The organism is Natronospira proteinivora (genome assembly GCF_024170465.1).
GTDB lineage: Bacteria > Pseudomonadota > Gammaproteobacteria > Natronospirales > Natronospiraceae > Natronospira > Natronospira proteinivora.
The window spans coordinates 228004-285221 of sequence record NZ_JALJYF010000001.1; the positions used below are offsets into that span (position 1 = coordinate 228004).

Here is a 57218-nt window from a genome sequence, read left to right on the forward strand (position 1 = left end):
CGGCTTCATTTTCTCATCCGGCGGTGATTCAGGCCGCCAGTACCTCGTCCGAAATGCGCCGCATCAACTTGTTGTGTTCACCGTCCGGGGCCAAAGCCATCCGGATACGACGTTTCTCGCCGTCACGGGCCAGGTCCAGCACGGCCATGCGGTTAAGCATGCGCCCTCCCGGGTTGCGGTGAATGACCACCAGAGGACGAAGGCGATTCTGAGGCCGGCTGCCTACGACAATGCCTTCGGCACCATCATCCAGACTGACGTGGCTGCCCGGCGGATAGATGCCCAGACGCCGCACCAGCGCATCCACGGTTTCCTTGCCCCAACGGTTGGGTGCCTGGCGTGACAGGGAAATCAGGGCTTGGTGACTGGACAGGGAGAGTTTCTTGGGCCAAGTGGCGGTCATGGCGTCATAGCTGTTGGCCAGCCCCACGATTCGCATGGGCAGTGTGACCGCCTCGCCACTGAGACCATCGGGAAAGCCGGAGCCATCCACCCGTTCCTGGTGATGGCGGGCGATCCGAGCCACCCCTTTGGGCACACCCGAGGCCAGCAGCATCTTTTCCGATTCGATCGGGCATTGCTGGACCATGGCCAGGTCTTCCTTATTCAGCGGCCCTTCCTGGAAAACCACATGGCGGGGTAGCTTGGTCTTGCCCACGTCATGCAGCAATGCGGCCAGGGACAGGGTGGCCTGTTTGCGGCCGTCCAGCGCCAGTTCTTCACCAATCATCAGTGAGAGCGCGCAGACGTTGACGCAATGCTCAACCAAGGCATCGTCATAGTCCCTCATGCTTAGCAGCCAAAGCATCACATCCGGCGAGTAACTCAGTTGACGGTGCAGCTCCTGCACATGGGGCCAGAGTTCATCAATCTGAAAGCCCACATTGCCCCGCAGGCGCCCGATTACATCGCCCATGATTTCACGGGCTTCGATACGAGCAGACTCGGTCTTGCTCAGAGACTGGCGGAAGGTTTCCGCCAGAGGTGGCGCACTGCCTCGCTGATCCTGCCGCCGGGCCGCGGCAATGGTGGCATTGGCCTCCGGGTTGCGGGCCTGGGGCGGCGCGACTGTGCTGCGTTCCTCGTCTACCCAGACGAAGCGGCAGTACTTCTTGAGGGTGTCGATCTCTTCCCGGGTCTTGATTTCAAAGCCCTGGAAAAGGAAGGGGGTTTCCGTCCATGGCCGGTCCAGCCGACTCACGTAGAGGCCGGGGACCAGCTGGTCGATGGTCATTTTCCTGCTGGGCATGGCGGTGACCCTCGTGGCATCGTCGCTAGTGGAACGCCGACTGGTTTATGTTGGGCCCTTGGGATGCCTCCAATTCCGGGGGCACGATGACCTCCCGTTCAGGGTTCTTGAGGGCAGTCCGTGGCGTGGGGAAGCTTCCAAGGCTTTCTGAATATAAAGCTACCCGATAGACGCTTGTTTTTGAACCTTTTCAGCCCAAAAAAACGGGTGACTCATGACCAATGGTGGCCGACGGGGGGATCAGCGTGGTGCCCCGTTCGTCTGCCGATGAGCGGTACCTGACGCTGCTAGGTCCGCCAGCCTTTCTTGTTGGGCGGGGGCTTGCCAAAACAGGTAAAATGAGTGGCTGAATCTGCCATCACGAAGGTTTTTCATGATTCCCGAGACCGGCAAGGTCAGCGTGGTCCATAGTAGTCAGTGCCGTATGCCGACCCGCCATGGTTGCTTCGAAATGCATGTTTTCACCGAATGCGAAAGCGGGCGGGAGCATGTGGCGCTGGTGCTCGGAGACTTGGCGGCTGAGGCGACGCCCCTGTGCCGGGTCCACTCCGAGTGCCTGACCGGTGAGGTCCTGGGCAGTTTGCGCTGTGATTGTGGTAGTCAACTGGATGAGGCACTGTCGCGCATCGCGGCAGCCGGTGCCGGCGTATTGGTCTATCTCCGCCAAGAGGGGCGCGGGATCGGCCTGACCGAAAAGATCCGGGCCTACGCCCTGCAGGACGAGGGTCTGGATACAGTGGAAGCCAATCAGAAGCTGGGTTTCGAAGCGGATTTACGCAGCTACCGGCCGGCAGCCGATATTCTGCGCTGGCTGGGTGCAGGTCCGGTCCGCCTGATGACCAACAACCCGGCCAAGCTGTCGGCGCTCAAGGCCGACGGCATTGCCATCCATCGCCGGGAAGCCATCATCGCCGATCCCAATGCCCATAATCAGTCCTATCTGGATACCAAGCGGGACCGCATGGGGCACCTCTTCGAGCCATCGAAGGAGTCCTGAGCGTTGTGACCGTGTCTGCTATTCTTTCCTCACAAGGTCTGTTTTTCCAGAGGGTGGATGATGACAGCGCAGTATGATCCGCGCGAAGAACTGGCCAATAGCCTGACTCACGGGCTTGGCGTTCTATTGAGTGTCGGGGGCGGGGTTGCCCTGATTACGGCATCGGCCCTTCACGCCGGGATACTGGAAGTAGTGACCGCAGCTGTGTTCAGCGCCAGTCTGCTGCTGCTCTACTCGGCTTCCACCCTCTATCACTCGGCCAGGCATCCACTGGTTCGCCGCCGCCTCAAGGTGTTTGATCACTGTGCGATTTTTTTGTTGATCGCCGGTACCTATACACCTTTCACCCTGGTTGGTCTGGGCGGGGGCTGGGGCTGGTCCCTGTTCGGTGTGATCTGGGGAATGGCAGCCCTGGGCATTGTATTGAAGCTCTTTTTCACTGGGCGATACAAATTGCTATCCACCGCTACCTATATTGCCATGGGCTGGCTGGCCATTATCGCGGTGGTACCCATGACCCGGGAATTGCATCCCATGGCCCTGACCTGGCTGCTGATAGGTGGGGTGACCTATACCCTGGGAACCATTTTCTACCACAACCGCCGAGTTCCCTATAGCCATGCGATTTGGCACCTCTTCGTGCTGGGAGGCAGCCTCTGTCACTTCACTGCGGTGAGCTTTCAACTGCTCACTTGATGTGTGGCGAGCGCCGCTCGAATAGCAGGGTGTCCCGCCATTCCCCATTCATCTGGGCGATTTTCTCCCGATAGCCCACCTGCCTGAAGCCATGGGCTTCAAACAGTTGGATGCTGGGCCGGTTTTCGGGGAAGACCACCGCCTGAAGGGTCCAGAGGCAATAGGTCTCGGAAAATCGAATCAGATCTGCCAGTATCCGGGCGCCCAGGCCGTGGCCCCTGGATTCAGGGGCCACATAGAGCTGAACCTCGGCCACACCCCGATAGCAGTAACGGGTGCTGGTGGGGGCCAAGGCACCCCATGCCGCTATTCGCCCCATATCATCATGGATGACGGTGATCGACTCCGGGTGCTTGCTGCGGGTGAAATCGTCCCAGCATTGCGGCAAGGTTGCCTCGGTTTCAAAACTGGCCTGACCGGTGGCGATGCCGGCCAGGAAAATCGATCGCATGGCCGGCCAGTCCTCAGCCCGGGCGGCTCGCAGCCCGTGTGAAGACCGGATCATGCCGTTGCCCCCGCATCGAGCTTTTTCAGTGCTTCTTCAGGTGTTGTCGCACGGCTCATGTGATCCCGGTGTCGGGCATCCATGAAACCGTGTTCCACGGCATTGTCCAGCCAATTCAGCAGTGGCCGGAAAAAGTTGCCCGTTTCCAGCAGGCAAACCGGCTTGTCGATCAGGCCCAGTTGCTGCCAAGTCAGCACTTCAAATAATTCATCCAGAGTGCCGAGACCACCGGGCAGAATAATAAAACCGTCAGAGAGGTCGATCATGCGCTGTTTTCGGCTGAGCATGTCGGAAACCACTTCCAGGCGGTGCAGTTTTTCATGAGCGACTTCCCGAGCCATCAATGACTCCGGGATCACGCCAATGACTTCACCGCCCTCTGCCAGGCTGGCGTCTGCCAGGGCCCCCATCAGGCCCACGCGGCCGCCCCCGAAAACCAGACGGCGTTTTTGTCGAGCCAGGGTTTGCCCAAGTTTTATGGCCTCTTCCCGATAGACAGGCAGGGTGCCTGGGCGGGAACCACAGAATACGCAGATGTTTTTCACTGCCTTACCCGATGTGCTTGATGAGTCAGGCGGCAGTGTACCAGTCTGCACAGTGGATCATGGCAGTGGGATGGGTTTGACGGGGAGGCTTATTCAGCGACAGGGTGAATTCGGCCCTGTATCAATCGGCCTTCTTGCTGATAGACTTTTTGGGTCGCCCGATGGGGCGATTGGGACGACCATTGGCATCGTAGCGTTCCGGCCAGATGGCTTCTGGAGCCAGGTCGAGTGCTTCGGCAATCGCCCGTTCCATACGGGGGTAGGGTTTTCGCAGGGCAAGAATGGGTGCATCGCGAGAAACACCATGCTCCCGTGCCACCTGGGCCAGGGAAGATCCCCGGCGGCGAAGCTGTTGTTTGATCCATTCCCGGCGTAAAGCGGAGTCGGCTCGAATATGTTTGGGCAGTTGCGTTGACATGGACGTCTTCTAGCAGGGTGCTGCGACAGTATTGAGCAGTATCTTGCCAATTTATGGGAAACATTGCCACCAGGACACGTGGCCTGCAGCCATTATCACGAATAAATATGGCGCAGAGACCCAAATTCAATGGGTCAAATGTTTGCAAGGCAGCCATTGGGAGTAGGGATATGTTGAAGACTCGCCTGAGGAAATGCGCGGAATTGGTCGGAAACGGAGCCAGCCTGGCGCGCGCCACCGGGATACCGCGCCGCACACTGGAGACCTATCTATCTGGTACGGCCGAACCCAAGGCTTCCCGGTTGGCGGATATTGCACGGGTTGCCGGCGTGTCCGGTCATTGGTTGCTGACCGGAGAAGGAACCTCGAGGTCCAACGGGGGCGAACCCGTCTCTGAATTTCAGTTGGTTCAACGCCCAGCAGTGAGCAAGGCAGATCCACCGCGAAGGGCAGGTGAAGTGGCCGGCAATGGTGGTCTGGGTTTTCAGCGGGAATGGATTGCCCGGCAGGGGTGGGAGGAAAGGCATCTGAGATTACTGGAGGCCCATGGCGATTCCATGGTGCCGACGATCTGCGATGGCTCCCTGTTGCTGGTGGATGTAAGTGTCAACATATTGCAGGAAGAGGGCATTTTTCTTCTTGAGGTGGACGATATTCTGCTTTTGCGGCGCCTGCAGTTCGATGTGGAAGGTGGTGTTCTGGCTGTAAATGACAATCCAGCCTATCGGGAGCAGTATCTGCGCAAGGCGCACAAGGATGAGCTCAGTGTCTATGGCAAAGTGGTTTGGGTGGGCAATCGGATTGCCTAAAGGGCCAGGTGAGTCGTTGATGGAATGCGAGTGAAAAAAACGGTCGCCATGGTCTACTCTTAGGGGAAATTGGACCAATAGGAGCTTAATGTATGCCGATACAGCGCATTGTGGGCATCGTGTTGATTGTGGTCGGGTTGCTGCTGATTTACTTCGGTTGGCAATCCACCGAATCACTGACCGAACAGGCCCGGGAGGAAGTGACCGGTCGCTACAGTGATGAAACGACTTGGTACTTGGTGGGTGGTGCGGCGGCGGCTGTGGCCGGACTGCTGTTGACGGTGTTTGGCGGTCGTAAAGGCTGAAGCCCCGCCAATTCGATGCAATCTGGGCCGCGTCCCGAGAGGGGCGCGGTTTTTTTGGTTCAGAATTTTGGGTTCGGAGGGGGCTTTCTTTCTGCCGAGGGATTATTTTTAATTCTTCTTTGTATGATTATTGTATATTTCATGTACATGATCTACATTCTATTTGCGGTTGTTGTACGGAGTGTATAGGTTTTGCCTCACTCCGGACCGAAATTGACCGCCTTAACCAGGAGGATTGAGAGATGACCCTATACAGAAAAATACTGTTGGCCCTGTTGCTGAGCTTTTTCACCATTGGCGGCAGTGGCTGTTTCAGCTCATCCAGTAGTTCCAGCGATGACGATGGCAATGGAAATGGCGACGACAATGGCGAGGCTGAAGTGACCGCTCAGCTGAGGGCTTACCACGCCTCGCCCGATGCCGGTGAGGTTGATATCTTTGTTGGCGAGGAGAGAGTGGCGGAGGGAGTCAGTTTTCCCGCAGCCAGCGCCTATCTGGAAGTGCCTGCCAGCGCATTGACCGTTTCTATCGTGGCTGCGGGTGGTGATCTGGAAGATGCGGTGTTAAGCGCTGAAGTGAGTCTTTCCGAGGATGGGCAGTACACCCTGATTGTCTGGGGGTCGGTGGAATCGGAGAATCTGGATACTGCCTTGGTGGACGACAGTAATGAGGGGGTAAGCGATGGTTTCGTCAAGGTTCGGCCCGCCCATCTGGCTGTGGGTGCCCCCAACGTGGACCTTTATGTCACCGGTCTGGATGACGCCCTGGATGAGGCAGAGCCGGTAGCCGAAAACCTGGCCTTTGGTGACATCGCGGATGCTTACATCGAGGCGCCCGCTGAGGTTAGTCGGCTGCGAGTGACGGCCGCCGGAGACTCCGAGACGGTCATTTATGACTATGTGGCGGATTTCCCGCAGTTTGAAGGGGCTTCCTTGCTGGCTGGTGCCCTTAACGCAGATGCGGGCTTTTCGCCCATATTGATCGGTGCGGCAACCGGTTCCGATAGCCTACCTTTCCTGCCGCTGATCGATCAGCAATCGGAGCTGCGTGCCGTGCATGGCAGTCCGGACGCTGGTGATGTCACCGTGGAGGTTCAGCGGGCCGGAGAAGACAATAACTGGATGACTCTGGTCACCGGATTGTCCTATCGAGAGGACACCGGTTATGCCCGCATCCTGGGCGACTTCGAATACGAAGCGCGGGTGGTTCTGGAAGGCAGTGGCACGGCCGTCCCACTTGAAAATATCGAGCCCCAGCCGGGTAATGCCTATTCGGTATTTGCCCTGGGCAGCGTTGATGATGGAACGGTGGCGTTCCTGGTGGAAGCCGACCGGGTCGGTCCCGCTGAGGAAGGCGAGAGTGCTCTGCGTGCGGTGCACGGCATTGCTGGTGGTCCCACCGTGGATGTTGAAGCCGATGGTGCTGCCGTGATCGAAGCGCTGGAAGAACTGACTGCCAGCAGCTTTTTGGATGTGGCGGCTGGTGAGTACTCGGTGGAAGTCGTGACCTCGGATGGCGGTGACAATGTCATCGGTCCGGCTGATCTGGCACTCGGTGAAGGCAATGTCTATACCGTCGTTGCACTGCCCGTGGATGAAAGCGGTACCGAAGAAGCAAACCTGCTGATCATTCTGGACCGCAGTCCAGAATGATTCCTGGCCCGACTGGCAAGGCCGGTACCCTTCTCGGGTGCCGGTCTTCTTTTTTATGCCACCATCGGGTCAACTCGACCGAAATTCTCATTTCAATCTCCTCTTGTAGAGACCATAATTTGTCATATAGAAGGTGCTCGAGGTTGCCAATGCGGCGGTGGTGAGTGCCTGGCGTGTTTTGAGGATTCGTCAAGAGGAAGGCCCCATGAAAAAAATGCTTTGTCGAGGTGTACTGGTGTCGGCGGCCATTGCGGGATCCGCCAGTGTGCTGGCCGAGCCTTATCTTCCGTCCGACCCCAGGGCGCTGGGTATGGGTGGTGCTTCCACTGCGACAGCGGAAGGCCCGAACTCGGTACTTTATAACTCCGCCTTGGCCTCACCCAATATGCGCAATTATCGCTCGGGTTTCGCTTTCCCGACCTTGGGGGTTTCGGTGGCGGACCGGGACAATTTCATTGATGCCTATGATGACTACGATGACAGCAACGTGGTCGATCGCATTGGTGATGATATCGGTACTTTCAACAATACTTTTGAGATGATTCGAGCTCGGATCGATGATGACGCCTACGACAGTAATGAGGCCTTGGAGTCGGATATTGCGTTGTTGTCGAATGATCTGGGGCAGGTCAGCATGACTCAAGAGGAGCTGGAAGAGCGAATCGCGGCCATGTCTGACAAGCCCCTGACCTTCGATCTGCGAGGCTCGGGGAGCTTTGGAACCCGCATCGGACAATGGGGAACCGGTCTGCACTATCAATCCCGGGCCTATGCCGGTGGTGCCTTCCAGCTGGATCCCAATGACTTTGGCCTGGTGGGATCCGCCTTCGATCAGGCGTCCGGTATTGTCGGGTGTCTGGAAGAAGCCGCCGAAGGCAGTGATCCCGACCAGGATCGCCTGGAAGAATGCCGGGACCGGGAGTTGCCTGACGATCAAACCGTGGATGAATTTCTCTCGGAGTTCCAGTTCCAGGGCGCGATATTGAGTGAATTCGGCCTGACCTTTGCCCGGGACTTCCAGATTGCCGGTCGGGAAGTGGCCTTCGGCGTGACTCCAAAGGTGATCGATGTCAGCACCTTTGATTATGTGGTTGGGGTGCAAGATGAGCGTGATGTGGATATTGATGACAGGGAACGGAGTCATGGCAGCCTGTTTAATGTGGACCTGGGTTTTGCCATGCCCATTCGGGATGACATGCGCATCGGCGCCACCGTCAAGAACCTGATTCCCGAAACCTTTGAGACCATCGAAGGCAATGAGATTGACCTGGAGCCACAGGTCAGGGTGGGCTTCAGCTGGGACCGGCGGATGTTCACCCTGGCCACGGACCTGGATCTCACCGAGAACAAGCCCATGGGTTTCGGGCCTGACACTCGTTTCCTGTCCCTGGGTGGTGAGTTGCGCCCCCTCCAGTGGCTTCAGTTGCGAGCCGGTTATCGCATGAACCTTGCTGATTCGGACATCATCGATGATGTGGCATCCTTTGGGGTCGGTTTCGCGCCAGGGCCGGTACGCGTGGATCTCGGCGTCGCCAGCAGCAGCCGGGAAGTGGCGGCGTATATGCAGTTCGGTCTCAGCTTTGGTGGTTGATCGGCACCCATGAGCGATGACCATTCGGGACAAGTGGGCATCCTGGTTTTCGACCAGGTGGAAGTGCTGGATTTTGCCGGACCTTATGAGGTCTTCTCAGTGGCCCGGCGAGCATCAGATCGGCGCCAGGGCAGTACCTCTCCCTGTCCGCCGGTATTGCTGGGGACTTCCACCGAGGCGGTGACGGCGACCGGAGGCATGCGGGTCCTTCCGGACCAGCCCCTTGGGGCGGTTTCGGGTCTGCGGGCCTTGATCGTGCCGGGGGGCTATGGCGTGCGGGTCCTGATGGAAGATTCTGCGGTCATTGCCACTCTGCGGGCGCTTCAGCCGCAACTGGACGTACTCATGTCCGTCTGCACCGGTGCTGCGGTACTGGCCCGGGCCGGTTTGCTGGACGGACGTTCGGCTACCACTCATAAGCGTTATCTGGACTGGTTGAGCGAGCTGGCACCCGATTGTCACCTGGTACGTGAGCGGCGGGTGGTGGATGACGGCAACCTGATCACCGCGGCGGGCATTTCCGCCGGCATTGATGCGGCCCTTCACCTGCTGGCCCGCTGGGAGGGCCAGGCAGTCGCCGACGAGACCGCCGATTACATGGAGTACCGACCCCCTGCCTGTCCATGAAAAAAGCCGCTGTAGCCAGAAGCTGCAGCGGCTTTTTTATTGTTTTGCCGGGACGAATTTAGCGTTCCAGCATATCCAGCTTGCCGGGTTTTCCATCCCAGTCGTCGGCGTCTTCCGGCGGCTCTTTCTTCTCCGTGAGTACCGGCCAGTCCTGGGATAGTTCCTCGTTGAGTTCCAGGAAATGCTCCTGTCCCTCGGGTAGGTCATCTTCCGAGAGGATGGCTTCGGCCGGGCATTCCGGTTCACAAAGCGTGCAGTCGATGCACTCTTCCGGGTCAATCACCAGCATGTTGGGGCCTTCGTGGAAGCAATCCACCGGGCACACCTCCACGCAGTCGGTGTATTTGCACTTGATGCAGTTTTCGGTCACCACATAGGTCATGAGGTCGGCTCCCCTGACTGGATTATTATCATGTTGAAAGACTCTGCCCCTATTGTGCCATAGCTGGCCGGCCGGATTCGCGCCTGGCCCGGCCAGAGGCATGATTCAGCTATCGCCCCCCGCAGGGGGTGTCGGGTGCATGGGGCGGCGTACATCCTGGATATGAAAATCCTCTCTGTCGCGATCCAAATCCGCGAAATAGGACTCCAAACAGAAACGAATACTGGGAAAGGCCAGCTCATCCCAGGGGATTTCCGTCCGGCGGAACAGAGCCACTTCCAGGCTTTCCTCGCCGGCGGCGAAATCCGCCTGATTCATTTGGGCCCGATACATGAGATGGATCTGGTTCACATGCACCACATGGGTCATGGACAGGGCGCTGCCGATGGTCACCTCGGCACAGGCCTCTTCCCGGGTCTCCCGGGCCGCCCCCTCCCGGGTGGTCTCATCGTTTTCCAGGAAACCCGCCGGCACCGTCCAGTAACCGTGCCGGGGCTCGATGGCACGTCGGCACAGCAATATTCTGTCCTGCCATTGGGGCACGCAGCCTACCACTACACGGGGGTTTCGGTAATGGATGGTGCCGCAGTGATTGCAGACATAGCGGGGGAGGCTGTCACCCTCGGGAATTCGCACACTGATTGGGGTGGCGCACTCGGAACAGTATTTCATGTCGTTTATCGACAAAGGCCGGGGAGGCCGGAAGGATCACCGGCGGGGCCCCGCGCGGGACGGGAAATGGTGCCCGGGGTCGGACTCGAACCGACATGGCCTTGCGGCCGGGGGATTTTGAATCCCCTGCGTCTACCAATTTCGCCACCCGGGCGACGAAGGCGAAAAGATACCATGTTGCTCCCCCTTTCAGCTAGTGGCATACGGCTGACCGGTGACCGCGCTTCCAAGACGGCGGGATGGTAAGATTCGCGTCGCCATGAAACAGCGTAGCGATTACCAATTCGATCTCCCCGAAGAGCTCATCGCCCAGATGCCACTGCCTGAGCGCTCCGCCAGCCGTCTGTTGCACCTGGATGGCCGCTCGGGCGAGTGTCAGGATCGTCGCTTCCGGGATCTACCGGCCTTGCTGGCGCCGGATGATTTGCTGGTTTTTAATGACACCCGGGTTGTTCCGGCCCGGATGCGGGGTCACCGGGCCACCGGGGGGCGGGTGGAAGTGCTGGTGGAACGAGTCATTGGCGATAATCGTTGTCTGGCCAATGTGCGGGCCAGCAATGCCCCGCCGATTGGTGCGGATATCCTGATCGGTGATTTGGGCCGCTTGACGGTCGTGGGCCGTGAAGCAGGCCTTTTTGAGCTGGTGTTGGCTGAGGGTAGCTTGGCCGATCTCATGCAGCAGGCCGGCCACATGCCGTTGCCCCCCTATATTCAGCGCGAGGATACCGAGCTCGATTGGAGTCGCTATCAGACGGTGTATGCAAACAAACCCGGTGCCGTGGCAGCACCCACGGCCGGGCTGCATTTTGATCAGGAAACCCTGGATGCCCTCGATGCCAAGGGCGTGCGCCAGGCCCGAGTGACCTTGCATGTGGGGGCGGGCACCTTTCAGCCGGTCCGGGTCGAGGATCTGGATGCCCATCATATGCACAGTGAATGGTTGTCCGTGTCCGAAGCCACCTGCGAGGCCGTTCGGGAGACCCGGGCGCGAGGCAAACGGGTGGTGGCGGTGGGCACCACGGCGGTGCGTTCCCTGGAAACGGCGGCCGCCGGCGGGGTGCTTGAGCCCTTTGAAGGCGAGACCCAGTTGTTCATCCGCCCCGGCTATCGTTTTCGGGTGGTGGATCGTCTGATCACCAATTTCCACCTGCCCGAGTCCACTTTGTTAATGCTGGTGTGCGCCTTTGGTGGCTATGAACAAACCCTGGCCGCCTACCGTCACGCCGTGGAAAAGCGCTACCGCTTTTTCAGCTACGGCGATGCCATGTTGATCGATCCACGAACCCAGGAAGAGAAACCCTGTTAACCGGGAGCACGATCCTTGCAATTTGAACTGCTAAAACGAGACGGTCGGGCCCGGCGCGGGCGTCTGACCTTTGAGCGGGGTTCGGTGGAAACTCCTGCCTTCATGCCGGTGGGAACCTACGGCACGGTCAAGGCCATGCTGCCCGAGGAATTGAGAGAGCTGGGGGCGGAGATCGTGTTGGGCAATACCTTCCATCTGATGCTCCGGCCGGGCACCGAAATCATCGAAAAACACGGGGATCTCCACGATTTCATGCACTGGGAAGGGCCGATCCTCACCGATTCCGGTGGTTTCCAGGTGTTCAGCCTGGCCCAGCGGCGCAAAATCACCGAAGCCGGGGTGGAATTCGCCTCACCGGTGGACGGCGCCCGGGTCTTTCTGGGGCCGGAGGAATCCATGCAGGTCCAGCGGGCCCTGGGCTCGGATATCGTCATGATCTTTGACGAATGCACGCCCTATCCGGCCAGCCATGACCAGGCCCGGGAATCCATGGAGTTGTCTCTGCGCTGGGCCCGCCGTTCCAAGGAGGCCCACGCAGACAATCCCTCGGCCCTGTTCGGCATCGTCCAGGGGGGCATGCACGGCGACCTTCGCCAGCGCTCCCTGGCCGGCCTGCGGGAGATCGGCTTTGACGGCTATGCCGTGGGCGGCCTGTCGGTGGGTGAGGAAAAAGCCGAGCGGGATCAGGTGCTTGACGTGCTGGACCCGGAACTCCCTGTGGACCGGCCCCGCTATCTCATGGGGGTGGGGACGCCGGAAGACCTGGTGGAGTGCGTGCGTCGAGGCATCGATATGTTCGACTGCGTGTTGCCCACCCGCAACGCGCGCACCGGCTTTCTCTACACCCACGACGGCCTGGTCAAGATCCGTCATGCCCGGCACAAGGACGATACCGGCCCCCTGGACCCCCACTGTGATTGCTATACCTGCCGCCATTACAGCCGCGCCTATCTGCGGCATCTGGATAAATGCGGCGAGGTTCTGTCCGCGCGGCTGAATACCATCCATAATCTGCATTATTATCAGAGCTTGATGCGGGGAATGCGGGAAGCGATCAACTCTGGTACCTTTGGCGGTTTTGTCGAGGCCTTTTACGCGCGGCGCGGCAAAGCGGTGCCGCCGCTCGAGGGGCCGGCGCCTTGAAACGGGCGTTGACCGCACCCACTTACTTGTTTTTCATGAGGTAATCGCAAATGGATCTCTTTATCGCTACAGCTCACGCCCAGGATGCGGCCGGTCAGGAGGGCAATCCCTGGTTTAGCCTGATCTTCATGGGCCTGATCATCGTCCTGTTCTACTTTCTGCTGATTCGTCCCCAGACCAAGCGCCAGAAAGAACATCGCCAGATGGTGGATGCCCTCAAGGAAGGGGATGAGGTGGTCACCCAGGGCGGAATTCTTGGCCGCATCGAGAAAGTGGACGAGCAGTTCGTCACTTTGGATGTGGGGGGCGGGCAGAAGCTCCACGTACAGCGTCACGCCGTGGGTGCCCTGGTTCCCAAGGGCACCTTCGAGGAAAAATAAGGTAACACCATGATCAATCAATTCCCGGCCTGGAAAAACCTGCTGGTCGTCGTCGTGCTCACCGTGGGCGTGGTGCTGGCTTTGCCCAACATCTTCGGTGAGGACCCCTCCGTTCAAGTCGGTGGAACCGATCGCGCCGAGCTCGATCAGGCCGCCATGGAGCGCATTCTCACCGTCCTTGAGGAGGAAGAGGGTTTGGTCCCCCATCGCTACGGCATGGAGGAAGGCCAGCTGGTGCTTCGCTTCGAGGACGGCGAGCAGCAGGATCGGGCCCAGGTCCGACTGCGGGCCGAACTGGGCCGGGATTTTCAGGTAGCGGTCTACCAGGCTCCGGCCATGCCCGACTGGATGCGCGAGATCGGTCTCAGACCCATGAATCTGGGTCTGGACCTGCGTGGCGGGGTGCACTTCCTGCTGCAGGTGGATATGGAGGCGGTCGTGGAGCAGGCTGTGGAGCGCTTTGACGGCAATGTACGTTCCCTGCTCCGGGACGAGCGAATCCGCTACACCGGGATTGAACAGGGCGAGCGAGGCTTCACCGTCTATCTGCGGGATGACGGCCAGCGGTCTAGCACTCTGGACCGACTGAGCCGGGAATTCCCCGAGCTGGACGTTTCCGAGGGTGATGAAGCCAACGCCATTCGGGTGGTGATCAGTGATGATGAGATCGAGGAAGCCCAGCGCAATGCCCTGGAGCAGAACCGCACCACCCTGCGTAATCGTGTGGATGAACTGGGCGTAGCCGAGCCCCTGGTTCAGCGCCAGAACCCGGACCGGATCGTGGTCCAGCTGCCCGGTGTGCAGGACACCACCCGGGCCAAGGACATCCTCGGTGCCACCGCCCAGCTGGAATTCCGCTTGGTGGACGAAGACAACGATCCCTATCGGGCCGAGGAGACGGGCCGGGTGCCGCCGGGCTCGAGGCTCTATCAGCACCGGGATGGTTATCCCGTGCTGCTCAAACGGGATGTGATTGCCACCGGGGATCAGCTCACCGGTGCAGGCACTGGTTTTGATGAAGACAGCGGCCGGCCCATGGTAACCGTGAACCTGGATTCCCAGGGGGGGCGCCGCATGGGCGAGACCACCCGGGAGAACCTGGGGCGCGGCATGGCCGTGGTCTACCGGGAGCGGGTGACCGAAACCCGAATCGAGAACGGCGAAGAGGTTCGGGAATCCCAGGAAGTGGAGGAGGTCATCAGTGTGGCCACCATCCAGGGGATTTTCAGCAACCGCTTCCGCATTACCAACCTGGAAGGCGATCAGGCCCGCAATCTGGCCCTGCTGCTCCGGGCGGGCGCACTGGCCGCGCCGGTGGATATCATCGAGGAACGGACCGTGGGTGCCAGCCTGGGGCAGGACAACATCGAAGCCGGCATCATGGCCATCTCCTTCGGTTTCCTGCTGGTGGTCATCTTCATGTTGATCTACTACAAGGTCTTCGGCCTGGTGGCCAATCTCGCCCTGTTCTTCAACCTGATCATGGTGGTGGGCCTGCTGTCGGCCCTGGGGGCCACCCTGACCCTGCCGGGGATTGCCGGCATCGTGCTGACGGTGGGCATGGCGGTGGATGCCAATGTGCTGATCTTCGAGCGGATTCGTGAGGAGATCAAGGCGGGCAATACGCCCCAGGCGGCTATTTTCTCGGGTTATGAGAAGGCCTTCTCCACCATTGCGGATGCCAACATCACCACATTGATCGCGGCCCTGGTGCTGTTCAGCTTCGGCACCGGCCCGATCCAGGGCTTTGCCATCACCCTGTCGCTGGGGATTATGTGCTCCATGTTCACCGCCATTCTCGGTACGCGAGCCGCAGTGAACCTGATTTACGGCAACCGCAAGGTGAAGGCGCTCAGCATCTGAGCCGGCCACAGGATTCGGAGTAAAAACTGATGGATTTTATTAAGAAGACACCGAAGATCGATTTTGTCGGGCGCCGCAAGCGGATCCCGGCCATGGTCCTGTCGGCGGTGCTGATTGTGCTTTCCCTGGGTGCCCTGGGTGTGAAGGGCCTGAACTTCGGTATCGATTTTACCGGTGGTTTTCTGGTGGAAGTGGGGTATCCGGAAGCGGTGGAAATCCCCGTGGTGCGGGAAACCCTGATGGAGGCCGGTTTCGAGGAAGCCACGGTGACTACCTTCGGCACGGACCGGGAGATTCTCATCCGCCTGGCACCGGATGCTACCCCCGGTGATGAGGAGGGCGAGGGTGGCGAGGAAGCCCGGGCCCGGGTCAGTGACATGGTTCTCGAAGCCTTGCGGGCCCAGAATCCGGAAGTGGACATGCGCCGGGTGGAGTTTGTCGGCCCGCAGGTGGGCGCCGAGTTGGTGGAGCAGGGGGCCCTGGCCGTCCTGTTTGCCCTGATCGGCATCCTGATCTATGTTGCCTTCCGCTTCCAGTACAAGATGGCACCTGGAGCCATTGCCTGCCTGGTGCATGATGTGATCATTGTGCTGGGGGTCTTTGCCGTGACCCAGATTCAGTTCGATCTGAGTGTGCTGGCGGCCATCCTGGCGGTGATCGGTTATTCCCTCAACGACACCATTGTCTTGTTCGACCGTGTCCGGGAGAACTTCCCCAAGATGCGCAAGGCGGACAGTATCGATGTGATCAACCGCTCGGTGAACCAGATGCTCTCTCGAACCGTGGTGACCAGTGGGACGACATTGCTGGTGCTGCTGTCTCTGCTTCAGTTTGGTGGTGAGGTGATCTTCGGTTTTGCCTTGGCCCTGACAGTGGGTGTGATTGTCGGGACTTATTCCTCCATCTATGTGGCTGGCACCACGCTGATTCTCACGAATCTGAATCGGGAAGATTTGCTGCCCCCGAAGAAGGAAGGCGAGGAGCAGGAAAACACCGAAAGCGTGCCTTTCCAGCCCTGATCGAAAGGGAAAGAGCTAGGCACAAAAAAGCCCCCACTAATGGTGGGGGCTTTTTTATGGATCGGCTTTTGGCTCGGCGGTGCTTATTTCATTTCCGCCGGGAGGTGGGGGCGGATCAGGCGGCCCAGGGCTGCGAAGATCTTGGCGTTGCCGGCCATGATGTTGCCGGTATCCAGATAGTCGGTGCCGCCGGAAAGGCTGCCCACCATGCCGCCCGCTTCCCGGATCAGCAGGGAGCCAGCGGCGATATCCCAGGGCTTAAGCCCCATCTCCCAGAAACCGTCGATGCGGCCGGCGGCCAGCCAGGCCAGATCAATGGCCGCTGCCCCCGGTCGGCGGACACCGGCGGTCTTTTCGATCACGGCCCGGAACATGGCCATGTATTCGTCCAGGTAACGGTGATCGGTATAGGGGAAGCCGGTGCCGATAAGAGAACCTTCCAGGCTGTTCAGTTTGGCCACGCGGATACGCCGGTCATCCAGAAAGGCGCCGCCGCCCCGGCTGGCGGTGAACAGCTCCTGGCGGATGGGATCGTAAATGACGCCGTGCTCCAGCTTGCCCCGGTATTGGTAGGCAATGGAGACGGCGAACACGGGCAGGCCGTGAAGGAAATTGGTGGTGCCGTCCAGGGGGTCGATGATCCACTGGTGTTCCGAATCCCCCACCTGGCCCCGCTCCTCGGCGAGAAAGGCATGGTCCCGGTAATGGCGCTGGATGGTGCTGATGATGGCGCCTTCGGCCTCGTGATCCACATCCGTCACGAAGTCATTGCGGGCCTTGCTGGCGATGCTGATGGCATCCCGGTCACCCAGGCGGCGGCTAATGATGTCACCGGCATTTCGCGCGGCACGAACGGCAATATTCAACAGCGGGTGCATGGTGCTCCCGTCCTCCAGGCCAGTCTGTTAATGCGCCCCGGCCGGGTAGGGCTGGGGCGAAAGGGGCGCATAGGATAACATGCCTGCCCGAGTTCGCTGTCTGCTCATTTTTATCGCCGGAAGGAGAGAGTCTTGCGACTGGATACCCGCATCGTGCTGGTGGGAACCACCCATCCCGGAAATATCGGCTCGGCCGCCCGGGCCATGAAAACCATGGGCCTGCATGATCTGGCCTTGGTCAGTCCTCGCAAGCCCCCGGATGACGAGGCCCGGGCGCGGGCTTCCGGTGCGCTGGATGTGCTGGAGAATGCCCAAATCCATGAGGACCTGGATGCGGCCATCGCCGACTGTCATTTGGTGATCGGGGCCAGCGCCCGGACTCGGCGGTTGGGGGCCGAGCCGGTGGCACCCCCGGTGGCGGCCCGCTCGGTTGTTGAGTTGCCGCCAGGAACCCGGGCCGCCATCCTCCTGGGTCGGGAACGGACCGGTCTGACCAATGAGGAGCTGGACCGCTGCCACCAGTTGGTCCACATCCCGGCCAATCCCGATTACAGCTCCCTGAATCTGGCGGCGGCCACCCAGGTGCTGTCCTATGAACTTCGCATGGCGGCCTTGGCGGCCACCGGAGAGACTGGCTTGCCGGAACCTTCCCGGCGCAGCCAGCCCACGGCCACGGCCGAGGAGCTGGAGCATCTATACCAGCACTTTGAATCGGTCCTGGAGGAGTTGGGCTTTCTGGATCGCAGCAATCCCCGGCAGCTGATGCGTCGAATCCGTCGTCTGTTCGGCCGGGCCTTGCCGGACCGCAATGAGGTCAATATCTTCCGCGGGATTTTGAGTGCCGTTCAGGGGCGGGGCTCCGCTCCCCGCCGGGCGGCCGAGCGACGGGGGCAGCAGGACCCGGATTGATCAGGAGCTCGCCCGGCCCGGAGAGAAGTAGTTGGCCACATAGGCCTCGAAGCTGCCTTGCTCGGTCGCTTCCCGCTCTGCTTGCTGCTGCAGGGATTCCCGGGCCATGGTTTCCAGCCGGGCGCGGCTTTCATCAGGCAGTGGATGGGCGCGATGGTGTTGCATATGCTCATTGCTCAAGCGGTCGGCGAAGTCGGAAAAACTCTCCCCCCGCTCGCGCATGGTCTGCAGAATCCGGGCTGAAGGGGTTTGATCGGGATCCTCGAGTTTTTTCCATTGGTCGGCCAGGGCCTTGGCATATTTCCCATGGCCGTGATTGCTGTCCAGTAGCTGACAGACCCCTTCCATACCCTCCAGGATTTCCCGAGTCCAGCCGTAGAGACTGGTCTTGCCCCCCTTTCTCAGCAGCTTCAGGCCCGGCTGTCGTCCCCGGCAGGCGACCCGTTCCTGGTTGACATCAATTTCATGTTCTTCGCTCTCACTGAGTGGCGGGCTTTCCAGTAACAGGCAGTAGATCAAGAAGGCCTCAATGAAACGGAGCTGGGTTTCATTCACTCCCAAGGGATCAAAAGCGCTGACATCCAGGGCCCGGACCTCGATGTATTCCACCCCCCGGTCCCGCAGTGCCTGAACCGGGCGTTCGCCGGGCCGGGTGGGCTGCTTGGGCCGAATGAAGGAATAATATTCATTCTCGATCTGCAGCATATTGGCATTCAGCTGCCGCCATTCTCCGTCGACCTGGGTGCCGATTCGCTCGTACTCCGGTTCCGGGGTGGTGGTGGCCCGCTCCAGGGTGTCGGTGTAGCTCGCCAGATCGTTATAAGAGATGCCCAGCCGCGCCTGGTTCTTGTTCTTGTAGCCGATATCGCTCATGCGAAGGGAAGTACCCCAGGGCTCGTAGAGGGTATGGGCATCGAAGGACTCGAAATGGCTGCTGGCACCTTGCAGGAAAGACTTGCAGATGGCCGGCGAAGCGCCGAACAGAAAGGGGATCAGCCAGCCGGTGCGCTGGAAGTTGCGGATCAGCCCAAAATAGAAGGTATCCCGGGATTCCCGCAGCACCTTGGGGTCCTGGCTGCCGGTGAAAAGCCGCCAGAAGCTCTCAGGCAGAGAGAAGTTGTAATGCACACCGGAGATCACCTGCATGACCCGGCCATAGCGTTGCCCTAGGCCCTGGCGGTAAACATGGCGCATGCGGCCCCCATTGGACTGGCCGTACTCGGCAATGGGAATGTCCTCATCCCGCCCCATGACACAGGGCATGCTGGTGGCCCACAATCGCTCATTCTGGACATCCAGCACATGGGCCGTGAAGGCATGCAGGTCCTGCAGATGTGCCAGGGTCTGGTCCACACTGCCGAAAGGGGGCGTGACGAACTCCAGCAGTGCCTCGGAGTAGTCCGTGGTAATGTAGGGGTGCGTGAGTGCGGCACCCAGGGCAGGGGGGTGGGGGGTCATTGCAATACGGCCATCAGCGGTCACCCGCAGGCTTTCCTTCTCGATGCCGTGTAAACCGTTCTTCAGACAGTTGATGCAGCCCTGATCCCGTAGCCGGGCCAGTCGCTCTTCGACGCGCTGGGGCACGCGGCGCTCCTTTGTTCCGGGGTTGGTTGTCAGCGGACTGACATGATCGACTGCCTGGGGAATGGCGTCAAGGATCATGAATTGACAGCCGTCATAGCCACAATATGGGGCATTTCACCCACTTGTCGGGAATTTCGTCCCGCCCATGGAAGCGGGTACTGAATCGCTCGTGCCAAAGACTAGAGTAGTGGACATGAATCAACGCGGACTCACATTACTGGAACTGATGATCACCCTGGCGGTGGCGGGCGTGCTGTTCGCATTGGCGGCACCCAATTTCCGCACCATGGTCCAGAACAATCGCATCACCACCCAGGTGAATGAGTTTGTGACCGCCACCACCTATGCCCGTTCGGAGGCTATACGACGGGGCGGTTCGGTGACCCTCTGCCGGTCGATCGATCAGGCAACTTGTGCGGAAGATGGGGATGATTGGGCTGATGGCTGGGCCGTGATGGAAGGGACTCCCGGAGATTATGGAGAGGTTCTGCGGGTCTGGGATGCACTGACCGGCGATCCGGATATGGTCGAGCAGGCGGGGGAGAATGTGGTTGTTTTCGAGGGCAATGGCGCAGTCGACCGGTCTCTCGATATCCGCCACAACATACCGGCCTGTTCTGGCGATCAGGCCCGAAGGATTCGTCTGGATCGAACCGGTCGGACGAATGTGACAAGACAGGAATGTAATCCATGAACAGTGACAGGGTCCAACGCAGGGCGAGTGGAATCGGCCGGGGCCAGGGGGGCTTCAGCATGCTGGAGGTCCTGATCTCCCTGCTGGTTCTGAGCATTGGGCTGCTTGGACTGGCCAGTCTGCAGGTGGCGGGACTTCAGAATAATCACAGTGCCTATTTGCGTTCCCAGGCCACTTTGCTCAGCTACGAAATCGTGGACTCCATGCGGGCCAATCGTCAGGCGGCATTGCAAGGGGCCTATAACCTGGATAGCTATGGCGATACCCCTAATGGGAATGGTAACGAGGCAGTCACTTGGGACTTGGACGACTGGCTCAGTAATCTGGACAACACCCTTCCTGAAGGGCAAGGCCGAATCCGGGTGCAGTCGGATGGCAGAGTGACAGTCAGGGTGCGGTGGCTGGATGAGCGCCGCCCCGAGGATCTGGACGATACCGAAGAATGGACAGCAGCCGATCAGCGGCGGGAATTCCGTTATGCAACAGAACTTTAACCGAGAAAGGCGACCGGCGAGAAAGGCGCAATCCGGCTTGACGCTGGTTGAGCTGATGATTGCCGTGGCCATCGGCAGCGTGCTCATGATTGGCGTGATCCAGCTCTTTTCCGGCATGCGGGGTGCTTACTCCCTGAATGAGAGCATGTCCCGGGTTCAGGAGAATGGGCGATTTGCCATCGAGTACCTGAGTAGCGACCTACGCATGGCTGGCTATATGGGCTGTATGTCGAATTCAGGGCAGATGGATTTTTATGCCCACAATCTGGACGAGGACAGTGATTTTTTGACCAACTTCGCTGAAGGACTGCGTGGTTATGAGGCCCGGGGTACTGCCCCGGATGACGATGTCACCATTGAGGTCCTCAACCCGGATACTTCCACCAATCTTGGCGCCTGGAATCCGGCCCTCCCTGCCGAATTGTCTGATTCAGTCGTTGAAGGCACGGATGTCGTGGTAATCCGCTACATGGATTCTGATGGTGTCAATCTGGTGCCGCCCGTAACCACAGGCAGTCAATGGCATACCGATGGCGCGGACGATGATAATTACGCGCAGGACTCCCTGCTTTTGACCACCGATTGTGCTGGCCGGGCTGTTCTGTTTCGTCGCAATAACTCATCCAATAGTACTAATGTCCAGCCAAGCGGATCATTACCCTTCGAGTACCGCAATATGGGTGAGGAAGGGGAGATTGCCCGTGCTATCCAGGCGGCCTATTACATTGGCATTCCGGATTCCACCGGTGTTCCTACGCTCATGCGGCAAGTTATTGATGACACCAATGGCTCTGGCCTTAATACCGAGGCGGTGGAGTTGGTGCCGGGTGTTGAGCAAATGCAGATTCTCTATGGTGTGGACACCAGCGGAACCAAGGATGCCAGCGGCCATTTTTCAGTGGATCGCTATGTGACGGCCGACCAGGTGACCGCTGTGGCGGACTGGAACAATGTACGGGCCGTCCGGCTCAGCCTGTTGGTCCGCTCCGAGGCAAATCTGAGCGATGTGGATGACCCGGTTCGCGATTTCTCTCTCCAGCGGACCAATGTAGAGGTTGATATTCAGGATGAACTGGACCGCCGCAATCGTCGAACCTTCAATACAACGGTTCACCTGAGGAATCGGTAATGAGAAGCACGCAATTGGCTCATACTCGTGTTGTCGCTCCCTCCCGCCAGGGTGGGGCCGTGCTGCTTTTCAGTCTTATTGTGCTGTTGCTGCTCACCGTGATCGGTGTCACTGCCATGCAGACCACCACTTTGCAGGAACGGATGGCGGGTGGTCAGAGAGACCGGCACTTGGCGGTGCAGGGGGCTGAAGCGGCCGTACGTGAAGCAGAACGTTTCCTGCAGCAGGCCACCCTCCCTCAGTTTCTGGGAGCCGAGAATGGGCTTTATCACCACAACGACTATCCAGCTCCCAGTTGGCAGGATTTCGGCTGGGGTAGTGGCTATCGCAATTATGATGGCGGTGACATGGACGGTCTTTTGGCGGAAGCACCAGGCTACTATATTGAGCGGCTGCCTCCGGTGGCCAATCCAGACGGCTCTCTGGTTGGTGGTGAAGCCATTGAAGATACCGAGTTTTATAGAATCACGGCCCGTTCCACGGGGGGGAGCGGCCAGTCTGAAGTGATTGTGCAGGTCATATTCCGGCGATGATACGGTGTTGTTATTCCCGCGACAGCGATTTTGAACTGTACAGGCTTCCGGCCCAACAACAGGGGCAGGCATCATGAAAGTTGCTAAAAGGAAAATCTCGATGAAGCTGAGCGCGTTTGCGTTTGCCATGATTCTCGGTCTGATGGCCATGAATGTGGCATTCGCCAATATTGCCCGGGTTCCGCTTTTTGTCACCGAGGGAGGCTTGCCGCCCAATATCCTGTTCATTCCCGACACCTCGGAAAGTATGCAGGAAGGCTTGAGTCAGGGCCGGGTAGGCCTGGATTGGGATGAATGCTACCCCGGTCCTGATATGGATCCTGATGAATGTTTGGCAGGGGCACGACATGAAGACAGCAAGGCCAGCATTGTAAAGCGGGTGGGCCTGGAAATTATCGACGAGTTTGGCGAGTCTGGCCAGATCAATATGGGTTTGCTGTCGTACCAGCAATACCCGGCCAGTCATCGTCGTAATGATGTATTTCCCGGTCATGAGGTTGGCGGTCTTGGAACAGTGCGTTGGCGTCTCATGCATCGTATTGCTGACGCTCGCTTTTCCACCGACTCAGATCCCGATTTTTTTCAACCGGATCATGATGAAGCCTGGGATTCAGGTCTGAAACGGTTCCGGGAGCCCCACCCCACCCGTGACAATGCTTATATTTTCTATAATGTCGCGGTGCCAGGTTATCACCGGGAAACCTCCGGTAATTGGGAGAATGATGATCGGACGTATTTCTGTCGTTACACGGGCACGAATTTTTTGGAAGGCGATGAGTTTCCCTATGACTGTTATAACGACTTGCAAGTCTACGGCGACGATAATATTGCCTATCAAAATGAGTACCAAAGCTTCAATGTGACGCTAACTGACAGTATGCGGCAACGGGGTGTTGATAATTGGGGGGAGAACCTGGTCTATGTAGAGCTGGGTCAATTTGAGTGGAGAGCCAATGCCTCCCCTGGCCTGGGGTTTCTGCATGTGCCCTTGGGGGGGATAGATGAAGATGGCGAAGTGGAAGATGACCATTGGGATGCTATTCGGGATAAATTACAGCCTCAAAGGCATAACTGGTCGACAGGAGGTGGCGATGTTGTGAATGATCCTGATTGGCCGCTTATCGCTGCAGGCCTGACACCCCTGGAAGGAACTATGCATACTGCGCGGGATTACTTCTTGGGCGAGGAGGATTACTTCAGCCAGGAGCAGGGGCGGACCGACGACGATATGGATATCCCCCGTTCCTGTGATGCCAATGCGGCAATCTGGGTAACGGATGGGCTGCCTTCGGTGGATGCCAGCGGCAATGCTTTAGGTGAGAACCCCGTGGAGGCGATGCAGCGGGCAAGGGACGCGGTTGCAGACTTCCACGATGACACTGATGTGAGGACCTTTATTGTCGGTTTCGCTCTTCCGCCCGGGGTTGGTGATCTTTTTGAGGGGGTTGAAGGATTTGATACGGATAACCCACTGGATGTATTGGCTGAAGCAGGCGGAACAGGGTCTGCCTTTGATGCGGGATCTGAAGGAGAGCTTCAATCCATCATGGATGGCATCTTCGAGCTTGTTGTTAGTGATGCACGCTCCAGTGCGGCCTCCATTGCCACGAACTCCACCCGCTTGGATACTGAATCCTTGGCGTTTTTGGCTAGCTTTGATACTACAAACTGGTCGGGTGAGCTGGAGGCCTATGAAATTACCCAAGAGGGTGTGTTGGGTGACCTGCGCTGGGAAGCGGAAGACGGCATTCCTGATCCCTACAGTCGGCATGTCATTACCTGGGATCCTGACGATGGCGATACATTGTACTTTGAATGGGACCATCCTTCCGGGCGACATCTGACTGATGATCAAAAGGCTGCATTGAATCAGGAGCCCTATTCCAACGATGTTGATGGCCAGGGCCAAGACCGCCTTTATTGGCTGCGAGGTGACCAGACCAATGAAGGCGAGGGTGCCTTCAGGGAGCGTCAGCGGCTTCTGGGGGATATCGTCAACTCTGATCCGCTCTTCGTTCAGACTCAGGACTTCGGCTATTACCACGAAGAGAATTTTGAAGGGGGGCTCTATTACTTCGATCATGTGAGAGACATGCGAGAGCATCGCCCCATGCTGTATGTGGCCGCCAATGACGGCAAGCTGCACGGTTTTGATGCTGAAAATGGGGAAGAGGTTTTCGCCTATGTGCCCAATGCCATTATTCACAAGTTGAACAGACTGACGTCTGAGGACTATCAGCGAGAATACTTCTTTGACGGTTCGCCCCGGGTGGGTGATGTTTGGGATGGCAGTGACTGGCGTCGAATCCTGGTGGGTTCTTTTGCCGCCGGTGAGCGGGGCGTTTATGCTCTGGATATTACTGATCCAGAGTCTCCGGAAGTACTCTGGGAGGCGACTGCCGAGGATTATGATGATATTGGCTATGTGATTGGCGAGCCAAGCCTTGGTGTTACCCAGAGTGATGACTGGGTGGTGATAGTCCCTAGCGGCTATGGGAGCAACAACAACCGAGCAGCATTGACTTTCCTGGACCCGATCACGGGCAATGAGGTGGACACCTGGGCACCCGATGATGGTGACAACCCGGCGGGCAATGGCATGGCTTCGCCAGTGCCAGTGGATGTCAATGGTGACCGGAAGCTTGATCATCTCTATATGGGTGATCTTCAGGGGCAGCTCTGGCGCCTGGATCTTACTGGCAATAACTGGCGGGCACCCGATGGATTGCGTTCCGGCAATACGCCCTTGCCACTGTTTGTTGCTGAAGGACCGAATGAAGAAGTACAGCCCATTACGGTACGTCCACAGGTGGCGCGGTCACCCGAGGGAGATATCTTCGTCTACTTTGGTACCGGCAAGTATTTCGAGGATGAGGATAATCTCATTCCTAATAATCCACCGGTGCAATCGTTCTACGGAATCCGTGATGATGAATCCGAGGTTTCTCGAGGGGATTTGCTGGAGCAGGAAATCATCGATGAGATAGAGGATTTCGGTTTTGAACTGAGGGTTACCACCGAAAATGAAATCAGCGACGAGGATGGTTGGCTGCTGGATCTGGTCTCTCCAGTGGCCGGTCGCGAGGCAGAGCGGGTAATCTTCAATCCGGTGTTCCGCAATGGCCGAATCATCTTCACCACCATGATTCCGAGTGAAGATCCCTGTGCGGCAGGGGGGGACGGCTGGTTGATGGAGATTGATGCGTTCAGTGGTGGCCGCCTGGATTTCTCACCCTTCGATTTGTCCGGCGATGGCGAGTTTGGAGAAGATAGCTATGTAGAGGTGGAGATCGATGGTGAGATGGTTAGGGTGCCGATTAGCGGGATTCGCTCCGAGGTCGGGATTCCCACCACACCGGCCATCATCAGCGCCGGCCATGAGGAGTTTAAGATGATGATGGGCTCCGAGGCTGCGATGCAAGCTCTGCCGCCGGAGAAGGGTGATGACAGCCTGGGGCGTCAAAGCTGGCGCCAGAACCGATAAACCCGATACGTAATCAATCGACGGATGTGATGGCATGATGAGACAGCAGCAAGCGGGTTTTACCTTGATCGAGGTGGCGATTGTGGTGCTGATACTGGGCATCATTTCCGCCCTGGCCTATAACGGTTATCAGAGCCAGGCGGATCAGAGCCGTCGTTCGGATGCTCACCGGACGCTGACGGATATCGCCCAGCGCCTGGAACGGTGTTACACCCATCAGAATGACTATCAGGAATGCGTGAATGATGGGGATGACACCACTTGGGATTCCGCCGAGGGGCACTATGAGATATCTCTGAGTGAGCTTAATCGAAGCAGTTTTACACTGGTCGCCACGCCGCAGGGGTTTCATGCTGATCGAGATGCCAACCGTTGCAGCACCCTCACTCTGAGTCATACCGGCCGTCGTGATTCCACTGGCTCCCTGGAAAGGGAGGATTGCTGGGGGCTCTAGTTGTGCGCCCCAGTTAGTCGAGTTAGGCCAAGTGTTTGATGCTTGTACCCCTAAGCCCCGCCGAATTCTTTCGGTGGGGCTTTTTTATGGGTGGGGCCTGATTGAGTTGGCTCAGTGATTCAGGCAATCTGCCCATTGGCCAACTGCTTGGGCGTGAGGAGGCTTGGATGGCGAGTTTCTATCAGCAAGGCCCGACATTGCCCGCTTCCCTGGCGGCGGACGGGGCGCTGGATGCCTACCTCAAGCTGAGGCTGCCCGAGCGCTTGGCCGGTCAATGGCGAGGGCCTCTGGAGCGACTCTGGGCCCGCTCCCGTGATGAAATGGCCCCACTGGCCGCAGCAGCGGAAGCCAACCCGCCTGAGCATATTTCCTATGATCCCTGGGGCCGTCGAATCGACCTGATTCAGGTATGCCCTGAATGGCAAAAGCTGGAGGGCATCGCTTCAGAGGAGGGGGTGATTGCCACCGCCTACGAACGCGCTGACGGGGCCTGGTCCCGGGTGCATCAATTCCTTCGTCTTTATCTTTATCACCCCAACTCGGCCATTGCCTCCTGCCCCATGGCCATGACTGATGGAGCGGCGCGTGTATTGCAGCGTCATGGGGACGAAGATCTAAAGCGATGGGTGCTGCCCCGTCTGTTGAGCCGGGATTCGTCGCGGTTCTGGACAGCGGGGCAATGGATGACCGAACGGGGTGGGGGCTCGGATGTCTCCCGCAGTGAGACGATTGCCGTGCCCGAGGGCGATGAAGGTTATCGCCTGTACGGGGTGAAATGGTTTACCTCCGCCACCACCGCCCAGGTGGCCATGACCCTGGCCCGCGTGGAAGATGACCAGGGCCGGGATGAGAAGCTCAGCCTCTTTTTCGTAGAGGTGCGTGACCAGGCCGGGCAGCTTCGTAACATCCAGGTCAATCGATTGAAGGACAAGCTCGGGACCCGGGCCCTGCCCACGGCGGAGTTGACCCTTGAGGGCACCCCCGCCCGGCTGGTGGGCGAGCGGGGCCGGGGGGTGGCGACCATTGCCGATATCCTCAACATCACCCGGCTCTACAATGCCTGTTGTGCCGCCGGCTATATGGGCCAGGGCCTGGCCCTGGCCCGGGACTATGCCGGCAAGCGCGAGGCCTTCGGCAAGCCCTTGATTGAACATCCCTTGCACCGGGAGACCCTGGCCGATCTCACCGTTGAGCATGAGGTGGCTTTCCAGCTGGTGTTCGAATGTGCCCGTCTCTTGGGGCGGGAGGAGTGTGGTGAGGCCAGCGAGCGTGAGCTGACCTGCCTGCGCCTACTGACCCCGGTGACCAAGCTGTATACGGGCAAGCAGGTGGTGGCGGCCATTAGTGAGGTGCTGGAGGCCTTCGGCGGGGCCGGCTATGTGGAAGATACGCGGCTGCCGCAGCTACTTCGCAATGCCCAGGTTCTCCCCATCTGGGAGGGGACCACCAATGTGCTCAGCCTGGACCTGCTGCGGGCCATGCAGCGGAATGATGGCTGGACTCAATTGATCGATGCCCTGGATGCTCGATTGAAAGCCATTACGACGACGGCCTTCTCCCGGGAACGGGAAATCATCCAGGCCGAACTGAATACGCTCGCCCATTGGCCGGAACAGTTGCAAGCAGTCTCTTCCGAAGCGCTTCAGGCCAATGCCCGCAAGCTGGCTTTCCGCCTGGCGGCCCTGGTGGCCGCCGTGCTGCTATTGGAGCAAGCCGAACTGGCGGGTGAGGGTGATATGGGAGACCGCTATCAAGCCATCCTCAACCGTTGGCTGCGCCAGCGTTTGGGGTGCTCGGATCACGCCGCTTATCCGGCCGGGGAGGCGGTTCGTATTCTGGATATGGGGGGAGTGGACTGACGATGTTGCCGACCCTGGTTGCCTTGCTGGCCTTTCTGGCATTTTTCCTGGGCTGGCGCTTTTATTCCCGTTTCATCGCCCAAAAGCTGCTCAAGCTGGAGGATGACTTCCAGACCCCGGCCCATCAATACAACGACGGCCTGGATTTCGTGCCCACCAATCGATTCGTCCTTTGGGGGCATCACTTTACCTCCGTGGCCGGTGCGGCCCCTATCATCGGGCCGGCCATTGCCGTGATCTGGGGCTGGGGCCCGGCCCTGGCCTGGATCGTGGTGGGTACGGTGCTGATCGCCGGCATGCATGATTTCGGCACCCTCTGGGCCTCGGTGCGCCACCGGGCCCGCTCCATCGGCAGTATCGCCACCGAAGTGCTGGGCCCGCGAGCCCGCAGCCTGTTTCTGCTGATCATTTTCTTTCTGCTTTTGATGGTGAATGCGGTTTTTGCCGTGTCCATCGCCACCCTGTTCGTTAACTTCCCCAGCAGTGTCTTGCCCTACTGGCTGCAGATTCCCATTGCCATCACCATTGGCTTTCTGGCCTATCGCAGCCGCGTTCCCCTGATCTGGCCCTGCCTGATCGGCCTGGCCCTGATGGTGGGGCTGGTCTTTGTGGGAGCGGAGTTGCCCTTGAGTCTGCCGGAGAAAGCCGGGGGCGTGCCGGACGTGGCCTGGTGGGTGATCATCATGCTGGCCTATGGTGCCCTGGCCTCCCGTCTGCCGGTCTGGGTCCTGCTTCAACCCCGGGATTTTATCAACGCCCATCTATTGTTCCTGGGCCTGATTGTGATTTACCTGGGGCTGTTTCTGGGCCAGCCTGAGTTTGTGGCCCCCTTCTTTAATACCGAGGTGCCGGCGGATGCGCCGCCCTTGTTGCCTCTGTTATTTGTCACCATCGCCTGCGGGGCAATTTCCGGCTTTCACGGCCTGGTGAGTTCGGGGACCAGCGCCCGCCAGTTGGACCGGGAGCCGGATGCCCGTTTTGTGGGCTATTTGGGGGCCACCGGGGAAGGGCTGCTGGCACTGGCGGCCTTGCTGGCGGTCTCCGCCGGCTTCGCCACCCTGGGTGACTGGCAGAACCATTACGATTCCTGGGCGGCGGCCAGTGCCGGGGGTATTGCCGCCTTTATCACCGGCGCCGGCAATCTGCTGGCCAATCTGGGCCTGCCGACGATTATCGGCTCCACCCTGGTGGCCATCATGGTGGTGGCCTTCGCTGCCACCACCCTGGATACCTCCATGCGCCTGCAGCGTTTCATCCTGGCAGAGATTGGCCGGGACTACCGCCTACCGGCCCTGGCCAATGTGAACATCGCCACCGGTATCACCTTCCTCGCCTGTGTGGGCCTGGCCTTCGGCGCCGACCCGGACAATCCCGGCGGCGGGGGCATGGTGCTCTGGCCCCTGTTCGGCACCACCAATCAGCTCACTGCTGGGCTGTCCTTTCTGGTGCTCAGCCTGATTCTGGCCCGCCTGGGCCGGCCGGTGATCTATACCCTGCTTCCCTTTCTTTTCGTGGCCAGCATGACCACCTGGGCCATGCTGCATAATCTTTCGACCTATCTGGCCGATGAGAACTGGCTGCTGCTCTTGATTGGCAGCATGATCTTCTCTTTGAATATCTGGTTGATCCTGGAAGGCGCGGCCGCCGCCCGCCGACTGCGTCGGGAGAAGCAATATGGCTAGCCGCTGGCAGCGCCTGCTGCACGCCTATCAACGATTGTACGAGCAGGGTTTTCGCCGGGTCGTGGCCTTGGACCAGCGGCAACGGGATGACTTCTTTCGCCTGATGGTGATGTCGGAAAGCCTGGGTCTGCCCAATCCGGCGGCCTGGTATTGCCTGGAGCTGATGCCTTTGATGATCGAAGACTTTCACGACTGGCATCGGCGGATGGGCATGGAACATTCCCCCATCGGGGGCTTTCGATGCTGCTGAGCCAGCGCCTGTTGTTTCTGGGCGGCAAGGGCGGGGTGGGCAAGACCACCCTGGCCGCCGCCCTGGCCCTGGGCCTGGCCGAGCAGGGCGAGCGGGTGCTGCTGCTCTCCACCGACCCGGCCCATTCCCTTTCCGATTTGCTGGACCGGCCCTTGTCGGACAGGGCTACCCGGGTGGCTGACGGCCTCTATGCCCGGGAGCTGGACCCGGAACAGGCCCGGGATGCCTATCTGGATCAGGTGCGGGCCAATATTCGTCAATTCACCCAACCTGAATTTCTGCAGGAGGCCGAGCGCCAGATCACATTGGCCGGACAGCATCCCGGGGTGATGGAATCGGCCCTGTTTGAGGCCCTCTGTCGCAGCATGGATGAGCTGGACCAATGGGACCGGGTGATCGTGGATACCGCCCCCACCGGCCATACACTGCATTTATTGGGCCTGCCGGAGTCCATGTCCGCCTGGACCCGGGCCCTGATGCAGCGCCAGGGTGGCAATCGCCAGGCCGATCCCCAGGTGACGGCCCGCTGGGAAAAGGCCCGGGCCGTGATGGAGGCCCGCCAGGCCCTGTTCGAGCGGGTCAGGGACCGCCTCCAGGATGCCGAGACCACCGTCTTTCTGCTGGTGGTCAATGATGATCGGCTGAGCGTGCTGGAGGGGGCAAGGGCCAGGAAATCCCTGACCGAGGCCGGCGTTTCGGTGCCCCTGTGTCTGGTGAATCGCAGCGAGGCGGACTGGCCGGCCTCAGCACCGGCCATTGAGTCCCGCCTAGGGGGCTTGCCCCTCTACGGATTCACCCGTCAGTCCGTCTATCCCCAAGGGCTGTCCGGATTGCGGCCACTGGCTGATATCTTTAGCCGCCAGGGTTTGATTTGATCAGGCTTAGCTAATCGAGATCCACAATCACCGGATCATGGTCGGAGCTGCGCCAGGGGGCAGAGTCTTGGAATTGCAAAAAGGTCGGTTCATCGGCGTTGATGGACCAGAAATCCACCTGGCGAACATCGTCTTTGAGGGCGGGGCTGGCAATGGCGGTGTCCAGATAGCCGGATTCGCCGTGAAAAACGTAACTGTAACGGGCCTCCCGGGGCAGGGTTTGGGCCACCAGGTCTCGTAATCCGGCCTCGCGCAAGACCGTCACCGGATCCTCTCCGCCATAGCTATTGATATCGCCCAGGATCAAAACCCGGTCGGTCCCGGTGGCGGTCATTTTCTCCTCCAGGAAATCCACCAGAGCCCGGGCCTGGGCGGTGCGGCGTTCATTCCAGCAGCCCTGGCCTCTATCAATATCCCCCTCATCCGGGCAGGCGGTTTTGGCCTTGAAATGGATCACCACCACCAGTTTGCCGGGCCCCTCGTCCCGGAAACGGAAATGCCCGGCGATCAGGGGACGGTGATGCACCTGTCGCTCGTCGATAAAGGGCCCGGCCAGCAGCGAGACCTGGTCCGGTCGCCAAGCCAGGGCGGTGCGGATTGCGTCCGTGCCCACGGGCTCATCCAAGTCGAAATGGCGATAGGGCTGCTCGTCATCCGACAGCCGAGTCACCAGATCATCCACCGCCTCGGGCTTATTCTCGATTTCAACCAGCCCCAGCAGATCGGCATCCAGTCCTCGGGCCACAGCGGCCAGGGCCGAGCGCTGCCGGTCCAGGGTGGCGGAATCCGACGCTCCGCGTTCGCCTAGTGTCAGGAAATAATTCTCCACATTGAAGGCCGCCAGGCGGTAGCGGCCTTGCCGCTCCGGCGCCGCCGGGCGCGGGTTGGCGGATTCAAAGGCCAGGGTCTCCGGGTTCAGGGGGTGAATACGCCAGGCATCGAAGGCATGGGTCAGGATGCCTGTCAGTTCCGGTAGTTGATCACCCACCCGTCGACTGCCTTGATCATTCAGATAGGGGATGGGGTCCGGATTACGATTGTAGTTGGCATCATCCAGGATAATTCGGCGGGCCCGGTTCTCCTTGGCCATGGCCTCCCAGTCCTGATCGGGGATATTGCGGGGACGGAACAGGCGGCCGCCCACCGACAGCTCCAGACTGCCGTAGCGGGCCAGTTCGTAGTTGCCGGTGATGGTCAAGGTTCGCTCAATCTGGACCAGTACGCCCTCCAGGTCCCGCCAGTTGTCCCGTTCGGCTACCGGCAGATCCAGAGGATGGGGTTCGGGCAGGCCCGGCTCAGCACAGCCCAGCACCTGCTGGACCCGGTTGATTTGGCGTTGCCCGCGAAAACGGCCGGCCCGCCCAGCCACCAGGATTTCCTGCCCGGGCCGCAGGATGGAAAGATCCTCATCCAGGGAAGGGGCATAAACAAAGATGGCCCGGGGTGGGGTGGCCGATTCCGGCGGGGACTGGAGGTAAAAACCGTTGAGTCGCTCGTCCCCCAGAAAGGTGCCCGTCACCACGCCCCGGACCAGGAGGTTTTCGCCGTCCCAACGTGCCTCCCATTCGGCGGTTTCCGCAGCGCGCAGATCGCTGATGCTGGTCAACCCCGTGTCGGGGCAATCGGCATGCAGGGGAGCGGTGGCCAGCAGTACTAGCAGTGCAATCCATGGTTTCATAGGTGTTAGTCTGCCACGGAGCCAACGCCCTTGCGCGAACCGGGGGCGACAATGGTTGTCGGAATTTGCTGATATCATGGTGTCTTACCTTGGAAAGGCCGGGAGGCGGCATGCCGCAGAGACTGGACAATCGATTGGTGATCGGGATCTCCTCCCGCACCCTGTTCGATCTGGAAGACTCCCATGCCCGTTTTGAGCGGGAGGGGGTGGAAGCCTATTCCGCCTTTCAGATCGAACATGAAAACGACATTTTGGAACCGGGGGTGGCCTTTCCCTTGGTGCGCAAGCTGTTGCACCTGAATGAGGGGCGGGAAGACCCCCTGGTGGAAGTGATTCTGCTGTCCCGTAACAGCGCCGACACCGGCCTGCGGGTGTTCAATTCCATTGAGCATTACAAGCTCGGCATTACCCGGGCGGCCTTTACCAATGGCGAATCCCCCTGGCGGTATATCGGTTCCTTCGGGGCGGATCTTTTCCTGTCGGCCAACGGCAGCGATGTGGACGCCGCCCTTCGGGCCGGCTGTGCGGCCGCCACCCTGGTGCCTTCGGCGGCCGAGGCCAATGATACCGACCAGATCCGGATCGCCTTTGACGGTGACGCCGTTCTGTTCTCGGACGAGGCCGAGCGGATCTTCCGGGAGAAGGGCCTGGATGCCTTTCGCCAGTCAGAAAAATCCTCCGCTCGCCAAGCCCTGTCCGGCGGGCCTTTTCGCAACTTCCTCTCGGCTCTGCACCGGATTCAGCAGGCCTTTCCTATCGAGGACAGCCCCATTCGAACCGCCCTGGTCACCGCAAGGGATGCTCCCGCTCACGAGCGGGTGATTCGTACCTTGCGGGAATGGGATATTCGTATTGATGAAGCGATGTTCCTGGGCGGCATGGACAAAACCCCCTTCCTGCGCGCCTTCGGCGCCGACATCTTCTTTGACGATCAGCGGGCCCATGTGGAACGGGCCTCCGGGTCCGTGGCCACCGGCCATGTGCCCCACGGTATCGCCAACGAAAGCTGAAACAAGAACGGCAGGCCCCGGAAGAGAGCAGGGCGATGGGCTAGCGCAGAAGGTGCTGGCGAAGCCGGGCCAGGCGGTCCAGGGAAATCCCCAGGACATGGCCCAGGATCATCAGGCGATGAGCCAGGGTCACACGCCAAAAGCCGACCCGCTCCCAGTTACGGGCCGAGCTGACCGCCGCCTGCTTTAGCAGCCGCAGGCGGCCCTCTCTTCGCAGCCGCCCGACAAAGACATAATCCTCCATCACCGCCACCTCCGGAAAGCCTTCCATTCTCAAAAAGGCCTCCCGGCGACAGAACAGGCCCTGATCCCCATAAGGCCGTCTCAGCAGCCGACAGCGCAGGGCCACCAGACCCTCCAGCAGACGGTAACGCCAGGCGGAATGGTCCAGGCGAAAGCGAAAGGCCCCGCCCACCACCCGCGGGTCCACCAGCGCGGTCAGCAGGCTCTCGCGCCAGCCGGACGCCAGGGCGGTATCGGCATGCAAAAAGAGCAGGGCGGAATGGCGGGCCGCCCGGGCCCCCCGATTCATTTGCCGGGCCCGTCCGGGCTCACTGTGCAGGACCCGGGCCCCGGCCTGGGTGGCAAGGTCCGGGGTATCGTCATTGCTGCCGCCGTCCACCACGATGACTTCATCGGCCCCGTCTTCCCGTAATGCCTGAATCCGCGGACCAATGTGTTCGGCCTCATCAAGCACCGGCAGGATCACCGAGACCCCATCGGCCTTCTCCGGCCATTGTCGGCGATGGTCATACCAATGCTTTAGGTCGGCTGGCTCATCCACATCGTCCAGGGCCGGCAGCAGCTGCAGGGCCAGCCCTTCTTCCTGGGCCCGGGCCAGGGTGAGCCCCAGTATCTCCGGGCTGCCCCAGGGTAGATTCTGGAACAGTAGGGGCGGTGGCGGGGCGGACAGGCCGATCAGATAATAGCCTCCGTCCCGGGCCGGCCCCAGTACCAGGTCATGATCGGCCAGGCCTTCGAAAGCCGCAAGCAGTTGCTTGTCATCCAGGTCCGGGGCATCGCTGCCGATCAGTACATGGCGCTGTATGCCGTCTTCGCGGCCCTGGCGGAAACAGGCGTGCATACGCTCACCCAGGTCTCCGCCGGCTTGCGCGCAGAAGCGCAGCTCCCGGCCGTAGAAATGGGACGCCTGGTCAGGGTCGCCGGCGATGGCGATTTCAAAGTCGAGCTCGGGGAAGTGATGCTGCAGTAAGCGGCCATGGGTGATGGCCCGCAGCGACATCTCATGGTGGATCCGGGCGGCGCCCTCGGCACCCAGCTTGGGAATCAGGCGGGTCTTGCAGCGGCCGGCTTGCGGGATGCGGCTGAACAGGGTCAGCCGCATCCCGCACGGGTATTTCATCTCGTCATCGGACTTATTCGGCATCCGGTACCTGGCCGGATTCGAGCATCTCCTGGACCGGCTCGGCCAGGCTGGTCATGCCATGCTTGCGACCGATCTCCATGGCTTCCTCCACCGAGTGGTCTTCGATGAGCGCGGCCCGCAGGGCGAACATGGCCCCCACCCGGTTGCCACTGGCGCAGTGATAAAGGACGGGCTCGTCGCCGGCCGCGGAGACGGCCCGGTCAAAGGCGGAAACGGCCTGGCGGGTCAGGCCATCAGCCCCCGCTACCGGAATATGGATATAGAGCATGCCCAGATCGGTCACCACATCGGCTTCGGACCAGTCATCAAATTCGTCCGAGCCGCGAAAGTTGACCACCGTCTGGACCCCCTGCGCCTGCATTTCACGGAATTGTTCCTTGCTCGGTTGTCCGCCGATCAGGGTCTTCTCGTCCGGCTGCGTTTTGTGGGGGATATCCGGCATATTTCCGTCTCCGTTGTTGCCGAAGGCCAGTGGGGCGAGGCCCAGGGAGGCGGCCAACAGCATAATCATCAGAATAGGGCGCATGGTGTTCACCTGTGAGGATGATTCAAATGGATGTCTGACACTATATCAGTCGAGTCTAATATTTTGAACGCGCTTGTTAATTGAATGCTACGAATGCAAAGTTGATTCGAACTTTCACTATCTGGCAAAGGAGTCGGCATTGCCCACTGTCACCTTTTTTGGAGCGACCGGAGGCGTCACGGGTTCCTGTTTTTTGGTGGAAACGGCGCATCAGCGAATCTTGCTGGACTGCGGTCTGATCCAGGGCTCTTCGCGGGAAGAAGCCCGTAACGGGGAGCCCTTTCCCTTCGACCCGGCCAGTATTGACGGGGTGGTACTCAGCCATGCCCATCTGGATCATTCCGGGCGCCTGCCACAGCTGGTGCGGGATGGATTCAAGGGCTGGATTCATGTTCACAAGGCAGGCCGGGATATTGTCGAGATCCTGCTGGAAGATGCGGCCTGGTTGAGTGGCAAGGAGGCCAAGCAAACTTCCCGCAACAATCGCAACCGGGGCGAGGACGAGGTTGAGCCGCTCTTTACCCGTGAGGATGTGGCCATCTGCATGGACCGCATGGCACCGCTGGAATATCAGAAGCTCTACGAGATACTGCCCAATGTGCACCTGAAACTGCATGATGCCGGACATATTCTCGGCTCGGCAGTGGTGGAGCTGAGAACCCTGGAGAACGGCGCCGAGAAACGCCTGGTCTTTACCGGTGATCTGGGACAGAAGGGCAGCCCTTTGATGCGGGATTGGGAGCCTCTGGAATCGGCGGATCTGGTGTTGATGGAAAGCACCTATGGTGATCGCCTGCACCGTAGTCGCCGGGAAACCGAGCAGGAGATCAAGGAAATCCTGCAAAAGGCGGCCAATGGCCGCGGCAATGTTCTAATGCCCGCCTTTGCCGTGGGCCGGACCCAGGAGCTGCTTTATCTATTGGGCAAGCATTACAAGGACTGGGGGTTGGAAGGTTGGCAGATATTTCTGGATACGCCCCTGGGCATACGGGCCACCGAAATCCATGCCCGGCATGATCGTTACCTGCGTCCGGCGGCGGCGGACTGGGTTCGCGAGACCCGCTTTCGCTTTCCCAACCTGCGCATCACCGAGACGGCTGAGCAATCCATGGCCATCAACCGAATTCAAAGCGGTGCTATTGTCATCGCCGGCAGCGGCATGTGTACCGGCGGGCGTATTCGGCACCATTTCAAGCATCAATTGGGTCGTTCGGGCACCCAGGTCATCATTGCCGGCTTTCAGGCCGAGGGGACCCCGGGCCGTCAATTGGTGGACGGAGCGCCCAGCATCACGATTTGGGGGGAATCACTGCGGGTCGGGGCTCAGGTCCATACGGTGGGTGGGATTTCCGCCCATGCGGATCAGGACGGGCTTTGTGACTGGTTCCGTGGTTTCCGTCTGGCGCCGGCGGTGGCCCTGGTGCACGGGGAAGACTCGGCCCGCAAAGGGCTGGCCGATGTGCTCAAGGAACGCTTCTCGGTGGATGCCGCGGTTCCGGCACTGGGGGATAGGCTGGAATACTAGATCAGCTGTCTTTGATTTATATCAAGTGATCCGTGCCCAAACACACTATGCTGTAGTGAGGGTCATGCCGTGCATGGCCTTTAGAAAGTAATCAAAGAACCAGTGACAGGGTTCGTCAGGGAGGTTGAGGGGTGCTGAGTCTGCTGATTTTTCTCACCGGTGCCTGGGGGGCATCGGATTTCCCCGCAGAGGCCGGATATGCGTCCGGCGGTGAGCGGGCCTGTGTCATGTGTCACATCCCGGAGGATGACCATCCCCTGGCCGATATCCGCCACAGCCCCCACGGCTTGTCCGGTGATGACCGCAGTCCTGCCGCGCAACTCCAATGCCAGTCCTGCCATGGACCCAGCTTGGCTCATCTCTCGGTTCAGGACGGCCGCCGCCCGCCGCCGGCAGTGGCTTTCTCCGCTGAGACCCCGGCGCGCCAGGCCAATCGGGCCTGCCTGGATTGCCATGATGATTACAGCCAGCGGCATTGGCATGGTAGTGCCCATGAGTTTGCGGATGTCAGCTGCGTGGATTGCCACCAGTCCCACAGCAAGACCGACCCCATGATGCAGCGCGAGACCCGGGAACGGGTGTGCCTGGATTGTCACACCCAGGTCCGTGGTGAGATCCACCGTCCCTCCAGCCATCCCATGCGCCACCAGGAAATGAGTTGCATGGATTGCCATGCCCCCCATGGCAGCATCAGTGACGGTGAGCTGAGAGAAGGTTCTCTTAATGAAACCTGCTATAGCTGCCACGCCGAGTTCCGAGGCCCCTTCCTCTGGGAGCATCCACCGGTCAGGGAAAGTTGCGGCAGCTGTCACGAGCCTCACGGCTCGGTGCACGATAATCTGCTCAAGGCGCGCGGTCCCCAGCTTTGCCAACAATGCCACTCGGCGGCCTTCCATCCCAGTACAGCCCCGGATGGCGGCGGGGTACCGCCACAAGGCGCCTCTTCCTCCATGCTTCAGCGAAACTGCATGAATTGCCATACCGATGTGCATGGCTCCAATCATCCTTCCGGCGCGGGGCAGACGAGATGAACGGGGCCAGGGATTGGGCATCCGGTCTGTTCCTGGCGGGCCCGCTCAGTCTGGGGCTGGTTTTCCTGCCATCAGTGACCGCCCTTGCCGAAGACAGCGAGGCCGATGGGGTATGGCATCAATTGGAGCTGGAGTTGGGTCTGGGATACCAGTCTGGTGAACTCACGGCCCTGGGTCGCAGTGATCAATTAAGCGGTGAGGGCTGGCGTGGAATCGGGGGCCTGAACCTGGATTGGCGTAGCGCGAGTGATGCCGAGCGCCCCCGCTGGTTGCGCATGCAGGCGGAAAGTTTTGGCCCCTCAGCGGCCGCTTTGACCCTGGATTACAATGTGCCCGGCGAACATCGCAGCCGGATTGATTACCGCTATCTACCCCGTCGTCTGGGCGATGGTCTGACGCCTTTCGAAGGGGCCGGCACGGAAACACTGACCCTGCCCCAGGACTGGCAATCCGGATCGTCCACCGCTGCCATGGAACTGGAGGAGAATCTGAACCGGGCCCCCTATGGTCATGTTCGGGAAGACCTGCGCCTGGCCCATGAGCGCACCCTGAACCAACGTTGGCAGACCCATGTGACCATGCGGGAAGAGCAACGTCGGGGCAATCGCCCGGCGGCGGCCGTGATGGGCAGTACCGGGGGCAATGTGCGGGCCGCCCTGGTGCCGGCGCCGGTGGACTACACCACCCGGGAAGCCGAGCTGGGGCTTCGTTATCAACGGGAAAGCTGGCATTGGGAGCTGAGTTACTTCCTGTCCCTGTTTGATAATGGCAACTTCGAAGCCCTGCGATTCGATAACCCCTTCTCCGATGTGGGTGGCTGGCATGCCTCGGCCAGTCATCCCCAGGGCCGCGGTCATCTCGGCCTGCCTCCCAGCAACCAGAGTCAACAGCTTCGCTCTGGCCTGGGGTATGTGTTTTCGCCCCGTCTACGCCTGTCCACCGATTTGCAGCTGGGACGCAGCGAGCAGGATGAAGCCTTCCTGCCCTATACCATTAACCCCGATCTTTCCGTGAGTGATTCCTTGCCGCGTGACAGCCTGGATGGGCGGGTTGATCTGTTACGCGTTTCCAGTCGTCTGAACTGGCGCCCCATGGACCGCTTGCGTCTGGATATCCGCCATCATTATGAAGATCGGGATAACCAGACCCCGGTGGATGTCTATAACAGCGTGGGGGGTGACGCGGTCAACCAGACCCCGGGGGAGGCCCATGGCCGGGCCCGGCGCAATCTGCCTGTAAGCTTTACCGAGCACCGCCTGGATCTGGATGCCGGCTGGCGTTTGTCGGGGGGTGGTCAGCTTCGCGGTGGCTATCGACGCAAAATCATGGAGCGGGATTTTTCCGAAGTCGGGCGGACGGAGGAAGACCGTTTTCGTCTCGGCCTGCGCCGCTCCCTGAGTGACCGCCAGCAACTGTCCATACAGGCCGAGCACAGCCGACGGCGTGCCGATGAATACGATCCCACCGCCATCTATTTCCATACCTTTACCGAGGCCTATGTGGAAGGCGTGGACGAGTCGGTGCAGTTTGAAAACCATCCTTTGCTGAGGCGCTACAATCTGGCCGATCGGGATCAATACCGTGTGAACCTGCGTTGGGATATGGCCGTGTCCGAGTCATTACACTGGGGTGCCAATATCAGCCAGTCCCGGGACGATTATAAGGATTCTCCCCTGGGCCTGGAGCGTGGCCAAAGCCAGGGGCTGGCAGGTGATGTGGCCTGGTACTGGCATGAGGACTGGTCCCTGGACGGCTTTGCTACCGTCGATACCATTGAGGCCGATCAACGCAATCGCAGCTTCCGGGGTTCCATGAAAGGCCCTGATTCGGTAGACCCGGACCGGGATTGGTATCTGGAGAATGAAGACCGGGTCAGTGTCCTTGGGGGCGGGGTGAACTTTGAACCCGAGGGGCGGGACTTGCGTTTGCGTTTGGAGTGGAGCGAGAGCCGCTCACGCAGTGAATTCGATATCCGTAGTGGCCCGGCCCTGTCCCTGGAGCCCATTCCCACCGTGCGTAGTCGTGGACGGGTATTCAGTCTCAGTGGGCGTCATGCCCTGCGCGACAATCTGAACCTGAACTGGCGCTGGTACCGGGACCGCTATCGCAGTGATGACTGGGCCTGGAGCGATATCGATCTGGATACCATGAGCGGGGTGATTGCTTCCGGCCAGGAATTAGGCAGCCAGACCCTGGATTGGTACAGCCTCAGCCTCAGCTGGGATTTCCGGCCCCGTTGAGCCCGCCAAGCGCGGCGAGGGCTGGGCAGGGATCACAGCGACCGGACGGTTCAGGGCCGCTGTGATCCACTCACACCTCAGGACTCTTCTTCGAGACGGCCAAGCAGCATATCCTCCAGCATGGCTTCGGCTGCCTTGCTGTGGGGACGACCGTAGCCCTTGGTATCCCAGGCTTCGGTGCTCTCTTTGCCACACCACTCGTACATTACGGAAGGTGGCGTGGGGTGCTCCGGAATGTAATCGGTGACATCGTAGACTTTACCGTCAATGGCCTTCCAGCAACTGTCCTCGTTATCATGTTCGGCCAGCTCTTCCATGGTAATGATGGGCAGCCCGTCATCGTTTTTGTCGTCTTTTTCTGCTTCTCCGGCCAAGGAGCTGACGGCAAACAGTGTTATCACAGAGGCCCAAAAGGCAATGAAGGCGGTATAGGCAAGCTTGTTCATAGAAAATCAAACTCCTCTGAATGGAAAGCGGAAGCGGGAACACCCAGCTCCCGGGCAATATCCCGGCTGATTCTAACCAGGGCGGGCGGTCCACAAACAAACCACTGCCGTTCGCCGGCATCGGGGCAGTGGGCTAATACAAAGTCCTTATTCAGCGGGCCTTGCTCAGCGAAGTAGTGGGGTATAAGGGTCAGGGCCCGGGCAGAGTCAGCTGCCTCCTTGAGGCTGTCTGCATAGTAGGCCCTTGATGGATCATTGGCGCAATTGATGAGTACGCTGTCGCCCCAGCGTTCAGTCGCCTCATTACCACCGCTGCGGAGAAATTCGGCTGCACTGACAAAAGGCGTAATGCCGATGCCACCGCCAATCCACAGTTGTTTTCTGTGGCGAAGATGGGGGGGGAAGAACAACCCATAGGGGCCGTCCACTGACGCTTCGGTCTGGGCACGCAGGGACTGCAGTGCGTGGCTGGCATCCCCCAGGTCCTTGACGGCGATCTTCAGACCTTCGTCCTGGGGCGCTGAACTGAGGGTGTAAGGGTGTTCTTCATTGCGACCCGCACTCAGGGATTCGTCGCGCGGGGTGAAATAGATGAATTGGCCGGGTTCGAACTGCAGGCGCTTGCCCTTGATGGGGTTGAGATGAATCTCAACGATGCGATCGGCCAGTTGGCGGACCCGGGTCACTTCATAGGGTTTGCGCATGATCCGCCGGGCCGGTCCGGCCCGCCACAGGAAAATCAGCAGCGCCGCACCGCCCAGGATGCCCCAGACGCTGTTGGAAACGGCCGGTGGCATGCTGCGGGTCAGGGGTAGGGTATGCAAAAGCCCCAGTAGCAGGGCCAGGCCGGCGAGAAAGTGAATGCCTTTCCAGCGTTGATAATCCGGACGGCCGAAGAACTGAAAACTGGGGGCCAGGAAGACCATCATGGCGATCAGGGCCACCCAGCCGGCCCACATCACCCAGTCCCCGCTCGCCGGCCAAAGCACTTCCTGCATGGCGGGCAGCCCAAAGGGCACCCGGGAAAGCGCCATCAATACCGGGTGGATGAGCAGCAGCAATAGTGCCGCCAGGCCCAGATAGTGGTGTTGTTTCCAGAGTCGGGTCAGTCCCCCGAAGTAGCGGTCCACGCCGGGCAGGCGCACGCTGACAATGGCAGCGATGAACATGGCCGCCAGGCCAGCCACGCCAGCCAGCCGCCCCATATAGCCCAGCCATTGCCCCGCTGTTGCCGAGCCCGGCCAACCGAAAATGGCTGCCAGCAGGGTGGGGATGAGCAGCAGGGCCAGTATCAGTCCGTCGCCAGGATTACGCATGCAATATCTCCCTCTTTGTCTTCCCAGACTAGCAGGTATTCAGGGAATGAATTTGATCACGATCAATTTGTTAGCAATGTCGTGCTGGTCGATTGTGGGCCAAGTGGGAGCGGATCCGGGGCATGCTTTTTGGATGCTGACAAGCCGTGTCGATAATTTCCGACAACGACCGGCCCCGATTCGGGGCCGGTCTGGGTTAAGCTATGCGGCCTATGGAACAGGCCGAATCCAGAGACAGTCAGCCAGTAATGACGCGGGCCCGAGCGCTGCTGCGCTCGGTCTTCGGTTATGAGTCCTTTCGGGGCAGCCAGGGCCCCATTATCGAGTCGGTGGTGGCCGGGCAGAATGCCCTGGTTCTCATGCCCACCGGCGGCGGCAAATCCCTGTGCTATCAGATACCGGCGTTGCTGCGCCCGGGTACCGCCGTGGTGGTTTCCCCCTTGATCGCCCTGATGCGGGATCAGGTGGAAGCCCTCAAGCACAATGGGGTCCGGGCCGCCTGTCTGAACTCCAGCCTGGATCCGGATGAACGGCGGGAAGTGGAAGCCGCCCTCTGGTCCAGTCAGCTGGATTTGATCTACGTGGCGCCGGAGAAACTGCTGTCGGGCTTTTTCCTGGACCGCCTGGCCGGTTTGGAGATCGCGCTTTTCGCCATTGATGAGGCCCATTGCGTCTCCCAGTGGGGGCATGATTTTCGGCCCGAGTACATGCGCCTGGATGTGCTGCGCCAGCGCTTCCCCCAGGTTCCCCGCATTGCCCTGACCGCCACGGCCGATACCCGGACCCGGCGGGAGATCGAGCAGCAGCTGCTCTCCGATGGGGCCGAAACCTGGGTCTCCAGCTTTGACCGGCCCAATATCCGCTATCAGGTGGGGCCCAAGCTCAACGCCCGGGATCAGTTGTTGGGTTTCATCCACCAGCGCCACCGGGATGCCTCGGGCATTGTCTATTGCCTGAGCCGCAAGAAGACCGAATCCGTGGCCGAGTGGCTGAACAGCCGGGGCGTCACCGCCTTGCCCTATCATGCCGGTCTGTCGGCCAACGAGCGGGCCACCCACCAGCGCCGTTTCCTGCAGGAAGACGGGGTGGTGATTGTGGCCACGGTGGCCTTCGGCATGGGGATCGACAAACCGGATGTTCGTTTTGTCGCCCACCTGGACCTGCCCAAGAGTATGGAGTCCTATTATCAGGAGACCGGCCGGGCGGGCCGGGACGGCTTGGCCGCCGATGCCTGGATGGTCTACGGCCTGCAGGATGTCTATCAGGTTCGCCAGTTGCTGGCCCAGTCCAATGCCGGACTGGAGCAGCAGCAGGCCGAGCGCCGTCGCCTGGAATCCCTGCTCGGCTTTTGCGAATCCACCGATTGCCGTCGCCAGCAGTTGCTGGCCTATTTCGGTGAGGACCATCCCGGTGAATGCGGCAATTGCGACAATTGCCTAAACCCACCCGAGACCTGGGATGCCACCGAGCCGGCCCGCATGTTCCTTTCCTGTGTCTATCGCAGCGGCCAGCGCTACGGAGCCGCCCATGTGATCGACATCCTGCGGGGCAGCGTGAGTGAGAAGATTCGGCGGGCCGGACATGACCGTCTGAGTACCTTTGGCATCGGCCACCATGTGGACAAGAAAACCTGGTATTCGGTGGCCCGTCAGTTGCTGGCCCGGGGCTATCTGGAGACCGATCCGGAAGGCCATGGCGGTGTGCGATTGGCCCCGGATTGTCGCCCCTTGCTGCGAGGGGAGCAGACGCTGGCCATTCGGCGGGATGCGGCGGGACCCACCCGGCGTAGCCGGTCCGCCACCCGGGGCGATGGTCAGCACCCGGAAGGTTGGGAAGCATTGCGTCGTTGCCGTCGGGAACAGGCCGAAGCCGAGGGTGTGCCACCCTATGTGATATTTCATGACGCCACGCTCATGGAAATGCTGCGCTTGAAACCCACCACCCTGGACCAGATGGCCCAGGTCACCGGCGTGGGGCAGGCCAAGCTGGAACGTTATGGCCAGCAGTTTCTGGATGTACTCAACAGCCTTTCCGAGGGTGGCCCCAAGGAAGAAAGCCATCACATCACCGTGGATTTCTTCCGTCAGGGGCTGAGCGTGGACGCCATTGCCGCTCGCCGGGAACTGGCTATTGTCACCATTCAGGATCACCTGGCGCGGGCGGTGGAAGAGGGGGGCTTGCCCCTGGAAGCCGTGCTGGATCTGGAACAAGGCGAATTGACCATACTCCGAGACGCCTTGATGAGTGAGGGGGAAGTGGCGATGCGCCTGCGTCCGGTCTATGAAGCGTTGGATGAAGCCTATGACTTCAAGACACTCAAACTGGTGCGGGCCTCATTGCGCCATGAACTGTCGGGTGATGATGCTTGAGGCCGATGGATTCGGGCCACTGTTCTACGGCTCCGGTGACCTGGGCCGGGTCAACGCTTATACTATTGTCTTTTCCGATGGGGGAGCTTTTCCATGCAGGCATGGCATCTTTGGGCGGTAGCGGCATTGCTGCTGGCCCTGGCGGAACTGGCGGGTGGTCAGTTCATTTTGCTCGGACTGGGCCTGGCTGCGGCCGTGGTGGCGGTAGTGCTGATCTTTCTGCCGGGTATGGGCTTTGCTGGTCAGCTGTTGATCTTCGGGGTGGCGGCAGCGGTTATCGTGCCGTTGATTGTGATGGTCTTTCGCCGCTACTTCCCAGAGCAGGGCGTGTCAGTCATGAACGAGCCCGGTGGCAAAGCCGGTGAACCCCGTCCGGTAGTGGAACGGGATGGGCGCATCGGCGTGGAAATCTACGGGGATTTCTATCCGGCCGAGTTCCCCAGCGGTATCGAACCAGAAAAGGGCATGGAGGTCGTGGTTCTGCGGTTCCGCGGCATCAAGGCCTTGGTTCGTGCGGTGGACGGCGGGTCTTCCCGTCAAATTTGATTGTCATTTTATTCGTTAATTACTGAAGGGGCATTACATGGAAGCCAGTATTATTGTCATTGGCCTTCTGGCCGTTCTTATTGCCGTTTTTCTGGCCCAGGGCCTGCGTATTGTCCAGCAGTCCGAATGCATGGTCATTGAACGGCTGGGGAGTTTTCATCGGGTATTGAATCCCGGTATCAATCTCATCATTCCCTTTGTCGATCAACCCCGCCAGGTAACGGTCCAGGGTTATACCCGCACCGCCCAGCGCATCATGACCAATACCAACCGGATCGACCAGCGGGAAACGGTTCTGGATTTCCCCAGTCAGCCCATGATCACCCGGGACAATGTCGCCGTTCGAGTCAACGGGGCTATTTACTACCAGGTGGTGGATCCCAAGTCCGTGGTCTATACGGTGGAAAATTTTGTTCTTGCCGTGGAAACCCTGACGCGCACAACCCTTCGTTCCGTGGTGGGTAATCGGGAACTGGATGATCTGCTGGAAAACCGGGATGAAGTGAACCAGCGTCTGCTGCAGATTCTCGACGAAGCTGGCGAGAAGTGGGGTGTGAAGGTGACCCGGGTGGAGATTCAGGACATCGACCTGCCCGAGGAAATCGAAGAAGCCATGCGGGCCCAGATGACCGCCGAGCGGAAACGTCGGGCTACCGTTACCGAGGCCAATGGCCACCGGGAAGCCGAGATCAAACAGGCGGAAGGGGACAAGGAAGCCGCCGTGCTGCGGGCCGATGGGGACCGTGAAGCCGCCATCCGCCGTGCCGAGGGTGAGCGAAAGGCCATTGAAACGATTCTCTCCGCCGGCGGTGACAAGGGCCTGAATGCCGAGCGGGTCACGGGCTATCTGCTGGGCCTGGAATACCTGCGCACCCTGCCCAATATCGCCAAGGAAGGGGACCGAGTCTTCTTGCCCGCCGAATTCAGTCAGCTGGGCAGCACCATTGGCGCCTTCAGTGATCTGGCCGGCAAGCTGAAACAGTAAGCGCGTCGTATTTTGATTAAAGGCCGGATCCCGGGGAGGGTGGCCAAGGTGATTCCACCTTGGCCACCCTCCTTATTTTTGGGTCTTCGTGGAATTGCGGGCAGCACAGATGCTTTAATTCGGGAGGATCGAGTGCAGGGTGGGGCTGGCCAGGGCTGTGCGCGACATCCCTGTCTCGCACAGCCCCTGAAAACCCTGCCATGTAATCGATCCTTCAGACCGAAAGTGTTGGAGAGATGAGCTGACTTGGGCTACGTTCGAATGGCTGAGATAGATAGTTCCCGATGCGGATGGGCCTCACTAGGTCCACGGAATTGCGCGATGGACCTTATTTTTTGGCATTAGAATTCGGGGAAGTTGGCCGGTTTGTTCAAGGCCCAGTCGTAGTCGATGTAACGAATCCTTTGGGTCTGATCCAGCTTTTCATGCACCCGCTCATCACCGTGTTCCCGAATCCAGTCCCGGACACTGTCATTTTCTCTTTTGTAGTCGTTCTCGTACCAGTCAAAAAGACTGCTGAGATAGAGCCTGTCTCCGTCTACCTTCAGGTGGTAGTGGGTGTTCAATGCCCGGCGGGTGTTTTCTTCCAGGTAATGATCGATGTTTTCGGCGGTATAGACCTGATCCCGCAGTGGCGGGCAGCCTACCGAAGCACAGTTGACCGCAAAGTGGACCCGGGCATCGGCCCAGCCCTTGTCCCAGTAATCTTCACCCAGCAGGATGCCTTTTTCCATTTCGTCCAGGCTGTATTTTTGGCCATCGATTTCGAATAGCTCCCGCTCGAAGACATTCTTGCGAAAGGGATTGTAGCGGCCGCCATAATCCCAGACCGAATCAATCAGCTCTCCATCCGGGCGTTCTTCCAGAATGTGAGCGATCATGAAAAAGTTATAGGCATTCAGCCAGAAGGCGTTGAAGCGCTCCCGATCATCCAGATTGTCGATATCGAAATCGGCCAGGATGTTTCGCTGCTTCTGGACCCATTCCATGCTGGTATCCCGGTTCAGTGCCGTCTGGTAATCAAAGGCGGATACCAGGCCATCGTTCTCCAGTGTCTTTTCCGTGAGATGGGCATCCAGCAGTTTCTGGAAGGGGGCGAAGGTGGTTTCCAACGATTCCCGTGGGCTATCGGCCAGCGATGTCCCGGAGAGAGCCACCAGGGCCATGGTCATGAAGAGTAACGTTGATAAGTGTCTGGCTAGGCGCATATCAGCATCTTTTTCGTTTCAAGGGGCATCTCAGGCTTTGAGACGCTAATGACAGATCCTTGTTACAGGCTGCTTAATCCCCGCTGTTCCGCCGGAGACGGACCAGAATGAGTTGGGCAAGACCCATCATGCCCACCAGCAGAAAGAGGGGGAGCAGGACGGTGACATCCAGGGCTTCCTCCTCCACCACGGCTTGGGTCAGGCCGTGGAGTGCGCCGGCATAGACCCACCATTTGGCGGTCAGGCCCAGCAGGGCGGCCAGTACGAAGGTGGGCAAGGGCAGGGGTATCAAGCCGCCGGCATAGTTGACCACCGAGTGGGGAAAGCCCGGCAGGGCCCGCAGGGCCACTTGGGTGAACAGATTGCCCTGCCGTTCCAGCAGATCGACGATCGCCCGGGCCTTGGGGCCGGGCGCCCAGCCCCGGCTCAGTGAGCCGGAAAAGTGGCGGGCTCCTACCGCGCCCAGGGTACTGCCGGCCACCAGGATGGGTACGGCGATAAGGGGCGGTAAAAAGGGTGCTACCACCCAGACCAGGGTGCTGCCGGGCAAGGCAAAGGTGAACAGCAGGGCCTGGAGGGTAATGAGGGCGACCCAGGCCGCCGGATGACTCATCCAGCGTTCCCCCCAGGCCAGCAGGGTCTCCAGGGGGATTGGTTGCCAGATCGACAAGAGGGTGCCGGCAATCAGCACCAGGGCAAGCAATAGCAAGCGCCATGATGGGGTCTGTTTCATGGTTTAACGCGAATCAATCGGCCGTTGGACTGGTCCGTGAGCAAATAGATATAACCCTCCGGACCGACTTGCACGTCCCGAATCCGGCTCTCCAGCTCTTCGAATAGCTGTTCCTGCTCCGCCGCCGAGCTACCTTCCAAACGAACCCGGACCACTGAGCGGGACACCAGCCCGGCCACCAGCAGGTCGCCGTCCCAGTCCGGGAAGGCCTCGCCCCGGTACTGACTCAGGCCGGCCGGGGCAATGGCCGGGGTCCACACCAGGACGGGGTCTTTCATGCCCGGCAGGGATTGATGGGGGGTGATGCGTGCCCCGGAATAGTCCACCCCGTGGGTGGCCAGCGGCCAGCCGTAGTTGGTGCCGGCCTCAATGATGTTCAGTTCGTCGCCACCCCGGGGGCCGTGCTCATGGGACCAGATTCTATCGGTGGCCGGGTCATGAATGATGCCCTGGATATTGCGGTGACCATAGCTGTAGATTTCGTCTTGGGCTTCCTCATCATCCACAAAGGGATTGTCGTCGGGAATGGATCCGTCCTCATTCAGACGCAGCAGGCTGCCCAGGTGGTTGGCCCGGTTCTGGGCCTGCTCACGGTAATCAAACCCATCACCCAGGCCCAGCAACAGTGTGTTATCCGGCAGGAAGGTCATGCGACCGCCGTAGTGAACGGGGGTGGAGCGGGTGGGTTCGGCCTCGAAAATCACTTCCAAGTCCACCAGGGCATGGTCGGACAGGCGGGCTCGAACCACGCGGGTGGTATTGGCCCGGGCCGTGCCGTGGGCCAGGCTGAGATACAGCCAGCCATTGTCGGCATAATCCGGGTGCGGCATCACCTCGAACAGTCCGCCCTGGCTGGCCACATAGGCCTCAGGAACACCATCAATGGCTTCGGGGTGTAGTTCGCTGTCTTCAATCAAGCGCAGACGACCGGCCCTTTCGGTGACCAGTATTTGGCCATCCGGGAGAAAGGCCATGGACCAGGGATGTTCCAGCCCCTCGGCCAGGGTCTCCAGTTGATAATCATGGGCCTTGAGGGGGGTGCTTATGGCCGACAGGCACAGGCAGCATAGTGACAGGGCAATTGCGCGTTGGATAACGTTCATGGGACGATTCCTGGCATCAAGGTATAAAGCCTTAACAAGAACTTACAGGAGCAGGCCCCATGAGGAAACTGGGCGGGTGGTTGTTTCGCTGGTTGCTGGCCGTTCTGGCCACGGCCGCCGTGGGTTCAATCGTCCAGAGCCAGTTCAATCTGGCCGCCATTCGCCAGTGGGGAGCGCCGGTAGGTTTCGGCGAGCGACTGCAGGTCACCTTCCAGGATCTGATTGGTTTTGCCCCACTGTGGGCGGTATTGGTGGGGGTGGCCTTGTTGTTGGCATTTCTGCTGGCCCAGGCTTTGTTGCGCCTGGGGCCGGGGATGGCGGCCTGGCTGTATCCGGTGGCTGGGTTGCTGGCGGTAGCGGCCCTGATCGGGCTTTTGCATGTCGCCTTGCCCATGACCCCCATTGCCGCGACCCGCACTCTGGCCGGCAGTGTGTTCATGGCCCTGCCCGGTCTGCTGGGCGGCTGGATATTTGTTAGGCTGAGTGAAACCCCCAGCGGGCAAGCTGCCTGATCCCAGGAGACCGTATGAGCCGCGAAGAAGACGACACGGTTTCGAGCGAAGAACGCGAGTCCGCCCAGGCGGAATTGCATCGTCCGCCCCGCTATCTGGTGGTGCCGCCGGAGATGGAGGCTCGATTGGCCCCGCTGGATGAACGCCCCATGACACCCTGCAAGGAAGAGGCGGCCAGTTATGCTCCTGAAGCCGGGGCCGATAGCCTGGATAATCCAGGCATTGGCGGGACCGGGCTTGAGTAGGGGCTAGACTCTCTTAAAAGGAATACCGCCATGCTCCACGGTCTGTTTATCAGTCTTCACAGCCTTGCCGCCGTTATCTGGGTGGGGGGCATGTTCTACGCCTATATGGCCATGCGCCCGGCGGTGGTGGCCCGTATCGAGCCCGCTCAGCGGCCCGGTCTCTGGCAGGAGGCCCTGTCCCGTTTTTTCCTCTGGGTCTGGATTGCCGTGGCGGTATTGCTGGTCAGCGGCCATGGCTTGGTGGCCCTGATGGGGGGCTGGGGAGCCGTGGGCTGGCATATTCATCTGATGCACGCCATTGGCCTGCTGATGATGCTGATCTACGCATGGGTCTTCTTTGTGCCCTATCGACGCTTAAAGCGGGCCGACCAGGCGGATGATGCCTCCGATGGCGGGCGCCAGATCCCCCTGATCCGACGCGCCGTGGGCATTAACCTGCTACTCGGCCTGATCACCGTTGCCATCGCTTCCGGCGGTGTTTATTGGTAAGCCTCTGGTTTGGCAAATGACCGGGCTTGCCGGTACCGGCTGACCCCCGCTATATTAGCGGGGCCTAAAGTAATAGGTGGGAGTCGGGTATGAAGGCGGCGTTCTGGCATGAACGGTGGCAGCAGGGGCAGATCGGTTTTCATCAGGCCCAAGTCAACCATAACCTGAAAACCCTGTGGCAGGAACTTAGGCCAGCTCCCGAGGAGGGCGTTCTGGTGCCGCTGTGTGGCAAGGCCCATGACATGGCCTGGCTACAAGCCCAGGGCCATGCCGTGACTGGCGTGGAGCTGAGCCCGGTGGCGTGCCGGGAATTCTTTGCCGAACGTGGGCTGACCCCTGCGCAAAGCCGTCATGGGCGTTTCCAGCGCTTCAGCCACGGCCGGATTCAGCTGCTGTGCGGCGACTTCTGGGATCTCAAAGCGGCCGATCTGGCGGGGGTGAGCTTGTTCTATGATCGTGCTGCCTTGATCGCACTGCCACCGGCCATGCGGGAGGATTATGTCGCCCATCTGGCAAGGGTCCTGTCACCAGGCAGCCGGGGTTTGCTGATAAGTCTGGATTATTCAGACGGCTCGCTTCAGGGCCCACCCTTCAATGTCAGTGACGAGGAAGTCTTCCGCCTGTTTCAGCCAGACTTCAAGCTGAGCCGCCTGCTCCAACGAGCGCTGGGAACGGATGATCCCTTGAGTCGACGCGGCCTCACACACGGCACGGAGTCGGTCTTCTACCTGGAACGACGTAACTAGTGGTGTTTGCAGCGTTTCAATTGCGCAATGCCGGAACAATTCGCGCCCGAACGCTACGAGGCGATTCAGGCTCTGCCACCCGAAAGAAGTCGACCGCTTTCAGGGTTTCACGGCTCGATCACATGGTGGGATTGGCCAGGGACGCTGTGAATCCATCCCTGAGACGCTCTGGGCGCGACATCCCTGTCGCGCACAGCCCTGGCCAATCCCACCATGTGCTCGATCCTCCAGGCTGAAAGCAGCGATGGAGTGAGTTGGCTTGGGCTTCGTTTGAGTTGCTGATATAGACAGTTCCGAATCAGAGAGAGTTAATTACTCTCCAAGGAGATTGACTAAGAACCCAAAAAAGCCCCGACAGCCAGGCTGGCGGGGCTTTTTTACCTTGATTATCCCCTGGCTCAATCCTCCCAGGGGCGGATGGCCATCAACGGGCCGGTTCGGCGTACTCCTCAATCCAGTCGCGGACTTCCTCGTACCAGCGAATGGAGTTGTTGGGTTTGAGAATCCAGTGATTCTCGTCGGGGTAATACACCATGCGGGCATCAACACCCTGGTGGCGCAGGGTGCGGAAAATCTCGAAACCCTGTCCCACCGGCACCCGGTAATCCTTCTGTCCGTGGATAATCAGAGCCGGTGTATCAAAGTCCCCGGCCAGGTAGTGGGGGGAGATTTCCTCGTAGATGTCATGTTCCCAGAAATCACCGAAGCGGTCGCTATGGACGGCGAAATCCGCCGACATCTGGGAGTACATGTTGTAGACCGCGGCATGGATGACCAATGTGTTGAAGGGGTGGTCCTTGGCCAGCAGCACACTGGACAGATAACCGCCATAACTGCCGCCACCGGCCACCATGCGGTCACTGTCAATCCAGGGTTGTTCAGCAAACCATTCAGCGGCCTTGATGGTGTCGGTGTAAGGCTTGGTCTTCCAGTCCGGGTTGATGGCGTCAGTGAATTCCTGGCCAAACCCCGAGGACCCATGGAAGTTGTGCCAAGCGGTGACATAGCCCCATGAGGCAAATGTCTGGGCATTCCAGCGGAAGTGGAAGCCGTCCGTAATGGCGTTGTGAGGGCCACCGTGAATCAGCAGGAACAGGGGGTATTCCTGGCTTTCATCAAAGCCCGGCGGGTAGTGGACCCACATCTGGATTTCCTGTCCGTCATAACCCTCATACGTCACCGACTCGTAAGTGCCAAGATCCACATCGGCGAGAATCTCGTCATTGAAATCCTCGAGCCGGTGGGCGTCACCGTTGCCGGTTTCCACACGGACCACCCGCGGCGGGAAGAGAAAGCTCTCGTTGTTGGCCACCAGGGTGCCGTCATCAGAGATGGAGAGATTCTGGAAGTTGGTATCACCGGTGACAGACCGTGGTTCACCGGACTCGCCATTAATGAAATAGACCCGGTTGGTACCGGCATCATCAATGGCCCCGTACAGGCCGCTGCCGTCCGGTGCCCAGACCAGGTCCGAGACTGAACGGTCCCATTCCTCGGTCAGCATCCGTTGCTCGCCGCTGTCCAGATCATGGAACATAAGCTCGCTCTGGTCGGCATAGAAGCCGCGGATATGCTGGCGGGTGAAGGCGAGGGTCTGACTGTCCGGACTGAACAGGGGGCTGCTGTCCGGGGCTTCATTGTCGGCGGTGATATTTTCGGCCTGCTCATCGCCCGGTGTCACCAGAAAGAGATCGTATTCCGGGTTCACCCCGTCGCGGGCACTGTCTGCTTGAAAGGCCACCCGGGATTCGTCTGGGGCTACGTCATAGCTCCCGGCACCGGCCCCGGAGCGGGAGAGCCGCCAGCCCGTAGGCTGGGTGATGGCTTCAATCTCTCCGTCTTCCGCAGGAATCCGGAACAGGTGATTCTCCCGCTCCTCATCCAGCCAGTGATCCCAGGAGCTGTAAGGCAGATCATCCCAGGCCTGGGCGGTGACCGGATCTTCTTTCTGCTCCTCCAGTTTTTCCTCCATCTCCTCCCAGTCCTTGTCCGGCCAGATATTGCTGACAAAGTAGAGGTGTTCACCGACCCATTTGACGCCACCCACGCCGGTGGGGACCTCGGTCAGCTGCTCTGCCTCTCCGGGCATGTCCATGGGCAGGAGATAGATTTGCGGCCGCTCGTCATCACCGCGTGCGCTGGTGAAGGCCAGCATGGACCCATCAGGACTGAACACCGGATTGCTGCCGCCGGCTTCATGGCGGGTCAGCTGCCGTTGGCGTTCACCGTCCTCGTCGAGCAGCCAGAGATGGGTCTCGGATTCATCCGAATCCACATCGTAACGGGTGACAGGAACCACCACATGGCCGCCGGCGGGTGAAACCACCGGACTGCCCAGGCGATCCAGCTGCCAGAGGATCTCCTTGGACAAGGGTTCATGATCATCATTGTTGTTGGCCTCGGCACAGCCTGTAGCCAGGCACAGCGCCAGACCCGCCAGAAATAGACGTGTCATCTTTTCCTCCATCAACACTCAGGACCAAAGACGTATTGTTACACCATAACGTCCCTGTGTGTCCATATGACATGTGTCTTTCCAGAGCTGCGTTGCGGGATCCCGCCAAATGTTCAAGTCAGGGGCAGGGGGGGTGCCACTTGTTTACAGAAGGTATGGTGAAATGCTTACTACCGAATTTTCCGATTTTTTTTCTGGCACACTTGAATTCAAGGGATAATTGGCTACTATTTTTCTATGTCAATGGGGAAATGATCGTGTCGGGCACTTTGGGGGACCGAGCGATTTTTGGGGGACCCGGCTTTTTGCTTCATCACGACTTGGTATTGGGGAAGTACCAACGCCGCATATCGCCTCCGCTAATCACTACAAGACCCTCCCGCACTTCATGATCGTTTAGATTTCTGTGCAGTATCTGCCAGGGAGGGGTGGATGGTTTTCCACAGACTTTTCCTTACTCTATTCGTTGTCGTTCTCACGCTTCCTTTTTTGCTCACGGGTACGGTCGCCGATGATGGCCGTACGCCCCGTGTGACTGAGGCTCTTTGGGTCGCCGAAGGTGGCCGCATCAGCGGCTTCGATCTTCATACCGGCCAAGAGCTATTCGGTGGTATAAGCCAGCACGCGGCAGTGCAGGCGCTTGCCGTGGATGTCACTAGCGGCTCCATCTGGGCGATGGAAGCATCGACCAACGAACCAGAGACGCCCTGGGCCCTGCGCGCTTATTCCTTTGATGGCCTGCTTGAGGCTGACTGGCCGCTCCCCGCCACGGTGGGGGAAAACGTTGCTGACATGGCCCTGAGCGCAGAGGGCCGTTTTGTATGGCTGGCCGATACCGAGACCCTGCATCGAGTCGATACCGCATCTGGTGATCTGGAGACCGTGTCTCTTCAGCATCGCCCTGGAGAAATGTTGGCTGATCATGAGCGCAACGAGATTTATCTCCTTGCCGATGAGCAGTTGGAGGTGTTTTCGGCCTCTGGAGACGCTTTTCCATCCAAAGAACGTTCATTCGCATTGGACGGTGCAGCAATCCCTCGTCGTTTGTCGTGGGATCCGGTTTCCGGGGAACTCTGGGTACTGAGTGACGAGGATATTCAGCGTATACAGCCTGACGGTCAGCTGATCGAACGCTTCGAGGTTCGCGATCCCGAGTCGGTTCGGGAGCTGGCACCGGATGGGCAGGGTGGCGTCTGGATAGCGAGCGAGCATCGTTTGCAGCGCATCCATAGTGGCGGCGGGGTAGCGGTCGAGCTTTCACCATTTGCCGGATTGATGGATATCGCTGGAGGTATTCGGGCCCTGTACTCGGACCCCCGGTCAGGCCGTATTTGGGTCGTCGCCGGTTCGCATGTTCGTGTACATGGGCTGGCTGGAGAGCTAGTCAATACTGGACGAGTTTCAAGCGTTGCAGGCCCATCTTCCCTTTTCCTCGACACCCTCGCGCCTGCGCTGGAAATCATATCGCCGGTGGACGACAGCTATATCGCTGATACCCGTCCTGAGTTGGATTTCGCGTGGACCGATGCCGGTACTAGCGTAGATTCAGATAGTCTGAAGCTGGAGTTGGACGAAGCGGCGCCCCCAATTTCCTGTGAAATGGGCCAGGTGAGTGCCTCTTGTGAATTCGATGAGGCGTTGGATGATGGCGAGTATGAGGTGCTGGCGACCATTGCCGATTTTGCCGGAAATGTATCGGATGAACAGAATGTCCAGTTTACTGTAGATACACAGCCGCCGACTATCTCTCTGGACACGCCCGAGGCTGGCACTCGCGTTACAAGTCCCGTCATCCGTGCCGCAGGGACGGTTGATCAGTCTGCTTCCCTATTCATCGGCGGTGCCCCGATTGCAAATGATTCCGGCGTTTTTGATACGGAAGTAGATCTGGATCCGGGTGTCAATATTCTCGAGTTCAGTGCTGAAGATCGTGCCGGCAATAGGGCCGAGCTCGTGCGTGAGGTGTATTTTGACCCGCCGGCTCCGCGTCTGTCAGTGGATAGCCCGCCTGCCGATGTCGTCACTCCGCGTACAGAAATAGTTATTCAAGGTCACGCCGAGCATGTCGAAACCCTCAGGCTTAATGGCGATATCGTTACAGTGGATTCGGGAGGTGCTTTCGAAGTTAGCCGTACTCTGAATCAGGGGGATAACCATTTCAGCCTCCAGGCATCGGGTATCTGGGGCGAGCAAACATCTGAATCCCTTATCGTGCATCAGGATAGCGCCGCAGCCGATTTTGATTTCTCTCACCTTTCCGTCAGCCATACTGGCAATGGTGCGCACCACATTCGTGCTGCCGAGGGATCTGTCCGGCCCGGCCAGGAAATCATTGTCAAGATCTATGACCAGAACGGGGTTCTACTGGATGAGGTAGCGGCCATAGCAGACGAAGAAGGTCGTATTGATGCCACCATTGATGTGCCGGAGGGTGGCTCAATCCGACTTCGCCCTGGTGGCAGCCATGGTGGCCTCAGCAATGAGGGCGACAAGCCATTGGATGCATCGTCGGAGCCGAGTAGCTCGGATGGTTCCCCTGCTGCAGTTCCCATGGGGGAATCCTACGGTGGACTCGGCTCGCGCACCAGTCATGTGCCGGGTCACATGCCCGGCGAATTCTCAGTGGGCGCATTGGGCGAGGCAGTGTATGACATTCCCATTGCCACGCCGCCTGGTGTTGACGACATGACGCCTGACCTCGCCCTTCATTACAGCAGTCAGGCGGGAAATGGGTATATCGGGCGTGGCTGGTCCCTGTCCGGGCAGTCCAGTATAAGCCGGTGCGCACAGACCCGTGCCCAGGATGGGCAGGTCGGCGGTGTTCAACTCAACGAGGATGATCGGTTTTGCATGGATGGCCAGCGTCTGATGGTAACGGATGGCGACTACGGTGCACCCGATTCTAGTTATCGCACTGAAGTGGAAAGTTGGCAGGATGTGCGTGCCGAAGGCAGTAGTGGTTCAGGCCCGGAATCCTTTACCGTCAGGAGCCGGGATGGTTTGATTCGCCATTATGGGGGCACTCAGGCCATTGAAGGCAAGTCGGATGGAACGATCCTTGCTTGGCCAATCCGAAAAATAGAAGACCGCTTTGGCAATAGTATCCGTTTTCGCTATCGAACCGAGCCTGGCACCATTGAGTGGTATCCCACTCGGGTTTCTTGGTACAACGCCAACGATGAGCTCCTGGGTGTCGTAGAACTTTCCTATGAACCACGTCCAGATGTTATAAAGAACTATGGGCCCGGTTATGACAACAGTTTGACCAAACGCCTCAGTGAGATCGAAGTTCGTGAATCCTTCTCGTCCGGTTATGGAACCGTCTTCACCTACGGGCTTCACTATGAAACACCAGCGTCCACCGGTGAAAGTCATCTGGCTTCCGTACAGAAATGTGCGCCGGAAGGGTGTTTGCCTCCAACGGAATTTGAATGGGCACATCATAATAATGCAACCTGGGAAACCCCTCAAGCTGTCTCAGATCCTGGTTCTGACTGGATAGGAACGGCGCGACGGGGGCATGGTTATCGCCCTGGATTGCTTAGTATTCAGGGTGATCAGCTTCGTTACCGCTCCTTTATTTCAGGGAGCGACGAAGTGATACTTCAGAATTCGAGGATCTGTGGTCACGGTTCCGGTGATTGCGAAACACATCTTGGTAGATACGCGGCAGTTGCAGATTTT

General features: G+C 59.5%; 52 protein-coding genes and 1 tRNA gene (1 of these 53 running past the window's edge). 35 read left to right on the plus strand and 18 right to left on the minus strand.

The genetic code is table 11. The annotated features are described in order from the left end of the window. Positions 1-28: 28 nt before the first annotated feature. Complete coding sequence (locus J2T60_RS01075; protein WP_253444209.1) at positions 29-1249, minus strand: cyclic di-GMP phosphodiesterase; 1221 nt, start codon at positions 1247-1249, stop codon at positions 29-31. A gap of 373 nt (positions 1250-1622) precedes the next feature. On the opposite strand from J2T60_RS01075, the gene ribA reads away from it, so the two are divergent. Then, entirely contained in the window at positions 1623-2246 is a 624-nt protein-coding gene (gene ribA, locus J2T60_RS01080; protein ID WP_253444212.1) for a GTP cyclohydrolase II, read from the plus strand. 60 nt (positions 2247-2306) lie between these two features. After that, complete coding sequence (gene trhA / locus J2T60_RS01085; protein ID WP_445376046.1) at positions 2307-2942, plus strand: PAQR family membrane homeostasis protein TrhA; 636 nt, start codon at positions 2307-2309, stop codon at positions 2940-2942. Here the strand turns inward: trhA and J2T60_RS01090 are convergent. The 3 genes from J2T60_RS01090 to J2T60_RS01100 form a co-directional block, all read right to left on the minus strand. Further along, the gene (locus J2T60_RS01090) at positions 2935-3447 is read right to left on the minus strand and encodes a GNAT family N-acetyltransferase (RefSeq protein WP_301288282.1); all 513 of its coding nucleotides are present in this window, start codon (positions 3445-3447) and stop codon (positions 2935-2937) included. The genes trhA and J2T60_RS01090 overlap by 8 nt on opposite strands. Next, a complete protein-coding gene (locus J2T60_RS01095; protein WP_253444222.1) occupies positions 3444-3992 on the minus strand; it encodes an LOG family protein in 549 nt (182 codons plus the stop codon). The genes J2T60_RS01090 and J2T60_RS01095 overlap by 4 nt, the downstream gene beginning before the upstream one ends. A gap of 121 nt (positions 3993-4113) precedes the next feature. Next, positions 4114-4410 (minus strand): helix-turn-helix domain-containing protein, encoded by a 297-nt coding sequence (locus J2T60_RS01100; RefSeq protein WP_253444225.1) that lies wholly within the window; start codon positions 4408-4410, stop codon positions 4114-4116. A gap of 170 nt (positions 4411-4580) precedes the next feature. Between J2T60_RS01100 and J2T60_RS01105 the strand changes: the two genes are divergently transcribed. The 5 genes from J2T60_RS01105 to J2T60_RS01125 all read left to right on the plus strand — a co-directional run bounded on the left by J2T60_RS01105 (position 4581) and on the right by J2T60_RS01125 (position 9394). Beyond that, a complete protein-coding gene (locus J2T60_RS01105) occupies positions 4581-5219 on the plus strand; it encodes an XRE family transcriptional regulator (RefSeq protein WP_253444228.1) in 639 nt (212 codons plus the stop codon). Between the two features lie 92 nt (positions 5220-5311). Then, positions 5312-5524 carry a DUF3185 family protein gene (locus tag J2T60_RS01110; protein WP_253444231.1) on the plus strand — a complete coding sequence of 71 codons (213 nt, stop codon included), beginning with the start codon at positions 5312-5314 and terminating at the stop codon, positions 5522-5524. Between the two features lie 242 nt (positions 5525-5766). Then, positions 5767-7176 (plus strand): DUF4397 domain-containing protein, encoded by a 1410-nt coding sequence (locus J2T60_RS01115; protein ID WP_253444234.1) that lies wholly within the window; start codon positions 5767-5769, stop codon positions 7174-7176. Positions 7177-7381: 205 nt separating this feature from the next. After that, positions 7382-8767 carry a conjugal transfer protein TraF gene (traF, locus tag J2T60_RS01120; protein ID WP_253444237.1) on the plus strand — a complete coding sequence of 462 codons (1386 nt, stop codon included), beginning with the start codon at positions 7382-7384 and terminating at the stop codon, positions 8765-8767. 9 nt (positions 8768-8776) lie between these two features. Next, entirely contained in the window at positions 8777-9394 is a 618-nt protein-coding gene (locus tag J2T60_RS01125) for a DJ-1/PfpI family protein (RefSeq protein ID WP_253444240.1), read from the plus strand. Between the two features lie 58 nt (positions 9395-9452). Here the strand turns inward: J2T60_RS01125 and fdxA are convergent, their stop codons facing one another. From fdxA to J2T60_RS01140, 3 genes are all read right to left on the minus strand, one after another. Then, positions 9453-9776: a ferredoxin FdxA gene (gene fdxA / locus J2T60_RS01130; protein ID WP_253444243.1), complete on the minus strand. Its 324-nt coding sequence runs from the start codon at positions 9774-9776 to the stop codon at positions 9453-9455. A 105-nt stretch (positions 9777-9881) separates the two neighbouring features. Continuing rightward, on the minus strand, positions 9882-10448 hold the full coding sequence (locus tag J2T60_RS01135) for an NUDIX hydrolase (RefSeq protein ID WP_253444247.1): 567 nt from the start codon (positions 10446-10448) through the stop codon (positions 9882-9884). Positions 10449-10515: 67 nt separating this feature from the next. Then, positions 10516-10602: transfer RNA gene (locus tag J2T60_RS01140), tRNA-Leu, on the minus strand. Between the two features lie 105 nt (positions 10603-10707). Between J2T60_RS01140 and queA the strand changes: the two genes are divergently transcribed. Genes queA through secF form a run of 5 tightly spaced genes read left to right on the plus strand, consistent with a single transcriptional unit; the run spans position 10708 to position 16159 of the window. Next, positions 10708-11754: a tRNA preQ1(34) S-adenosylmethionine ribosyltransferase-isomerase QueA gene (queA, locus tag J2T60_RS01145; RefSeq protein WP_253444250.1), complete on the plus strand. Its 1047-nt coding sequence runs from the start codon at positions 10708-10710 to the stop codon at positions 11752-11754. A 15-nt stretch (positions 11755-11769) separates the two neighbouring features. Further along, positions 11770-12897, plus strand: a complete 1128-nt coding sequence (tgt, locus tag J2T60_RS01150) for a tRNA guanosine(34) transglycosylase Tgt (RefSeq protein ID WP_253444254.1) — start codon at positions 11770-11772, stop codon at positions 12895-12897. Between the two features lie 50 nt (positions 12898-12947). Next, on the plus strand, positions 12948-13277 hold the full coding sequence (gene yajC / locus J2T60_RS01155; RefSeq protein WP_253444257.1) for a preprotein translocase subunit YajC: 330 nt from the start codon (positions 12948-12950) through the stop codon (positions 13275-13277). A 9-nt stretch (positions 13278-13286) separates the two neighbouring features. After that, a complete protein-coding gene (secD, locus tag J2T60_RS01160) occupies positions 13287-15140 on the plus strand; it encodes a protein translocase subunit SecD (protein ID WP_253444260.1) in 1854 nt (617 codons plus the stop codon). Between the two features lie 29 nt (positions 15141-15169). Further along, a complete protein-coding gene (secF, locus tag J2T60_RS01165; RefSeq protein ID WP_253444263.1) occupies positions 15170-16159 on the plus strand; it encodes a protein translocase subunit SecF in 990 nt (329 codons plus the stop codon). Between the two features lie 83 nt (positions 16160-16242). Here secF and J2T60_RS01170 read toward each other — a convergent pair whose 3' ends face one another. Beyond that, positions 16243-17037, minus strand: a complete 795-nt coding sequence (locus J2T60_RS01170; RefSeq protein WP_253444266.1) for an inositol monophosphatase family protein — start codon at positions 17035-17037, stop codon at positions 16243-16245. A 132-nt stretch (positions 17038-17169) separates the two neighbouring features. On the opposite strand from J2T60_RS01170, the gene J2T60_RS01175 reads away from it, so the two are divergent. After that, complete coding sequence (locus J2T60_RS01175; RefSeq protein ID WP_253444269.1) at positions 17170-17946, plus strand: RNA methyltransferase; 777 nt, start codon at positions 17170-17172, stop codon at positions 17944-17946. Here J2T60_RS01175 and gshA read toward each other — a convergent pair whose 3' ends face one another. Then, a complete protein-coding gene (gene gshA / locus J2T60_RS01180; protein ID WP_374728462.1) occupies positions 17947-19530 on the minus strand; it encodes a glutamate--cysteine ligase in 1584 nt (527 codons plus the stop codon). A gap of 193 nt (positions 19531-19723) precedes the next feature. On the opposite strand from gshA, the gene J2T60_RS01185 reads away from it, so the two are divergent. The 10 genes from J2T60_RS01185 to J2T60_RS01230 all read left to right on the plus strand — a co-directional run bounded on the left by J2T60_RS01185 (position 19724) and on the right by J2T60_RS01230 (position 30984). Continuing rightward, entirely contained in the window at positions 19724-20224 is a 501-nt protein-coding gene (locus tag J2T60_RS01185) for a GspH/FimT family pseudopilin (RefSeq protein ID WP_253444275.1), read from the plus strand. Further along, complete coding sequence (gene pilV, locus J2T60_RS01190; RefSeq protein ID WP_301288283.1) at positions 20221-20718, plus strand: type IV pilus modification protein PilV; 498 nt, start codon at positions 20221-20223, stop codon at positions 20716-20718. Before J2T60_RS01185 ends, pilV begins: the two co-directional genes overlap by 4 nt. After that, entirely contained in the window at positions 20702-21847 is a 1146-nt protein-coding gene (locus J2T60_RS01195; protein ID WP_253444281.1) for a PilW family protein, read from the plus strand. Before pilV ends, J2T60_RS01195 begins: the two co-directional genes overlap by 17 nt. After that, entirely contained in the window at positions 21847-22380 is a 534-nt protein-coding gene (locus J2T60_RS01200) for a pilus assembly PilX family protein (RefSeq protein ID WP_253444284.1), read from the plus strand. Before J2T60_RS01195 ends, J2T60_RS01200 begins: the two co-directional genes overlap by 1 nt. A 100-nt stretch (positions 22381-22480) precedes the next feature. Next, positions 22481-25864 (plus strand): pilus assembly protein, encoded by a 3384-nt coding sequence (locus J2T60_RS01205; protein ID WP_253444288.1) that lies wholly within the window; start codon positions 22481-22483, stop codon positions 25862-25864. Between the two features lie 34 nt (positions 25865-25898). Next, complete coding sequence (locus J2T60_RS01210; protein ID WP_253444291.1) at positions 25899-26318, plus strand: type IV pilin protein; 420 nt, start codon at positions 25899-25901, stop codon at positions 26316-26318. Between the two features lie 167 nt (positions 26319-26485). Further along, positions 26486-28177 carry an acyl-CoA dehydrogenase family protein gene (locus J2T60_RS01215; RefSeq protein ID WP_253444294.1) on the plus strand — a complete coding sequence of 564 codons (1692 nt, stop codon included), beginning with the start codon at positions 26486-26488 and terminating at the stop codon, positions 28175-28177. Between the two features lie 2 nt (positions 28178-28179). Further along, complete coding sequence (locus J2T60_RS01220; RefSeq protein ID WP_253444297.1) at positions 28180-29859, plus strand: carbon starvation CstA family protein; 1680 nt, start codon at positions 28180-28182, stop codon at positions 29857-29859. Beyond that, entirely contained in the window at positions 29852-30109 is a 258-nt protein-coding gene (locus J2T60_RS01225; RefSeq protein ID WP_253444300.1) for a cory-CC-star protein, read from the plus strand. Before J2T60_RS01220 ends, J2T60_RS01225 begins: the two co-directional genes overlap by 8 nt. Then, complete coding sequence (locus tag J2T60_RS01230) at positions 30100-30984, plus strand: ArsA family ATPase (RefSeq protein ID WP_253444303.1); 885 nt, start codon at positions 30100-30102, stop codon at positions 30982-30984. Before J2T60_RS01225 ends, J2T60_RS01230 begins: the two co-directional genes overlap by 10 nt. Positions 30985-30994: 10 nt before the next feature. On the opposite strand, the gene J2T60_RS01235 is transcribed toward J2T60_RS01230, so the two are convergent. Continuing rightward, complete coding sequence (locus tag J2T60_RS01235; protein ID WP_253444306.1) at positions 30995-32662, minus strand: ExeM/NucH family extracellular endonuclease; 1668 nt, start codon at positions 32660-32662, stop codon at positions 30995-30997. Positions 32663-32772: 110 nt separating this feature from the next. Between J2T60_RS01235 and J2T60_RS01240 the strand changes: the two genes are divergently transcribed. After that, positions 32773-33672: a 5'-nucleotidase gene (locus tag J2T60_RS01240; RefSeq protein ID WP_253444309.1), complete on the plus strand. Its 900-nt coding sequence runs from the start codon at positions 32773-32775 to the stop codon at positions 33670-33672. A 40-nt stretch (positions 33673-33712) separates the two neighbouring features. Here the strand turns inward: J2T60_RS01240 and J2T60_RS01245 are convergent, their stop codons facing one another. Then, positions 33713-35035, minus strand: a complete 1323-nt coding sequence (locus J2T60_RS01245) for a TIGR04283 family arsenosugar biosynthesis glycosyltransferase (RefSeq protein WP_253444311.1) — start codon at positions 35033-35035, stop codon at positions 33713-33715. 13 nt (positions 35036-35048) lie between these two features. Next, on the minus strand, positions 35049-35585 hold the full coding sequence (locus J2T60_RS01250; protein ID WP_253444313.1) for a protein tyrosine phosphatase family protein: 537 nt from the start codon (positions 35583-35585) through the stop codon (positions 35049-35051). Between the two features lie 139 nt (positions 35586-35724). Between J2T60_RS01250 and J2T60_RS01255 the strand changes: the two genes are divergently transcribed. The 3 genes from J2T60_RS01255 to J2T60_RS01265 all read left to right on the plus strand — a co-directional run bounded on the left by J2T60_RS01255 (position 35725) and on the right by J2T60_RS01265 (position 40381). Then, complete coding sequence (locus J2T60_RS01255) at positions 35725-37110, plus strand: MBL fold metallo-hydrolase RNA specificity domain-containing protein (RefSeq protein ID WP_253444315.1); 1386 nt, start codon at positions 35725-35727, stop codon at positions 37108-37110. 131 nt (positions 37111-37241) lie between these two features. Continuing rightward, positions 37242-38141, plus strand: a complete 900-nt coding sequence (locus J2T60_RS01260) for a DmsE family decaheme c-type cytochrome (RefSeq protein ID WP_253444317.1) — start codon at positions 37242-37244, stop codon at positions 38139-38141. Then, positions 38138-40381, plus strand: a complete 2244-nt coding sequence (locus J2T60_RS01265) for an MtrB/PioB family decaheme-associated outer membrane protein (RefSeq protein WP_253444319.1) — start codon at positions 38138-38140, stop codon at positions 40379-40381. Before J2T60_RS01260 ends, J2T60_RS01265 begins: the two co-directional genes overlap by 4 nt. 77 nt (positions 40382-40458) lie before the next feature. On the opposite strand, the gene J2T60_RS01270 is transcribed toward J2T60_RS01265, so the two are convergent. Next, entirely contained in the window at positions 40459-40827 is a 369-nt protein-coding gene (locus tag J2T60_RS01270; RefSeq protein WP_253444322.1) for a cytochrome b5 domain-containing protein, read from the minus strand. Continuing rightward, a complete protein-coding gene (locus J2T60_RS01275) occupies positions 40824-42143 on the minus strand; it encodes a ferredoxin reductase family protein (protein WP_253444325.1) in 1320 nt (439 codons plus the stop codon). Before J2T60_RS01275 ends, J2T60_RS01270 begins: the two co-directional genes overlap by 4 nt. 212 nt (positions 42144-42355) lie before the next feature. Between J2T60_RS01275 and recQ the strand changes: the two genes are divergently transcribed. The 3 genes from recQ (at position 42356) to J2T60_RS01290 (ending at position 46043) form a co-directional block, all read left to right on the plus strand. Next, the gene (recQ, locus tag J2T60_RS01280; RefSeq protein WP_253447519.1) at positions 42356-44512 is read left to right on the plus strand and encodes a DNA helicase RecQ; all 2157 of its coding nucleotides are present in this window, start codon (positions 42356-42358) and stop codon (positions 44510-44512) included. Between the two features lie 93 nt (positions 44513-44605). After that, positions 44606-45058: a hypothetical protein gene (locus J2T60_RS01285; RefSeq protein ID WP_253444328.1), complete on the plus strand. Its 453-nt coding sequence runs from the start codon at positions 44606-44608 to the stop codon at positions 45056-45058. Between the two features lie 37 nt (positions 45059-45095). Then, positions 45096-46043, plus strand: a complete 948-nt coding sequence (locus tag J2T60_RS01290; RefSeq protein ID WP_253444330.1) for an SPFH domain-containing protein — start codon at positions 45096-45098, stop codon at positions 46041-46043. Positions 46044-46384: 341 nt separating this feature from the next. Here J2T60_RS01290 and J2T60_RS01295 read toward each other — a convergent pair whose 3' ends face one another. The 3 genes from J2T60_RS01295 to J2T60_RS01305 all read right to left on the minus strand — a co-directional run bounded on the left by J2T60_RS01295 (position 46385) and on the right by J2T60_RS01305 (position 49087). Beyond that, positions 46385-47215, minus strand: a complete 831-nt coding sequence (locus J2T60_RS01295) for a DUF547 domain-containing protein (RefSeq protein ID WP_253444333.1) — start codon at positions 47213-47215, stop codon at positions 46385-46387. Positions 47216-47324: 109 nt separating this feature from the next. Then, positions 47325-47984: a TVP38/TMEM64 family protein gene (locus J2T60_RS01300; protein ID WP_253444335.1), complete on the minus strand. Its 660-nt coding sequence runs from the start codon at positions 47982-47984 to the stop codon at positions 47325-47327. Beyond that, the gene (locus tag J2T60_RS01305; RefSeq protein ID WP_253444338.1) at positions 47981-49087 is read right to left on the minus strand and encodes a PQQ-dependent sugar dehydrogenase; all 1107 of its coding nucleotides are present in this window, start codon (positions 49085-49087) and stop codon (positions 47981-47983) included. Before J2T60_RS01305 ends, J2T60_RS01300 begins: the two co-directional genes overlap by 4 nt. A gap of 59 nt (positions 49088-49146) precedes the next feature. Here J2T60_RS01305 and J2T60_RS01310 point away from each other — a divergent pair, with 59 nt between their 5' ends. From J2T60_RS01310 to J2T60_RS01325, 4 genes are all read left to right on the plus strand, one after another. Further along, positions 49147-49599: a hypothetical protein gene (locus tag J2T60_RS01310; protein WP_253444341.1), complete on the plus strand. Its 453-nt coding sequence runs from the start codon at positions 49147-49149 to the stop codon at positions 49597-49599. Positions 49600-49613: 14 nt separating this feature from the next. Beyond that, complete coding sequence (locus J2T60_RS01315) at positions 49614-49844, plus strand: hypothetical protein (RefSeq protein ID WP_253444344.1); 231 nt, start codon at positions 49614-49616, stop codon at positions 49842-49844. Positions 49845-49874: 30 nt separating this feature from the next. Then, positions 49875-50333, plus strand: a complete 459-nt coding sequence (locus J2T60_RS01320; RefSeq protein WP_253444347.1) for a CopD family protein — start codon at positions 49875-49877, stop codon at positions 50331-50333. An 89-nt stretch (positions 50334-50422) separates the two neighbouring features. Beyond that, positions 50423-51079 carry a thiopurine S-methyltransferase gene (locus J2T60_RS01325; protein WP_253444350.1) on the plus strand — a complete coding sequence of 219 codons (657 nt, stop codon included), beginning with the start codon at positions 50423-50425 and terminating at the stop codon, positions 51077-51079. A gap of 424 nt (positions 51080-51503) precedes the next feature. On the opposite strand, the gene J2T60_RS01330 is transcribed toward J2T60_RS01325, so the two are convergent. Then, positions 51504-53534, minus strand: a complete 2031-nt coding sequence (locus tag J2T60_RS01330) for a dipeptidyl-peptidase 5 (RefSeq protein WP_253444353.1) — start codon at positions 53532-53534, stop codon at positions 51504-51506. Between the two features lie 792 nt (positions 53535-54326). On the opposite strand from J2T60_RS01330, the gene J2T60_RS01335 reads away from it, so the two are divergent. Then, positions 54327-57218: the 5' end (the start) of an RHS repeat-associated core domain-containing protein gene (locus J2T60_RS01335; RefSeq protein WP_253444356.1), read on the plus strand. Its footprint extends 6624 nt past the window's final position; the window shows 2892 of its 9516 coding nt (coding positions 1-2892); its start codon is at positions 54327-54329; its stop codon lies beyond the right edge, outside the window.

Bases quoted from the DNA above. Each gene is read 5' to 3' on its own strand.
- J2T60_RS01075 (WP_253444209.1), bottom strand. From the start codon at position 1,249: ATGCCCAGCAGGAAAATGACCATCGACCAGCTGGTCCCCGGCCTCTAC.
- ribA (WP_253444212.1), top strand. From the start codon at position 1,623: ATGATTCCCGAGACCGGCAAGGTCAGCGTGGTCCATAGTAGTCAGTGC.
- trhA (WP_445376046.1), top strand. From the start codon at position 2,307: ATGACAGCGCAGTATGATCCGCGCGAAGAACTGGCCAATAGCCTGACT.
- J2T60_RS01090 (WP_301288282.1), bottom strand. From the start codon at position 3,447: ATGATCCGGTCTTCACACGGGCTGCGAGCCGCCCGGGCTGAGGACTGG.
- J2T60_RS01100 (WP_253444225.1), bottom strand. From the start codon at position 4,410: ATGTCAACGCAACTGCCCAAACATATTCGAGCCGACTCCGCTTTACGC.
- J2T60_RS01105 (WP_253444228.1), top strand. From the start codon at position 4,581: ATGTTGAAGACTCGCCTGAGGAAATGCGCGGAATTGGTCGGAAACGGA.
- J2T60_RS01110 (WP_253444231.1), top strand. From the start codon at position 5,312: ATGCCGATACAGCGCATTGTGGGCATCGTGTTGATTGTGGTCGGGTTG.
- J2T60_RS01115 (WP_253444234.1), top strand. From the start codon at position 5,767: ATGACCCTATACAGAAAAATACTGTTGGCCCTGTTGCTGAGCTTTTTC.
- traF (WP_253444237.1), top strand. From the start codon at position 7,382: ATGAAAAAAATGCTTTGTCGAGGTGTACTGGTGTCGGCGGCCATTGCG.
- J2T60_RS01125 (WP_253444240.1), top strand. From the start codon at position 8,777: ATGAGCGATGACCATTCGGGACAAGTGGGCATCCTGGTTTTCGACCAG.
- fdxA (WP_253444243.1), bottom strand. From the start codon at position 9,776: ATGACCTATGTGGTGACCGAAAACTGCATCAAGTGCAAATACACCGAC.
- J2T60_RS01135 (WP_253444247.1), bottom strand. From the start codon at position 10,448: ATGAAATACTGTTCCGAGTGCGCCACCCCAATCAGTGTGCGAATTCCC.
- queA (WP_253444250.1), top strand. From the start codon at position 10,708: ATGAAACAGCGTAGCGATTACCAATTCGATCTCCCCGAAGAGCTCATC.
- yajC (WP_253444257.1), top strand. From the start codon at position 12,948: ATGGATCTCTTTATCGCTACAGCTCACGCCCAGGATGCGGCCGGTCAG.
- secD (WP_253444260.1), top strand. From the start codon at position 13,287: ATGATCAATCAATTCCCGGCCTGGAAAAACCTGCTGGTCGTCGTCGTG.
- secF (WP_253444263.1), top strand. From the start codon at position 15,170: ATGGATTTTATTAAGAAGACACCGAAGATCGATTTTGTCGGGCGCCGC.
- J2T60_RS01170 (WP_253444266.1), bottom strand. From the start codon at position 17,037: ATGCACCCGCTGTTGAATATTGCCGTTCGTGCCGCGCGAAATGCCGGT.
- J2T60_RS01185 (WP_253444275.1), top strand. From the start codon at position 19,724: ATGAATCAACGCGGACTCACATTACTGGAACTGATGATCACCCTGGCG.
- pilV (WP_301288283.1), top strand. From the start codon at position 20,221: ATGAACAGTGACAGGGTCCAACGCAGGGCGAGTGGAATCGGCCGGGGC.
- J2T60_RS01195 (WP_253444281.1), top strand. From the start codon at position 20,702: ATGCAACAGAACTTTAACCGAGAAAGGCGACCGGCGAGAAAGGCGCAA.
- J2T60_RS01200 (WP_253444284.1), top strand. From the start codon at position 21,847: ATGAGAAGCACGCAATTGGCTCATACTCGTGTTGTCGCTCCCTCCCGC.
- J2T60_RS01205 (WP_253444288.1), top strand. From the start codon at position 22,481: ATGAAGCTGAGCGCGTTTGCGTTTGCCATGATTCTCGGTCTGATGGCC.
- J2T60_RS01210 (WP_253444291.1), top strand. From the start codon at position 25,899: ATGATGAGACAGCAGCAAGCGGGTTTTACCTTGATCGAGGTGGCGATT.
- J2T60_RS01215 (WP_253444294.1), top strand. From the start codon at position 26,486: ATGGCGAGTTTCTATCAGCAAGGCCCGACATTGCCCGCTTCCCTGGCG.
- J2T60_RS01220 (WP_253444297.1), top strand. From the start codon at position 28,180: ATGTTGCCGACCCTGGTTGCCTTGCTGGCCTTTCTGGCATTTTTCCTG.
- J2T60_RS01225 (WP_253444300.1), top strand. From the start codon at position 29,852: ATGGCTAGCCGCTGGCAGCGCCTGCTGCACGCCTATCAACGATTGTAC.
- J2T60_RS01230 (WP_253444303.1), top strand. From the start codon at position 30,100: ATGCTGCTGAGCCAGCGCCTGTTGTTTCTGGGCGGCAAGGGCGGGGTG.
- J2T60_RS01235 (WP_253444306.1), bottom strand. From the start codon at position 32,662: ATGAAACCATGGATTGCACTGCTAGTACTGCTGGCCACCGCTCCCCTG.
- J2T60_RS01240 (WP_253444309.1), top strand. From the start codon at position 32,773: ATGCCGCAGAGACTGGACAATCGATTGGTGATCGGGATCTCCTCCCGC.
- J2T60_RS01245 (WP_253444311.1), bottom strand. From the start codon at position 35,035: ATGAAATACCCGTGCGGGATGCGGCTGACCCTGTTCAGCCGCATCCCG.
- J2T60_RS01250 (WP_253444313.1), bottom strand. From the start codon at position 35,585: ATGCGCCCTATTCTGATGATTATGCTGTTGGCCGCCTCCCTGGGCCTC.
- J2T60_RS01265 (WP_253444319.1), top strand. From the start codon at position 38,138: ATGAACGGGGCCAGGGATTGGGCATCCGGTCTGTTCCTGGCGGGCCCG.
- J2T60_RS01270 (WP_253444322.1), bottom strand. From the start codon at position 40,827: ATGAACAAGCTTGCCTATACCGCCTTCATTGCCTTTTGGGCCTCTGTG.
- J2T60_RS01275 (WP_253444325.1), bottom strand. From the start codon at position 42,143: ATGCGTAATCCTGGCGACGGACTGATACTGGCCCTGCTGCTCATCCCC.
- recQ (WP_253447519.1), top strand. From the start codon at position 42,356: ATGGAACAGGCCGAATCCAGAGACAGTCAGCCAGTAATGACGCGGGCC.
- J2T60_RS01285 (WP_253444328.1), top strand. From the start codon at position 44,606: ATGCAGGCATGGCATCTTTGGGCGGTAGCGGCATTGCTGCTGGCCCTG.
- J2T60_RS01290 (WP_253444330.1), top strand. From the start codon at position 45,096: ATGGAAGCCAGTATTATTGTCATTGGCCTTCTGGCCGTTCTTATTGCC.
- J2T60_RS01295 (WP_253444333.1), bottom strand. From the start codon at position 47,215: ATGACCATGGCCCTGGTGGCTCTCTCCGGGACATCGCTGGCCGATAGC.
- J2T60_RS01300 (WP_253444335.1), bottom strand. From the start codon at position 47,984: ATGAAACAGACCCCATCATGGCGCTTGCTATTGCTTGCCCTGGTGCTG.
- J2T60_RS01305 (WP_253444338.1), bottom strand. From the start codon at position 49,087: ATGAACGTTATCCAACGCGCAATTGCCCTGTCACTATGCTGCCTGTGC.
- J2T60_RS01310 (WP_253444341.1), top strand. From the start codon at position 49,147: ATGAGGAAACTGGGCGGGTGGTTGTTTCGCTGGTTGCTGGCCGTTCTG.
- J2T60_RS01315 (WP_253444344.1), top strand. From the start codon at position 49,614: ATGAGCCGCGAAGAAGACGACACGGTTTCGAGCGAAGAACGCGAGTCC.
- J2T60_RS01320 (WP_253444347.1), top strand. From the start codon at position 49,875: ATGCTCCACGGTCTGTTTATCAGTCTTCACAGCCTTGCCGCCGTTATC.
- J2T60_RS01325 (WP_253444350.1), top strand. From the start codon at position 50,423: ATGAAGGCGGCGTTCTGGCATGAACGGTGGCAGCAGGGGCAGATCGGT.
- J2T60_RS01330 (WP_253444353.1), bottom strand. From the start codon at position 53,534: ATGACACGTCTATTTCTGGCGGGTCTGGCGCTGTGCCTGGCTACAGGC.